The sequence below is a fragment of the Xanthomonas sp. D-109 genome (genome assembly GCF_017746095.1).
Taxonomy (GTDB): Bacteria; Pseudomonadota; Gammaproteobacteria; order Xanthomonadales; family Xanthomonadaceae; genus Xanthomonas_A; species Xanthomonas_A sacchari.
The window spans coordinates 55,711-113,253 of record NZ_JAGHWV010000011.1 but is presented as its reverse complement, the minus strand read 5'-3'; the positions used below and the strand labels follow the sequence as shown (position 1 = coordinate 113,253).

Annotated in this window: 49 protein-coding genes and 1 tRNA gene (2 of these 50 cut by a window edge); 25 read left to right on the top strand and 25 right to left on the bottom strand. The window is 69.8% G+C overall.

Annotated features, from left to right (window positions below):
* The 7 genes from J7357_RS11960 to J7357_RS11930 form a co-directional block, all read right to left on the bottom strand.
* A protein-coding gene (locus J7357_RS11960; protein WP_209246689.1) for an alpha/beta fold hydrolase crosses the window boundary here: on the bottom strand, positions 1-295 show its 5' end (the start). It extends 575 nt beyond the left edge of the window; only the first 295 of its 870 coding nucleotides appear in the window; its start codon is at positions 293-295; the stop codon falls past the left edge of the window.
* Positions 292-1,101, bottom strand: coding sequence for a bifunctional hydroxymethylpyrimidine kinase/phosphomethylpyrimidine kinase (thiD, locus tag J7357_RS11955; RefSeq protein ID WP_209246687.1), 810 nt, complete (start codon positions 1,099-1,101; stop codon positions 292-294). Before thiD ends, J7357_RS11960 begins: the two co-directional genes overlap by 4 nt.
* 47 nt (positions 1,102-1,148) lie before the next feature.
* Entirely contained in the window at positions 1,149-1,817 is a 669-nt protein-coding gene (locus J7357_RS11950; RefSeq protein WP_010343917.1) for a YoaK family protein, read from the bottom strand.
* Between the two features lie 84 nt (positions 1,818-1,901).
* Positions 1,902-2,351 carry a hypothetical protein gene (locus J7357_RS11945; RefSeq protein ID WP_209246995.1) on the bottom strand — a complete coding sequence of 150 codons (450 nt, stop codon included), beginning with the start codon at positions 2,349-2,351 and terminating at the stop codon, positions 1,902-1,904.
* Positions 2,352-2,392: 41 nt separating this feature from the next.
* Positions 2,393-3,793 carry a PhoH family protein gene (locus J7357_RS11940; protein ID WP_209246685.1) on the bottom strand — a complete coding sequence of 467 codons (1,401 nt, stop codon included), beginning with the start codon at positions 3,791-3,793 and terminating at the stop codon, positions 2,393-2,395.
* Positions 3,794-3,875: 82 nt separating this feature from the next.
* Positions 3,876-4,355 carry a peroxiredoxin gene (locus J7357_RS11935; protein ID WP_209246684.1) on the bottom strand — a complete coding sequence of 160 codons (480 nt, stop codon included), beginning with the start codon at positions 4,353-4,355 and terminating at the stop codon, positions 3,876-3,878.
* Between the two features lie 65 nt (positions 4,356-4,420).
* Positions 4,421-4,996, bottom strand: coding sequence for a glycine cleavage system protein R (locus J7357_RS11930; RefSeq protein ID WP_087943489.1), 576 nt, complete (start codon positions 4,994-4,996; stop codon positions 4,421-4,423).
* 166 nt (positions 4,997-5,162) lie between these two features.
* On the opposite strand from J7357_RS11930, the gene dapA reads away from it, so the two are divergent.
* Entirely contained in the window at positions 5,163-6,071 is a 909-nt protein-coding gene (gene dapA, locus J7357_RS11925; protein WP_209246683.1) for a 4-hydroxy-tetrahydrodipicolinate synthase, read from the top strand.
* A 17-nt stretch (positions 6,072-6,088) separates the two neighbouring features.
* On the top strand, positions 6,089-6,613 hold the full coding sequence (locus tag J7357_RS11920) for a hypothetical protein (protein ID WP_010343910.1): 525 nt from the start codon (positions 6,089-6,091) through the stop codon (positions 6,611-6,613).
* A gap of 373 nt (positions 6,614-6,986) precedes the next feature.
* Here J7357_RS11920 and fdxA read toward each other — a convergent pair whose 3' ends face one another.
* The 5 genes from fdxA to J7357_RS11895 all read right to left on the bottom strand — a co-directional run bounded on the left by fdxA (position 6,987) and on the right by J7357_RS11895 (position 10,991).
* Positions 6,987-7,310 carry a ferredoxin FdxA gene (gene fdxA, locus J7357_RS11915; protein ID WP_017909525.1) on the bottom strand — a complete coding sequence of 108 codons (324 nt, stop codon included), beginning with the start codon at positions 7,308-7,310 and terminating at the stop codon, positions 6,987-6,989.
* An 88-nt stretch (positions 7,311-7,398) separates the two neighbouring features.
* Positions 7,399-8,298: a 2-dehydro-3-deoxygalactonokinase gene (locus J7357_RS11910; protein WP_209246682.1), complete on the bottom strand. Its 900-nt coding sequence runs from the start codon at positions 8,296-8,298 to the stop codon at positions 7,399-7,401.
* Positions 8,295-9,212: an SMP-30/gluconolactonase/LRE family protein gene (locus J7357_RS11905; protein ID WP_209246994.1), complete on the bottom strand. Its 918-nt coding sequence runs from the start codon at positions 9,210-9,212 to the stop codon at positions 8,295-8,297. The genes J7357_RS11910 and J7357_RS11905 overlap by 4 nt, the downstream gene beginning before the upstream one ends.
* Before the next feature lie 10 nt (positions 9,213-9,222).
* Entirely contained in the window at positions 9,223-10,374 is a 1,152-nt protein-coding gene (gene dgoD / locus J7357_RS11900) for a galactonate dehydratase (protein ID WP_017913163.1), read from the bottom strand.
* Entirely contained in the window at positions 10,371-10,991 is a 621-nt protein-coding gene (locus J7357_RS11895) for a 2-dehydro-3-deoxy-6-phosphogalactonate aldolase (protein ID WP_041500105.1), read from the bottom strand. The genes dgoD and J7357_RS11895 overlap by 4 nt, the downstream gene beginning before the upstream one ends.
* 281 nt (positions 10,992-11,272) lie before the next feature.
* Between J7357_RS11895 and J7357_RS11890 the strand changes: the two genes are divergently transcribed.
* The 9 genes from J7357_RS11890 (at position 11,273) to folE2 (ending at position 28,859) form a co-directional block, all read left to right on the top strand.
* Positions 11,273-12,235 carry a LysR substrate-binding domain-containing protein gene (locus J7357_RS11890; RefSeq protein WP_209246681.1) on the top strand — a complete coding sequence of 321 codons (963 nt, stop codon included), beginning with the start codon at positions 11,273-11,275 and terminating at the stop codon, positions 12,233-12,235.
* Positions 12,236-12,583: 348 nt separating this feature from the next.
* A complete protein-coding gene (locus J7357_RS11885) occupies positions 12,584-15,451 on the top strand; it encodes a TonB-dependent receptor (protein WP_244667461.1) in 2,868 nt (955 codons plus the stop codon).
* A gap of 85 nt (positions 15,452-15,536) precedes the next feature.
* Positions 15,537-17,471 carry a sialate O-acetylesterase gene (locus J7357_RS11880; protein WP_209246680.1) on the top strand — a complete coding sequence of 645 codons (1,935 nt, stop codon included), beginning with the start codon at positions 15,537-15,539 and terminating at the stop codon, positions 17,469-17,471.
* Between the two features lie 17 nt (positions 17,472-17,488).
* Positions 17,489-19,174: a DUF5597 domain-containing protein gene (locus J7357_RS11875; RefSeq protein ID WP_209246679.1), complete on the top strand. Its 1,686-nt coding sequence runs from the start codon at positions 17,489-17,491 to the stop codon at positions 19,172-19,174.
* Positions 19,175-19,227: 53 nt separating this feature from the next.
* Positions 19,228-22,110, top strand: a complete 2,883-nt coding sequence (locus J7357_RS11870) for a TIM-barrel domain-containing protein (RefSeq protein ID WP_209246678.1) — start codon at positions 19,228-19,230, stop codon at positions 22,108-22,110.
* 994 nt (positions 22,111-23,104) lie between these two features.
* The gene (gene xylB, locus J7357_RS11865; RefSeq protein ID WP_209246677.1) at positions 23,105-24,598 is read left to right on the top strand and encodes a xylulokinase; all 1,494 of its coding nucleotides are present in this window, start codon (positions 23,105-23,107) and stop codon (positions 24,596-24,598) included.
* Between the two features lie 34 nt (positions 24,599-24,632).
* Complete coding sequence (gene xylA / locus J7357_RS11860; protein WP_209246676.1) at positions 24,633-25,973, top strand: xylose isomerase; 1,341 nt, start codon at positions 24,633-24,635, stop codon at positions 25,971-25,973.
* Positions 25,974-26,064: 91 nt separating this feature from the next.
* On the top strand, positions 26,065-27,492 hold the full coding sequence (locus J7357_RS11855; protein ID WP_209246675.1) for a sugar porter family MFS transporter: 1,428 nt from the start codon (positions 26,065-26,067) through the stop codon (positions 27,490-27,492).
* A gap of 431 nt (positions 27,493-27,923) precedes the next feature.
* Entirely contained in the window at positions 27,924-28,859 is a 936-nt protein-coding gene (gene folE2 / locus J7357_RS11850; RefSeq protein ID WP_209246990.1) for a GTP cyclohydrolase FolE2, read from the top strand.
* A gap of 247 nt (positions 28,860-29,106) precedes the next feature.
* Here folE2 and J7357_RS11845 read toward each other — a convergent pair.
* Positions 29,107-29,181: transfer RNA gene (locus J7357_RS11845), tRNA-Glu, on the bottom strand.
* Positions 29,182-29,211: 30 nt separating this feature from the next.
* On the opposite strand from J7357_RS11845, the gene pcnB reads away from it, so the two are divergent.
* The 6 genes from pcnB (at position 29,212) to pgi (ending at position 34,891) form a co-directional block, all read left to right on the top strand.
* Positions 29,212-30,630, top strand: coding sequence for a polynucleotide adenylyltransferase PcnB (gene pcnB, locus J7357_RS11840; protein ID WP_209246971.1), 1,419 nt, complete (start codon positions 29,212-29,214; stop codon positions 30,628-30,630).
* The gene (gene folK, locus J7357_RS11835; protein ID WP_209246674.1) at positions 30,627-31,136 is read left to right on the top strand and encodes a 2-amino-4-hydroxy-6-hydroxymethyldihydropteridine diphosphokinase; all 510 of its coding nucleotides are present in this window, start codon (positions 30,627-30,629) and stop codon (positions 31,134-31,136) included. The genes pcnB and folK overlap by 4 nt, the downstream gene beginning before the upstream one ends.
* 31 nt (positions 31,137-31,167) lie before the next feature.
* Complete coding sequence (panB, locus tag J7357_RS11830; protein ID WP_209246673.1) at positions 31,168-31,986, top strand: 3-methyl-2-oxobutanoate hydroxymethyltransferase; 819 nt, start codon at positions 31,168-31,170, stop codon at positions 31,984-31,986.
* Positions 31,983-32,822: a pantoate--beta-alanine ligase gene (gene panC / locus J7357_RS11825; RefSeq protein ID WP_209246672.1), complete on the top strand. Its 840-nt coding sequence runs from the start codon at positions 31,983-31,985 to the stop codon at positions 32,820-32,822. The genes panB and panC overlap by 4 nt, the downstream gene beginning before the upstream one ends.
* A 177-nt stretch (positions 32,823-32,999) precedes the next feature.
* Positions 33,000-33,380 (top strand): aspartate 1-decarboxylase, encoded by a 381-nt coding sequence (gene panD / locus J7357_RS11820; protein ID WP_209246671.1) that lies wholly within the window; start codon positions 33,000-33,002, stop codon positions 33,378-33,380.
* Positions 33,377-34,891 (top strand): glucose-6-phosphate isomerase, encoded by a 1,515-nt coding sequence (gene pgi / locus J7357_RS11815; RefSeq protein WP_209246670.1) that lies wholly within the window; start codon positions 33,377-33,379, stop codon positions 34,889-34,891. The genes panD and pgi overlap by 4 nt, the downstream gene beginning before the upstream one ends.
* Positions 34,892-34,960: 69 nt before the next feature.
* Here pgi and J7357_RS11810 read toward each other — a convergent pair whose 3' ends face one another.
* Complete coding sequence (locus J7357_RS11810) at positions 34,961-36,925, bottom strand: alkaline phosphatase PhoX (RefSeq protein ID WP_209246669.1); 1,965 nt, start codon at positions 36,923-36,925, stop codon at positions 34,961-34,963.
* A gap of 410 nt (positions 36,926-37,335) precedes the next feature.
* Between J7357_RS11810 and J7357_RS11805 the strand changes: the two genes are divergently transcribed.
* Both J7357_RS11805 and J7357_RS11800 read left to right on the top strand, forming a co-directional pair.
* On the top strand, positions 37,336-39,924 hold the full coding sequence (locus J7357_RS11805) for an exo 1,3/1,4-beta-D-glucan glucohydrolase (RefSeq protein ID WP_244667458.1): 2,589 nt from the start codon (positions 37,336-37,338) through the stop codon (positions 39,922-39,924).
* A gap of 105 nt (positions 39,925-40,029) precedes the next feature.
* A complete protein-coding gene (locus tag J7357_RS11800) occupies positions 40,030-41,592 on the top strand; it encodes a sodium/sugar symporter (RefSeq protein ID WP_010340044.1) in 1,563 nt (520 codons plus the stop codon).
* A gap of 28 nt (positions 41,593-41,620) precedes the next feature.
* Here J7357_RS11800 and J7357_RS11795 read toward each other — a convergent pair whose 3' ends face one another.
* The 3 genes from J7357_RS11795 to J7357_RS11785 all read right to left on the bottom strand — a co-directional run bounded on the left by J7357_RS11795 (position 41,621) and on the right by J7357_RS11785 (position 45,277).
* A complete protein-coding gene (locus tag J7357_RS11795) occupies positions 41,621-43,414 on the bottom strand; it encodes a sensor domain-containing phosphodiesterase (RefSeq protein WP_209246665.1) in 1,794 nt (597 codons plus the stop codon).
* Between the two features lie 76 nt (positions 43,415-43,490).
* Positions 43,491-44,057, bottom strand: coding sequence for a response regulator transcription factor (locus J7357_RS11790; RefSeq protein ID WP_043091894.1), 567 nt, complete (start codon positions 44,055-44,057; stop codon positions 43,491-43,493).
* Complete coding sequence (locus J7357_RS11785) at positions 44,054-45,277, bottom strand: ATP-binding protein (RefSeq protein WP_209246663.1); 1,224 nt, start codon at positions 45,275-45,277, stop codon at positions 44,054-44,056. Before J7357_RS11785 ends, J7357_RS11790 begins: the two co-directional genes overlap by 4 nt.
* Before the next feature lie 124 nt (positions 45,278-45,401).
* Between J7357_RS11785 and ispG the strand changes: the two genes are divergently transcribed.
* The 6 genes from ispG to J7357_RS11755 all read left to right on the top strand — a co-directional run bounded on the left by ispG (position 45,402) and on the right by J7357_RS11755 (position 51,403).
* Positions 45,402-46,667 (top strand): flavodoxin-dependent (E)-4-hydroxy-3-methylbut-2-enyl-diphosphate synthase, encoded by a 1,266-nt coding sequence (gene ispG / locus J7357_RS11780; protein WP_010340040.1) that lies wholly within the window; start codon positions 45,402-45,404, stop codon positions 46,665-46,667.
* Positions 46,648-47,358, top strand: a complete 711-nt coding sequence (locus tag J7357_RS11775; protein WP_209246661.1) for a phosphatase PAP2 family protein — start codon at positions 46,648-46,650, stop codon at positions 47,356-47,358. Before ispG ends, J7357_RS11775 begins: the two co-directional genes overlap by 20 nt.
* A gap of 147 nt (positions 47,359-47,505) precedes the next feature.
* Complete coding sequence (locus tag J7357_RS11770) at positions 47,506-47,799, top strand: hypothetical protein (RefSeq protein ID WP_209246659.1); 294 nt, start codon at positions 47,506-47,508, stop codon at positions 47,797-47,799.
* Complete coding sequence (locus tag J7357_RS11765) at positions 47,796-48,119, top strand: hypothetical protein (RefSeq protein WP_209246657.1); 324 nt, start codon at positions 47,796-47,798, stop codon at positions 48,117-48,119. The genes J7357_RS11770 and J7357_RS11765 overlap by 4 nt, the downstream gene beginning before the upstream one ends.
* Before the next feature lie 36 nt (positions 48,120-48,155).
* Complete coding sequence (locus tag J7357_RS11760) at positions 48,156-49,847, top strand: molecular chaperone HscC (protein WP_209246655.1); 1,692 nt, start codon at positions 48,156-48,158, stop codon at positions 49,845-49,847.
* Positions 49,844-51,403, top strand: coding sequence for a J domain-containing protein (locus J7357_RS11755; RefSeq protein WP_209246653.1), 1,560 nt, complete (start codon positions 49,844-49,846; stop codon positions 51,401-51,403). Before J7357_RS11760 ends, J7357_RS11755 begins: the two co-directional genes overlap by 4 nt.
* 4 nt (positions 51,404-51,407) lie before the next feature.
* Here J7357_RS11755 and J7357_RS11750 read toward each other — a convergent pair whose 3' ends face one another.
* The 8 genes from J7357_RS11750 to J7357_RS11715 form a co-directional block, all read right to left on the bottom strand.
* Complete coding sequence (locus J7357_RS11750) at positions 51,408-52,577, bottom strand: TPM domain-containing protein (protein WP_209246651.1); 1,170 nt, start codon at positions 52,575-52,577, stop codon at positions 51,408-51,410.
* Positions 52,578-52,579: 2 nt separating this feature from the next.
* Positions 52,580-53,269, bottom strand: coding sequence for an aspartate/glutamate racemase family protein (locus J7357_RS11745; RefSeq protein ID WP_209246649.1), 690 nt, complete (start codon positions 53,267-53,269; stop codon positions 52,580-52,582).
* A gap of 77 nt (positions 53,270-53,346) precedes the next feature.
* On the bottom strand, positions 53,347-54,255 hold the full coding sequence (locus J7357_RS11740; protein WP_343237409.1) for a DMT family transporter: 909 nt from the start codon (positions 54,253-54,255) through the stop codon (positions 53,347-53,349).
* Positions 54,249-55,292: a UDP-N-acetylmuramate dehydrogenase gene (gene murB, locus J7357_RS11735; protein ID WP_209246647.1), complete on the bottom strand. Its 1,044-nt coding sequence runs from the start codon at positions 55,290-55,292 to the stop codon at positions 54,249-54,251. The genes J7357_RS11740 and murB overlap by 7 nt, the downstream gene beginning before the upstream one ends.
* A complete protein-coding gene (locus tag J7357_RS11730; protein WP_209246645.1) occupies positions 55,289-56,344 on the bottom strand; it encodes a quinone-dependent dihydroorotate dehydrogenase in 1,056 nt (351 codons plus the stop codon). Before J7357_RS11730 ends, murB begins: the two co-directional genes overlap by 4 nt.
* An 8-nt stretch (positions 56,345-56,352) precedes the next feature.
* A complete protein-coding gene (locus tag J7357_RS11725; protein ID WP_209246643.1) occupies positions 56,353-57,126 on the bottom strand; it encodes a class I SAM-dependent methyltransferase in 774 nt (257 codons plus the stop codon).
* Positions 57,123-57,404, bottom strand: a complete 282-nt coding sequence (locus tag J7357_RS11720; RefSeq protein WP_209246641.1) for a DUF4190 domain-containing protein — start codon at positions 57,402-57,404, stop codon at positions 57,123-57,125. Before J7357_RS11720 ends, J7357_RS11725 begins: the two co-directional genes overlap by 4 nt.
* 66 nt (positions 57,405-57,470) lie before the next feature.
* On the bottom strand, positions 57,471-57,543 hold the final stretch of the coding sequence (locus J7357_RS11715) for an aldehyde dehydrogenase family protein (RefSeq protein ID WP_209246639.1). Its footprint extends 1,460 nt past the window's final position; only the last 73 of its 1,533 coding nucleotides appear in the window; its start codon lies beyond the right edge, outside the window — the gene reads right to left on this strand; its stop codon occupies positions 57,471-57,473.

Here is a 57,543-nt window from a genome sequence, read left to right as displayed (position 1 = left end):
GCAGGTCCAGTTGCAGCAGGGCGCGATAGCCCCAGTTGCACTGCCGCGACGGCCGCAGCGTGCTGCTGCCGTTGCCGCGCCATTCGTGCAGGAACACCGCGACGCCGTGTGCGGCCAGCGCTTCGGCGAACGGCAGGTAGTGGCGCGCGGCCACACCCAGCGCCGGCAGCCACAGCAGCGCCTGCCGCGGCGCGTCGGGGACGCGCGCCAGCAAGGTCCAGCGATGGCCGTCGGCTGCGGCGACGGGCAGGGCGTGCTCGGCGATCGCGGATGCGCGGCTGGGTGCGGCACTCATGGGCCGCGCGCCGCGCCGAAGTGATCCAGCACCGCCACGTCGCTGCGGCCGGGCCGGTAACTGCCGCGCAGGGCGCGCGCCACGTAGTCGATCGCCGCTTCGCAGGCGGCCGGCAAGGCCAGGCCCTGGCACAGCTGTGCGGCGATCGCCGCGGCCAGGGTGCAGCCGGTGCCGTGTGCGTCCAGCGCCAGTCGTGCGTGGCTGAACTCGCTGCGGCTGACGCCGTCGTCGTAGCGGTCGATCACCCGCTGGCCTTCCTGCAGATGACCGCCCTTGAGCAGCACCGCCTGTGCGCCGGCCTCGAGCAGCGCCGCGGTGGCGTGTTCGGCGTCGTCGGCGTTGTCGATCGGGCGGCCGAGCAGCAACTGCGCTTCCGGCACGTTCGGCGTCACCAGTGTCGCCAGCGGCAACAGGCGGCCGCGCAGCGCGTCCAGGGCGTCGTCCTGCAGCAGCTTGGCGCCGCTGGTGGCCACCATCACCGGGTCCAGCACCACCCACGGCGGGCGGTACTCCTCCAGCGCATCGGCGACCAGGTGGATCACCTCGGCGTTGGCGAGCATGCCGAGCTTGACCGCTCCGATGTCGAAGTCGGCGAAGCAGGCATCGATCTGTGCGCGCAGGAACGACAGCGGCGGCACATGTACCGCGGTGACGCCGCGGGTGTGCTGCGCGGTCAGCGCGGCGGCGGCCGCCAGCCCGTGCACGCGATGCGCGGCGAAGGTCTTGAGATCGGCCTGGAGGCCGGCACCGCCGCCGGAATCGGTGCCGGCGATGCTCAGCGCGGAGACGACGGTGGGTTCGCTCATGCGCCGATTGTGCAGGGCTGGCGTCGCTGATGCACTCGGTCGCGCCTTCAGCGTTCGCGGCTGCGGTAGTGCGCCTGCAGCGCGTACAGCGTGCCGACGGTGCCGGTCAGTAGGGCGGGGCCAAGCAGGGCGTCGAAGCCGACCTGCCGGTAGGCCCAGGCGCCGAGCACGCCGCCGCACAGGAAGCCGCCGATGATCAGCAGGCTGAGGCGGATGCGCCGGCGCGGCAGCGGCAGTCCGCGCAGCGCCTGGCCCAGGCCGATGCCCAGGTCGGTGAACATGCCGGTGAGGTGGGTGGTGCGCACCACCGCGCCGCTGTAGACGGTGGTGGTGGCGTTCTGCAGGCCGCAGGCGATCGCGGCGAGGACCGCGCCGGCGAGTTGCTGCTGCTTGAACGCCTGCATCGCCGCCAGCAGCAGCAGCGCTTCCAGCGCCAGCGCCACGCCGTAGCGGCGGCCCAGGCGCAGGCGGCTGTCCTGCACGATGAAGCCGCCGAGCATCGATCCGCCGAGGAACGCCAGCACCACGCCGACCAGTTGCGCGATCGCGCGCGCGTCGCCGTCGGCCAGCGCCGCGCCGAGCAGGGTGGTGGTGCCGGTGAGGTGGGTGACCGCCTGATGCTCGAAGCCGAGATAGCCGACCACGTTGACCATGCCGGCGACGGCGGCCAGCGCCCCGGCGAAGGCCCAGGCCCAGCGTGGCAGTTCCAGGTTCATGCCGCGCGCGAAGCCGCCACGGCGCGGCGGCCGCGGGATGCAGCCACCCCAGCGTGCCGCCGTTGGCGCCTGCCCGCGGCCATCTCAGCGTGCGCCGTTGACCGCGACCTCGGAGAAGCGGGCGCTGGCCGGGTCGTAGACCGCGCCCCAGAAACGGCTGCCGCCGCCGCAGACCTTGACCGCGTCGACCGTGGGGTCGCGCTCGCTGCCGTCGTCCGGTGCGAAGGCGTTGACGTAGATCGCCTGCTTGCCGCGGTACAGGATGCCGACGTACTGGCGATCGGACGCGGTGGGGTCGGCGATCTGCGGCTGCAGTTGCGCCAGGTGCGCTTCCAGTTGCGCGATCTGTTCCGGGGTCGGGATCCAGTAGCCGGTCACCGCGCCGTCCTGGCGCGCCGGGCTGTCGCGCGCGCAGGTGTCGAGCACCTGCGCGGCGGTGCTGTTGCGGGTGACGATCCACGATTGCCCGGTCTTGATCGCGGTCGGTACGGTGGCCGGCCCGCGCGCGGTGGCGCAGGCGCCGAGCAGCGCCATGGCCAGCGCCGCGCCCGCCAGGCGCGCACCGGCCGCCGCGTTCACAGCACCTCCGAGGCGTAGTCGGCCAGGCGCGAACGCTCGCCGCGGCGCAGGGTGATGTGCGCGCTGTGCGGCCAGGCCTTGAAGCGGTCCACCGCATAGGTCAGGCCGGAGGTGGTCTCGGTCAGGTAGGGCGTGTCGATCTGTTCGACGTTGCCCAGGCACACGATCTTGGTGCCGGGGCCGGCACGGGTGATCAGCGTCTTCATCTGCTTCGGCGTCAGGTTCTGCGCCTCGTCCAGGATCAGGTAGCGCGACAGGAAGGTGCGCCCGCGCATGAAGTTCATCGAGCGGATCTTGATGCGGCTGGCGAGCAGGTCGTTGGTGGCCTGGCGGCCCCAGGTGCCGCCTTCCTGGGTGTGGGTGAGCACCTCCAGATTGTCGGTGAGCGCGCCCATCCACGGCGTCATCTTCTCTTCCTCGGTGCCGGGCAGGAAGCCGATGTCCTCGCCGACGCTGACCGTGGCGCGGGTCATGATGATCTCGCGGTAGCGCTGCTGGTCCATGGTCTGCGCCAGGCCCGCGGCCAGCGCCAGCAGGGTCTTGCCGGTACCGGCGGTGCCGAGCAGGGTGACGAAGTCGATTTCCGGGTCCATCAGCGCGTTGAGCGCGAAGTTCTGCTCGCGGTTGCGCGCGGCGATGCCCCACACCGCGTGCTGGCCGCTGCGGAAGTCGTCGACCAGCGCCAGCGTCGCCTTGCGCTCGGCGTTGACCTTGACCACGCGCAGTTCCACTTCGTCCTCGCCGGGCAGGTACAGGTACTGGTTCGGATACCAGTCCTCGTCGGCGGCCAGGGCGATCTCGTAGCAGGTGCGGCCCTTGTCGCTCCAACTGCGCAGGTCCTGGTTGTGCTTCTGCCAGAAATTCTCCGGCAGCTCGATCGCGCCGGTGTAGAGCAGGCTGAAATCGTCGAGCGCGCGGTCGTTCTCGTAGTCCTCGGCGACCAGGCCGCTGATCGCCGCCTTGATCCGCAGGTTGATGTCCTTGGACACCAGGATCACCGGGATTTCCGGCTGCTCTTCGCGCAGCGCCAGCACCGCGGCCAGGATCTTGTTGTCCGGAGCGACGCTGCCGAAGCTGCGCCCCGGCTCGACCGGACGGATCTGGAAATACAGCCGGCCGATGCTGCCGGTGCTCTTGAGCTGGATGCCCTGCGGGTGGCTGAGCGGGATGCCGGATTCGATCTGCTCGGCGCCGGCGCCCTCGATCAGCTCGTTGAGGAAACGGCTGACCTGGCGCGCGTTGCGGCTGACTTCGGACATGCCCTTCTTGGCATTGTCCAGTTCCTCGATCACCTGCATCGGCAGGAACACGTCGTGTTCCTCGAACTTGAACAGCGCGGTCGGATCGTGCATCAGCACGTTGGTATCCAGCACGTAGATGCGCTTGCCTCGGGTCATCATGGATTCCTGAAAGAGGAGCAGGGACGAACCATCGCTGCCTGCGGGGCAGGGCGATGCGGGGTGCGGGAAACGGCAGTGGTCACTGCTTGGCGGCGGCCTGCAGCGCGTCTAGCACGGCCTGGGCGTGGCCGGGGACCTTGACCTTGCGCCAGCTGCGGACCAGTTGGCCGGTCGGCGAGAGCAGGAAAGTGCTGCGCTCGATGCCCAGCACCTGGCGGCCGTACATGTTCTTTTCCTTGATCACGTCGAAGGCGCGGCACAGCGCCTCGTCGGCGTCGCTGATCAGGGGGAAGCGGAAGCCCTGCTTGGCGCAGAAGTTGTCGTGCGACTTCACCGAGTCGCGCGACACGCCCAGCACGGTGGCGCCGGCCTGTTCGAACTGCGGCAGCAGCGCATTGAACTCGATGCCCTCGGTGGTGCAGCCGGGCGTGCTGTCCTTCGGATAGAAATACAGCACCAGCCAGCGGCCGGCGTAGTCGCCGAGCGTGGCGTTTGTGCCGCCGGATAGCGCCAGCGGCAAGGCCAGCGTGCTGCGGTCCAGGGTGTCGCCGTCCTTCATGGGGTGTCCTCCGCGTGCATCGCCATCATCCGCGTTCGATTGCGTCGGTGTCCAGCGCGGCGCACTCAGAACTTCATCGGATCCATGATCGCGTCCAGGTTGAGGTGGTCGCAGAACTCGAGGAAGTCGTCGCGCAGCGCGGCGATGTGCATGTTCGCCGGCACCCCGATCGTCACCTGCGCCGAGAACATCTCCGCGCCGGTCTGCATGGCGCGGTAGCGCGTGCTCTGCAGGTTCTCGATGGTGATGCCCTGGCGGTCGAAGAAGTCGGCCAACTGGAACAGGATGCCGGGTTTGTCGGCGGCGATGACTTCGACGATGTACGGCAGCAGGTTGGACTGCGCCTGCTTGGCGCCGGTGCGGTACCACACCAGCTTCATGCCTTCCTCGCGGTCGAGGCGGGTGAGCATGGCTTCGAGCTTGGCCACCGAGTCCCACGAGCCGGTCGCCAGCGCGGTCACCGACACGTCGCGGCCGACCGTGGCCAGGCGTGCATCGACGAGATTGCAGCCGCTGTCGGCGATGCGACGCGTCACCGGCAACAAGGGCGACTCCGGATGCGTCGTGTAGGCGTTGATCAGGAGGTGGTTTTCGGTCGGCGCGGGCCGGGGCGTGGTGTCGGTCAAAGGGGCTTCCGGCATTGCGTAAGGCTGAACGGCATCCGGGCGGTCGCCCGGCATGGTGTGCAGCATACTTGCCCGCGCTTTCGGGCCGCAAGTAACATGCGGGGCGACCTTGCCCCGCGTGCGGGGCCGACCCGTCCGCGCAGCCTGCGCGGCCCTTTTCTCCCAGCGAGCACCCGGCATCTTGTCTCTCTCCGGCATCATCACCGCCCTGGCCACGCCCTTCCAGGGCAATGGCGACCTCGACCTCGACGCCTGGCAGCGGCTGCTCAAACGCCAGCTCGACGGCGGCGTGCAGGGGTTGGTGGTGGCGGGATCGACCGGCGAGGCGGCCACGCTGCTGGACGAGGAATACGACCGGATCCTGCGCGAAGCGGTGCAGGCGATCGGCGGGCGCGTGCCGGTGCTGGCCGGCACCGGCCTGTCCGGTACCGCCAAGACCGTGGCGCTGACCCAGCGCGCCGCCGCCGGTGGCGCGCAGTACGCGCTGGTGGTGACGCCGCCGTACGTGCGTCCGACCCAGGCCGGCTTGATCGCGCACTACACCCAGGTCGCCGAGCAGGGCGGCCTGCCGGTGCTGCTGTACAACGTGCCCGGCCGCACCGGCTGCGACCTGCTGCCGGAGACCGTGGCGCAACTGGCGCAGCATCCGAACATCGTCGGCATCAAGGAAGCCGTGAGCGACCCGCAGCGCATCGCCGCGCTGGCGGCCCTGCGCAGCGACCAGTTCGCCGTGTTCAGCGGCGACGACGGCAGCGCCGCGCAGGCGATGCTGGCCGGCTTCGACGGGCTGATCTCGGTGGCCTCCAATGCCCTGCCGCGCGCCTACCGGCGCCTGTGCGACCTGGCGCGCGCGCGCCAGGCCGAGCCCGCGCAGGCCTGGGACGCGCGGCTGCAGCCGTTCCATGCGTTCTGCGGCATCGAATCCAACCCGATCCCGGTCAAGGCGCTGCTGCAGCGCGCCGGGATCGGCCAGGGCCTGCGGCTGCCGCTGCTGCCGCTGTCCGCGGCGCACCACGCCACGGCCGACCGACTTGCCGCCGACGCTGCCGCGTTGGAAGACCTATCCAGCCGCGAAACGCTCGCGGCCTGACTCCAGGAGATTGATTGATGCGTGCTTCCGTTCCCTACGTCCGCGTGCTGTCGGCCGCCGTGCTGGCGACCACCCTGGTCGCGGCCACCAGCGGTTGCAGCTGGTTCCACAAGGGCAAGCCGCGCGGCGACTACGCGCTGGCGCCCGACATGCGCCCGCTGGAAGTGCCGCCGGATCTGACCTCGCCCGATACCTCGGCGGCGATGAAGGTGCCGGCGCTGGCCTCGGCGCAGCGGCCTGCGGCCCCGGCCGGCCAGGCTCCGGCGGCGTCGAACAGCGGCTTCGTGGTGCCGGGCACGCGTGACCAGGTGTTCGGCCAGGTCGGCGACGCGCTGGGCGGCATCGAAGGCGTCACCATCGCCAGCCGCGCGCAGTTGCTGGGCTCCTACGACGTGGCCTACGAAGGCAGCAACTTCCTGGTGCGCGTGGTGGCGGTGGATGCCGGCGTGTACGTCTCGGCGGTGGATCCGCGCGGCCTGCCGGCCACCGGCGAGGCGCCGGTCAAGCTGATCGCCGCGCTGAAGGCCAAGCTGGGTCACTGACCGAGCCGGTATGGTCCGGCGCGTGCGCCGGATCTGCTGCAGAACGCGAAACGGGCGCCGAGTGCGCCCGTTTTCGTTCGGCGAGAAAGGAGTGCAAGGGCAAGCGCCGTTCCTTGCTTCAGCGCCGCGCTGCGCGCCGTACCCTCACCCCAACCCCTCTCCCGGAGGGAGGGGGCTCGCGCTTCTCCCTTCTCCCTCCGGGAGAAGGTGCCCCGCAGGGGCGGATGAGGGTCGGGCGCAGCCTCGTGTCCTAACAGGGTGTGACCACGTGTGCGTTTGAACTGAGGCAAAGCGAGTGGTTGGAGGCGCCCTGAAGCCGCCGCTTGTATCGACTCTTCGGCGGGCAGTGCCCGGGCAGAATCCCGCGGTGGGATTACTTCTGCAGCAGCGGCAGCTTGTTCGGCTTGCCGTCCCACTCGGCGGCGTCGGGCAGCGGTTCCTGGCGCGTGGTCAGGACTGGCCAGGCCTTGGCCAGTTCCGCGTTGAGCGCGACGAAGCCTTCCTGGCCGGCGGGCACGTCGTCCTCGGGATAGATGGCGTTGGCCGGGCATTCCGGCTCGCACAGCGTGCAGTCGATGCACTCGTCCGGATCGATCACCAGGAAGTTCGGGCCGGCGTGGAAGCAATCCACGGGGCACACTTCCACGCAGTCGGTGTATTTGCACTTGATGCAGTTTTCGGTGACGACGAAAGGCATGGCTCGATCCGGCGATTAACCCGGTGATTCTAATGCAAAGCGGCCGCCGCCGCCGTGTGTGCGGGGCAGGAGGCGGGCGGCGCGCGGCTCAGCCGGCGAGGCCGCCGTGCTGCTGCGCCAGCCGATACAGGCCGCGTGCGGCCAGGTCCTCCGGATGGGTGCGCACGCGGCTGCCGAGCGTGGCCAGCGCATGCGCATAGCGCGCCAGCAGGCCGCTGCCACCGACCAGGTGCACTACCGGCGGCAAGACTGGGTGCGCGCGCAGTTCGTGGCCGATCAGCAGGCCGGACAGATACGACGGTGCTGCGGCGGCGCTCAGGCGTTCGAACAGGCCCAGGCTGCGCACGCCGAACAGATGGTGCAGCACCCCGCCGGGGTCGCCGCTGCGCTGCACGCCGGCGTCGAACGCGGCCGCATCGAAGACGCCGTCGTCGGCGTCCATCAGCCGCGCCAGCAGGCTGTGCGTGCGCAGCAGCGCGTACAGCTCGCCGGTCATCATCGTCGCCAGCGAGGCGATGCGCCCGTCCTGCAGGGTCACCCACTTGCTGTGGGTGCCGGGCAGGCAGACGTGGTGGATCTCGGCCGTCGGCGGTTCCTGCTCAAGCAACGCGAGCAGGCCGATCAGCTGCGTCTCCTCGCCGCGCATCACGTCCGGCACGGCGTCGGCGTCGCTGGCCACGCCGGGCACGAACCACAGCGTGCGGCCGGGCAGCGCCGGATCCTGCAGCGGCTGCATCGCCGCGGCCAGGGCGGCGGCGTCGGCCGGGCAGGGCGCGTACGGCAGTTCGATCCAGCCGTTGCGGCTGCCGATCATCCCGCACAGGACGACGTCGCCGTCCCAGCCGTCGATCAGGGCGGCCAGGGTTGCGGCGAAGCGGCCCTGGCAGGCGGCGATGCCCTGGTCGCTGCGGCGCAGGTCGAGAATGCCGCCGTCGGCGTCGAGCCGATAGCCGCGCAGGCTGCTGGTCCCCCAATCGACGACGATCATGCGCTGGCGATGCGTCCTTCGGGCAGGCCGGCGATGCCGACCGCGGCCACGTACACGCCGCCGGCCTGCGGCGTGCGTGCCAGTTCGTCCTCGCTGTGATCCTGCCGCGAGGTGCTCAGGTACAACGTGCCGCCATCGGCGCCTCCCAAGGCGGGGCAGGTGGGATGCTTGACCGGCAGGGCGACGCGGCGCTCGACGCTGCCGTCGGGGCGGTAGCGCACCACCTGCCAGGCGCGCCATTGCGCGTTCCACAGGTGGCCTTCGGCGTCGACGATGGCACCGTCCGGCTCGGCGCTGGCATGGTCCAGTTCGGCGAACACGCGGCTGTTGGCAGTATGCGCGGTATCCGGGTCGTAGTCGCAGCACAGGATGCGCGGCTGCACCGAGTCGCAGTAGTACAGGGTGCGGCCGTCGGCGCTGAAGCAGATCGCGTTGGGGATGGCCACGCCCGGCAGCGGCAGGCGGCGCAGGCCGTGGCGTGCCGACCACTGGTAGAAGCTGCCGACCGGCGCCTGGTCCTCGCGCTCGCTCATGGTGCCGAACACGAAGTTGCCGTGGCGGTCGGCGCGGCCATCGTTGCTGCGGGTGTCGTCGCGTTCCGGCTCCACGTCCGCCAGGTGCTGCAGCGGCAGTGCGCTGTCGGTCTCGGCCGCGGCATCCGGATCGGCGACGTACACGCCCTTGGCCAGCGCCAGCAGCAGGCGACCGTCGTCGAACAGGCCCAGGCAGCCGGGGCGGTCGGGCAGGTCCCAATGACGGCTGACGTTGCTGGACGGATCGTGGCGCCACAGGCGGCGGCCGCTGATGTCGACCCAGAACAGCACGCCGCGGCGTTCGCACCACAGCATGCCTTCGCCATGCGCACAGCGGCTGTCCACCGCCAGCGTGGCGGTGTGGCGGGGCGGATTGGACACGCTCATCGGCTCACCACTCGGCGATGCTGCCGTCGGCGTGACGCCAGATGGGGTTGTGCCAGTCGGGTGGGTTGGCGTTGGCATGGCGCAGGCGCTCCTCGTCGATTTCCACGCCGAGGCCCGGTTTGGGCAATGCGGCGATGCTGCCGCCATTGTCGCAGGCGAAGTCGTCCTTGTTGAGCACGTAGTCGAGCAGGTCGGCGCCTTCGTTGTAGTGGATGCCGATGCTCTGTTCCTGCAGCACCGCGTTGTGCGAGACGAAGTCCACCTGCAGGCAGGCGGCCAGCGCCACCGGGCCGAGCGGGCAGTGCGGCGCCAGGCCGACCTCGTAGGCCTCGGCCATGCTGGCGATCTTCAGGCATTCGGTGATGCCGCCGGCATGCGAGAGATCCGGCTGCAGCAGCGACAGGCCGCCGGCCTGCAGCACCGGCTTGAAGTCGAAGCGCGAGAACATGCGCTCGCCGGCCGCCAGCGGGATCGGCGTGGACGCGGCCAGCCGCGGGTAGTATTCGGCCTGCTCGGGCAGCACCGGCTCCTCGACGAACAGCGGCTTGAACGGCTCGAGTTCGCGCAGCAGCACGCGCGCCATCGGCGCGGCGACGCGGCCGTGGAAGTCGATGCCGAAGTCGATGGCGGTGCCGAACGCCTCGCGGATCTGCGCCACCTTGGCCACCGCGGCATCCACCGCGCGCGGGCCGTCGATCAGCTTCATTTCCTCGGTGCCGTTGAACTTGAAGGTGTCGAAGCCGAGGTCGCGGTAGCCCTGGATCTGGGCGATGGTCGCCGCCGGGCGGTCGCCGCCGACCCAGCGGTAGGTCTTCATGCGGTCGCGCACGCGCCCGCCGAGCAGTTCGTACACCGGCACGCCCAGCGCCTTGCCCTTGATGTCCCACAGCGCCTGGTCGATGCCGGCGATGGCGCTCATCAGGATCGGGCCGCCGCGGTAGAAGCCGCCGCGGTAGAGCATCTGCCAGATGTCGTTGATCCGCGCCGGATCCTTGCCGATCAGGCTGTCGCCGAGTTCGCGCACCGCGGCCTCGACGCTGCGCGCGCGGCCTTCGATGACCGGCTCGCCCCAGCCGGTGATGCCCTCGTCGGTCTCGATCTTCAGGAACAGCCAGCGCGGCGCGGCGTGGTAGGTGGTGAGGCGGACGATCTTCATGCGCGGTCCAGATAGGCGTGGCGGAAGGCGGCGGCGTGCGCCTGGGTCTGTGCGAGCGACTGCCCGGGGCGGTACAGCTCGCCGCCGATGCCGGCGCCGATCGCGCCCGCGCCGAGGTAGTCGTGCAGGGTCTCGGTGTTGACGCCGCCGACCACGAACAGCGGCACCTGCGCCGGCAGCACCGCGCGCAGCGCGCGCACGTGGCCGGGGCCGTAGGTGGCGGCGGGGAACAGCTTGAGCATCTGCGCGCCGGCATCCAGCGCGTCGAACGCCTCGGTGGCGGTGGCGAAGCCGGCCACCACCTGCAGGCCGCGCGCCACCGCGTGGCGGATCACCGGCGGGCGGGTGTTGGGGGTGACGATGAAGCGTGCGCCGAGATCGGCCAGGGCGTCGACGTCGCCGATCTGCAGCACGGTGCCGCCGCCGATCCAGCAGCGCTGCCCGAACGCCTGCGCGGCCGGGCCGATGCTGTCGGCCCAGCGCGGCGAGTTGAGCGGGATCTCGATCGCGTCGTAGCCGGCATCGGCCAGCGCCCCGACGTGCGCCAGCGCGTCCTCGGGGGTGAGACCGCGCAGGATCGCGATCAGCGGGAGTCGGAACGGGGAAGCGGCGGACATCGGGATACCTGGCGGAAACGACGGTGACGGAGGCGCCCGGCCAGCGCGACGCCGCGGCGGGACCGGAGGCGGGAGGCCACGGTCCGCGCCCGTGCGTCGGCGCGCTGGCGCAACCCGGCGGCATCCGCCGCGGCAGGCCGGTGCCCGACGAACGGCGACGCCGGCGGGGGCGCGATGGACCGTAGCCTGCGCGCGTGAGCTATGCTCTGCAAATGAAATTTTAGGCATATTCTATTCCGCCGCCGAATAGGCGGTTTCGCCTTCCAGGACGCCTGCCCACGATGAATGCTTCCGCCAATCCCTGGTTCAACGCCGCGCGCCTGAAGACCCGTCACCTGTTGCTGCTGCTGCAGTTGCACGAGCACCGTTCGGTGCTGCGCGCCGCCGAGGCGGCCAGCATGACCCAGCCGGCGGCGTCCAAGCTGCTGGCGGAAATGGAGGACCTGCTGGGCGTGAAGCTGTTCGAGCGCCACGCGCGCGGGGTCGAGCCGACCTGGTACGGGCAGGTGCTGATCCGCCGCGCGCGCGCGGCGATGTCCGAGATCGGCCGTGCGCAGGAAGAGATCGCGGCGCTGTGCGAAGGGCGCATGGGCCAGGTCTCGATCGGCACCGTGGTCAATCCGGGCACCAATCTGGTGCCGCAGGCGATCGCCGAGGTCAAGCGCGAGTTCCCCGGCATCCTGGTGCGGGTGGAGATGGACTACAGCCGGCCGTTGGTGGCCAAGCTGCTCGACGGCCAGCTCGACATCGTGATCGGGCGCATCCTCGGGCCCTATGGCGCCGAGGCGCTGGAGTTCGAGCCGCTGGCCGACGAGCCGCACTCGGTGATCGCCCGCGCCGGCCACCCGCTGTCCACCCGCGCCGACCTGCGCCATGCCGACCTGGCCCGCTACGGCTGGGTGCTGCCGCCGGCCGACAGCGTGCTGCGCGCGCGCCTGGACGCGATGTTCCTGGAGCATGCGGTGCCGGCGCCGCAGAATGTCATCGAGACCTCGTCGCTGCCGGTGATGACCAGCCTGCTGCGCGGCAGCGACCTGCTCGCCGCGCTGCCGGCCGAGGCGGTGGCGCCGTACGTACAGGCCAAGCTGCTGACGGTGTTGCCGATCACGCTGGGCGTGCGCATGGAATCGTTCGGCATCGTGCGCCGCCGCGATTATCTGTTGCCGCCGGGCGCCGAGCGCGTGTTGCTGGCGCTGCGTAATGCCGCCAAGCGGCTGTATCCCGAACGCGCGGCGAACCTGTGAGTGTCGCCACTGGCGTTGCCATGCCGCGCGTGGACGATTTCGTAGACATGCCGTGGTGTGCATCCCGCTAGTCTGGAATCGCATAGCTGGGCGTGAAATTTTCATTTGCGTCACGCGAAGTGCATTTCTAGTCTCGGCCGATCGCGGTCGCGACGCGCTTGCCTGACAGCAGCAGCGCCACCCGATACGGCAGAGGCTTTGGCCATGCCGTCACAACTCGCAGGACGGCGCCCTGGCGCGACCGTCACCCGTGTCTGTGTGCATGTCTCCTGGGAGGGAAACAGCATGGCATCGCAGCATCCCCGTGGTCCGGCCTGGCCGACCGCAGCGTCGCGCCGTCCCCGCGTTTTGCCGTATTCGCTCATCGCGCTGAGCATCGGCGTCTTGCTCAGCGCACAGGCGTTGGCGCAGGAGGCTGAACCTGCCGCCAAACAGCCTGCCGCCAAGAAGAGCGATCCGGTCCAGCTCGATGCGGTCGAGGTCAAGGGCGTGCGGGCGAGCCTGATCAAGTCGCAGTCGATCAAGCACGACGCCGAGCAGATCGTCGACGCGGTCAGCGCCGAGGATATCGGCGCGCTGCCGGATCGCAGCGTCACCGAGACCCTGCAGCGGGTCAGCGGCGTGACCATCGATCACTTCATGGCGCGCAACGACCCGGACCACTTCTCGGCCGAAGGCAGCGGGGTGATGATCCGCGGCATGACCCAGGTGCGCGGCGAACTCAACGGCCGCGACAGCTTCAGTGCCGCCAGCGGGCGCGGACTCAGCTTCGAGGACGTGCCGGCCGAACTGATGGCCGGCGTGGACGTGTACAAGAATCCCTCGGCGGAGATCATCGAAGGCGGCCTCGGCGGCACGGTCAACCTGCGCACGCGCATGCCGTTCGACCAACCGGGCCGGGTGATTGGCTTCACCGCCGACGTCAACTACGGCGACCTGAGCAAGACCTACAAGCCGTCGGGCTCGTTCCTGTTCAGCGATCGCTGGAACACCGGCCTGGGCGAGATGGGCTTCATGCTCGATGTGGCGCATTCGGAACTGGCCACGCGCAGCGACGGTATCCAGGTCGAACCGTTCGTGCGCCGCACCGATCCCGCGTTGCTGGCCGGCACCAGTTTCGACAAAGTCTACGTGCCAGGTGGCGTCAACTGGCGGCAACTGGAGTTCGAACGCAAGCGCAAGGGCGTGGCGGCCGCCTTCCAGTGGCGGCCCAGCGACGCCACCGACCTCTACGTGCAATACCTGCGCTCGTCCTACGACATGAACTGGCAGGAGCGCGCGGCGTTCTTCAACGACGACACCAATGCGATCGCGCCGGCGCCGGGCACCACCTTCACCTACGACGACGCAGGCCGTTTCGTCAGCGGCTCGCCGGTGTCCAGTTCCTGGCGCGGCAACGTCACCGGCAACGACGGCGTGCGCTTCTACACCGACAACCGCTACGCCCGGCAGAGCACCACCACCTCCGATCTGTCCGGCGGCTTCACCCACAAGCTCACCAGCAACCTCACCGTGCGCGGCGACATGCAACTGGTGCAGTCGCAGAGCGATACCCTGGACTTCACCCTGTTCAGCTCGATCTATCTGCCGGGCCTGACCTTCGACCTCAGCGGCAAGTACCCTGCGGTGACCCTGGCCGACCCGAGCTACACCGCCGACCCCTCCAACTACTTCTGGAGTGCGGCGATGGATCACCTGGCCAAGAACCGCGGCCGCGAGCTGGCCACGCGCTTCGACCTGGAGTACAGCTACGACGACAACCCGTGGCTGCGCACCTTCCGTGCCGGCATCCGCGCCACCGACCGCACCCAGACCAACAAGAATTCCGGCTACAACTGGGGCGTGATCAGCGACAACTGGGCGACCATCCCCGGCACCGCCACCGGCCTTGCCGACCTGGCCAGCTACATGACCGCGTCCTCGTCGCTGTATTCCTTTTCGAACCTGCTGCGCGGCAATGTGCGCGTGCCCAACAACCTGTATTTCCCGCGCAACAGCGCGGTCAAGGACTACGCCGGCACCTCGGCGCTGATCGAGCAGATCGTCGCGCTGCGCGGTTATGGCTGGGCGCCGGACCAGTATCAGTTGCAGGACACCAACCGCCAGTTCGAGCGCACCCAGGCCGCGTACATGGTGATGTACTTCGGCAACGACACTGCGCTGGGCGTGCCGGTGGACGGCAACATCGGCGTGCGCGTGGTGCAGACCAGGACCGAGGCCTCGGGCTACGGCCAGTATCCGGACCTGTCCGCCACCTCGGCCTCGGACGCGCTCAAGGCCCAGTACTACGGACAGTACTTCCCGAACGACGCGCGCGGCAGCTACACCGACGTGCTGCCGAGCCTGAACCTGCGCTTCAAGTTCTCCGATGCGCTGCAGTTGCGCCTTGCCGCGTCCAAGGCGATGGCGCGGCCGGACTACACCCAGTTGCAGCCATATCTGCTGCTCACCGCCACCGTCAACGACGACGGCTCGCTGAAGGATTGGACCGGCTCCGCCGGCAACCCCAACCTCAAGCCGATGAAGGCCGACCAGTACGACGCCGCGCTGGAGTGGTACTTCGACAGCAGCGACATGATGTACGTGACGCTGTTCTACAAGAGCGTCAAGGACTATTTCTCCAACCAGACCGTCACCGAGAACTACGGCGGTCAGGACTTCCTGGTGACGCGTCCGTACAACATGGACAAGGGCCGCATCCGCGGCTTCGAGTACGGCTACACGCAGTTCTTCGATTCGCTGCCGGGCTGGATGAGCGGCTTCGGCGTCAATGCCAACTTCACCTTCGTCGACAGCAGCGGCGGCGTGAACACCGCCACCGATCCCTACACCAAGACCACCGTCACCGGCGTGGCGCTGCCGCTGGAAGGGCTGTCGCGGCGCAGCTACAACCTTGCCGGCATCTACGAAAAGGGCCCGCTGTCGGTGCGCCTGGCCTACAACTGGCGCTCGCGCTACCTGCTGACCGCCAGCGACGTGTCGACCAAGCTGCCGACCTGGTCGGACGACTACGGCCAGCTCGACGGCTCGGTGTTCTATCGGTTCACGCCGCACCTGCAACTGGGCATCCAGGCCAACAACATCACCAACGCGGAGACCAAGGTGCTGATGGGGCCGACCTCCTACAGCGATGGCGAGGTCGACCGGCATCTGTACACGCGCAGCTGGTTCGTCAACGATCGTCGCTACTCGCTGGTGCTGCGCGCCAACTGGTAGGCGCGCGGCCGTCTCCGGCGCGCGGTCCGCCTGAGGCGAGGCGGGTGGCTGCCGCCGGCTTTTCCTCCCGACGCAGGAACCGCTCATGGCAAGACCGCTGCATCCCACCGTTCGCCTGGCGCTGCTGGCGCTGGCGTTCGCGTCATGGCCAGCCGCGGCGGAACTGCAACTGCCATTGCTGTTCGCCGACGGCGCCGTCCTGCAGCGCGATGCGCCGATCCCGGTGTGGGGCTGGGCCGCGCCTGGCGCACGCATCCAGGCGCGCCTGGACGGTGCCAGCGCCAGTGCGGTCGCAGGCCGCGATGGCCGCTGGCAACTGCAGTTGCAGGCGCATGCGGCCGGTGGCCCGTACGTGCTGGACGTGCAGGGCGACGGCAGCCAGCGCCGCATTGGTGATGTGCTGATCGGCGACGTGTGGCTGGCCAGCGGCCAGTCCAACATGGAGTGGCCGCTGGCGCAGGCACGCGACGGCGCACGCGAAGTGGCGGCGGCAGCGGATCCGCAACTGCGCAACTTCAAGGTGCCCAAGGCGTGGGCGGTGCAGCCACAGCCGCGTCTGCCCGGCGGCAGTTGGGTCGCGGCCACGCCGGCCACTGCCGGCGCGTTCTCGGCTGTGGCGTATTTCTTCGCGCGCGAGCTGCGCCAGCGCACCGGCGTGCCGATCGGCATCATCGACAGCACCTGGGGCGGCAGCGCGATCGAGGCCTGGATGGACGCGGCCTCGCCGGGCGTGGACGCGGCGCAGGTGCGCACGCGCATCGCGCAGATGCAGGCCAAGGACGCACAGGACCTGGGCGAGACCCGGAAGCGCCTGGCGCGCTGGCCACACCCGACCACCGCGGATGCGGATGCCGGCTGGGCCGCCGCCGATCTGGACGACCGCGACTGGGACCGCCAGCCGCTGCCGGGGCTGTGGGAACAGCATGGCTACGTCGGCATGGACGGCGTCGCCTGGTATCGCAGCAGCTTCACCCTGAGCGCGGCCGAGGCCAAGACCGGCGCCGTCGTGGGGATCGGGCCGGCGGACGATGCCGACACCACCTACGTCAACGGCGTGGAGGTCGGCCACACCGAAGGGCGCTACACCGAACCGCGCCGCTACCGCGTGCCGCCGGCAGCGCTGCGCGCCGGCGTCAACCATATCGCGATCCGCATCCTGGATACCGGCGGCTTCGGCGGCATTCCCGGCGATGCGGCGGCGTTCTTCGTGCAGCCCGACGGCGGCCAGCCGCGCTCGCTGGCCGGCGACTGGCAGTTCCGCCCGGGCAAGGTGACGTTGGCCGCCAACGACGACAAGAACCAGGTGCCGACGCTGCTGTACAACGCGATGATCCACCCCTTGCAGCCGTTTCCGGTCAAGGGCGTGATCTGGTACCAGGGCGAGAGCAACGCCTACCCGTATGGCGCGCTGCGCTACCGCGAGCAGTTCGCCTCGCTGATCGGGCGCTGGCGGCAGGAGCGCGGGCAGCCGCAGTTGCCGTTCCTGTGGGTGCAGTTGGCCAACTGGAAGGCCGGCAACGACCAGGGTGACCTGAGTCCGTGGACGCAGCTGCGCGAATCGCAGACCAGGACGCTGTCGCTGCCGGCCACCGGGCAGGCGGTGACCATCGACGTCGGCACGCCGGACAACATCCATCCCCCCAACAAACAGGACGTGGGGCATCGCCTGGCGCTGGTCGCACGCCACGTCGCCTACGGCGAAACCCTGGTCTACAGCGCGCCGATGTTCGCGCGCGCCACGTTCGCCGATGGCCAGGCGCGGGTGATGTTCGACCCGATGGGCAGCACCCTGGCGGTGCGTGGCGGCGGCACTGTGGTGCGTGGCTTCGTCCTGGCCGGCGCCGATCGCCGCTTCCATCCGGCGCAGGCACGGATCGAGGGCGACCAGGTGGTGGTCCGCAGCGACGCGGTACCGCAGCCGCAGGCGCTGCGCTACGCGTGGAGCGAAAACCCCGAGGACGCCAACCTGGTCAACCGCGAGCAGTTGCCGGTGGGCCCGTTCCGCAGCGACGACTGGTGAGGCAGGGCACTGGCCGCATGCGAAGAACCGAATCGCTGTCGCGCGCGTTGCGCACCGCATGGTGGCTGCCTGTCCTGCTGTCGCTGCTGCTGAGCGCCTGCCAGGCCGCGCCGGATGAACCGTCGGGTGGTGCGCACACGCCCGCTGCCGCGACATCGGCGCCGGCCCAGGCACCGGTCCCGCGCCTGGTGAGCACCGACGGTCGGCATGCCTTGTTGGTCGACGGCGCACCGTTCCTGATCCTCGGCGCGCAGGTCAACAACTCCAGCAATTATCGGGCGGCGCTGGCGCAGGTGTGGCCGGCGATCCGCGCGCTGGGGCCGAACACGGTGCAGGTGCCGATCGCTTGGGAACAGGTGGAACCGGAAGAGGGCCGCTTCGATTTCTCCTTCGTCGACACACTGCTGGCGCAAGCGCGCGCGCAGCGGGTGCGGCTGGTGCTGCTGTGGTTCGGCACCTGGAAGAACAACGGCCCCAACTACGCGCCGCACTGGGTCAAGACCGACGATGCGCGCTTCCCGCGCGTGGTCACGCGCGACGGGCGACGCCTGGGTTCGCTGTCGCCGCTGGCGCCGGCCACGCTGCAGGCCGACCGCACCGTCTTCGTTGCCTTCATGCGGCATCTGCGCCAGGCCGATCCGCAGCGCACCGTGATCATGGTGCAGGCCGAGAACGAGCCCGGCACCTACGGCAGTGCGCGCGATTTCTCGCCGATGGCGCAGCGCGTGTTCGACGGCCCGGTGCCGCAGGCATTGCTGCAGCGGCTCGGCAAGTCGCCGGGCAGCTGGGCGCAGGTGTTCGGCGCCGATGCCGACGAGATCTTCCACGCCTGGCACATCGCGCACTTCATCGACCGTATCGCCGAGGCCGGCAAGGCCGCGTATCCCTTGCCGATCTACGTCAATGCGGCGTTGCGCGGCCCGTTCAATCCGGGCCAGCCCGGGCAGTACGCCAGCGGCGGCCCCACCGACAACGTGCTCGACGTGTGGAAGGCGGCGGCGCCGCACATCGACCTGCTGGCGCCGGACATCTACATGCCCGAGTACACGCTGTACACCACGGTGCTGCAGCGCTACGCACGCCCCGACAACGCGCTGTTCGTCGCCGAGACCGGCAACCGCCCCGAGTACGCGCGCTACCTGTTTCCGGCGCTGGGCCACGACGGCATCGGCTGGTCGACCTTCGGCATCGACTACAGCGGCTACTCCAACTATCCGCTCGGCGCCAAGCGCGTGGACGCACAGGCACTGGCGCCGTTCGCGCTGGGCTATCGCGCGGTGGGTATGGGCATGCGCGTGTTCGCCCGCGCCGCGGCCGCCGGCAGGCTGCACGGCACCGCCGAGGCACCGGGCCAAGCGGTGCAGGAACTGCCGCTCAACGCGCGCTGGAGCGCCACCGTCGCCTACGGCGTGCCGCAGTTCTGGTTCCAGGGCGAGCCGCCCGGCAATCCCGCGCCGATCGGCGCGGCGCTGATCGCCGAACTCGGCCCGGACACCTTCCTGATCACCGCCCAGCATGCACGGGTGACCCTGCACCCAGCCAGCGCCGCGACCGCCAACATGCTCTACGACCGGGTCGAGGAGGGCGTGTACGAGGGCGAACAGTGGCGGTTCCGGCGCAACTGGAACGGCGACCAGACCGATTACGGGCTCAACTTTTCCGACGTGCCGCAATTGCTGCGCGTCACCCTGGCGACCTATTGACAACGCGGCGGCGCCAGACGCGCCGTGCCGCGTGACTTTCCAAGGGAGTGAACATGCACCACGCCAACCGTTGCCTGCCGCCTTCGTTGCCACGCCTGTTGGCGCTGGCGTTGCTCGCGGTCGCCGCGTCCGCCGCCGCGCAGCAGGTGACCCGCGATGCCGATGGCGTCACCGTGCATCCCAGCGCCAAGGGCGCGGCGCCGGTGCGCCTGCAGGTGATCGACCGCGGCATCGTCCGGGTCAGCGCCGATCCCATCGGTGCGTTCCAGCGCACACCCAGCCTGATGCGGGTGCCGGTGCAGGGCGACACCCGCTTTACGCTGGAGCAGCGCGGCGACACGGTGCAGCTCAAGACCGCGCGGATGACCGCGCAGGTGTCCACCGTCGACGGCCATGTCGGCTTCACCGATGCGCAGGGCACGCCGCTGCTGGCGGAAGTGGCGGGCGGGCGCAGCTTCGCGCCGTTGCAGGTCGAGGGCCGCCACTACCTGAGCGTGCGCCAGCGCTTCGTCTCGCCGCCCGACGAGGCCTTCTACGGGTTCGGCCAGCACCAGCAGGGCTGGATGAACCAGAAGGGCCACGACATCGAGCTGCTGCAGAGCAATCTCGACATGGCGGTGCCGTACCTCGTGTCCAGCCGCCACTACGGCATCCTGTGGGACAACAACGCGATCACCCGCTTCGGCGATCCGCGCGGGCTGCAGCCGCTGCCGGCGACACTGCGCCTGTACGACGCGCACGGCAAGCCCGGCGCGCTGACCGCGCACTACGCGATCGACGGCAAGCCTGTGCTGGAGCGTCGCGAAGCCGACATCGACTATCAGTACATCAAGGACCTGGCGAAATTCCCCGCCGCGGCCAAGCCCGGCGACAAGCGCCGCATACAGGTGCGCTGGGAAGGCCAGATCGAGGCCGAGCGCGGCGGCACGCATACCTTCTCGCTCTACGCCAGCGAGTACGCCAGGCTGTGGGTCGACGGCAAGCTGCTGGTCGACCGCTGGCGGCAGAACTGGAACCCCTGGCACCACGAATTCGCGCTGCAGCTGCAGCCCGGCCAGCGGCATACCCTCAAGGTCGAATGGGACCTGATCGATCCCAGCTACATCGCGCTGCTGCATCGCGACCCGCTGCCGGCGGCCGAAGCCGGCGACCTGTCGCTGTGGTCCGAAGCGGGGCAGATGATCGACTACTATGTCGTCGCCGGCGACAACGCCGACCAGGTCATCGCCGGCTACCGCACGCTGACCGGCAAGGCCGTGTTGCTGCCGAAGTGGGCCTACGGCTTCTGGCAGAGCCGCGAGCGCTACAAGACCCAGGACGAACTGCTCGGCGCGCTGGCCGAGTACCGCCGCCGGCAGTTGCCGATCGACAACATCGTGCTCGACTGGTCGTATTGGCCGGAGAACGCCTGGGGCTCGCACGATTTCGACCGCGCGCGCTTTCCCGACCCGGACGGCATGGTCAAGGCGGTGCACGCCAGCCACGCGCAACTGATGATCTCGGTCTGGCCGAAGTTCTACCCGAGCACCGCCCACTACAAGGAACTGGACGCGGCCGGGCACATCTACCGGCGCAACGTCGAGGTGGGCGAACTGGACTGGATCGGCAAGGGCTACACCAACGCGTTCTACGACCCGTATGCGGCCGATGCGCAGGCGATCTACTGGCGGCAGATCGACGAGACGCTCAACCGCAAGGGCATCGATGCCTGGTGGCTGGATGCCGACGAGCCCGACGTGCATTCCAACCTGGACATCGCCGAGCGCAAGGCGCGCACCACGCCGACCGCGCTGGGGCCGTCCACCGAGTTCTTCAATTCCTATCCGTTGCCCCACACCCACGGCGTCTATGCCGGCGACCGCGCCGCCGACGGCAAGCGCGTGTTCATCCTCTCGCGCAAGGGCTACGCCGGCATCCAGCGCAACGCCGTGGCGGTGTGGAGTGGCGACATCGCCTCGCGCTGGGAGGACATGCGCGAGCAGATCTCCGCCGGCGTCAACCTGTCGATGTCGGGCCTGCCGAACTGGACCTTCGATATCGGCGGCTTCGCCGTGGAGAAGCGCTACGAAACCCAGGACCCGGCGCACCTGCCCGAGTGGCGCGAACTCAACACACGCTGGTTCCAGTTCGGCGCCTTCGTGCCGCTGTTCCGCTCGCACGGCCAGTTCCCGTATCGCGAGATCTGGAACATCGCGCCGGAAGGCACGCCGTACTACGCCAGCATGGCCTACTACAGCCGCCTGCGTTATGCGCTGCTGCCCTACATCTACACGCTCGCCGGCGACACCTATCACCACGACGGGGTGATGATGCGCGGCCTGCAGATGGACTTCCCGCACGACCCCAAGGTCGCCGACATCGACGACGAGTACCTGTTTGGCCCGGCGTTCCTGGTCGCGCCGGTGACCCGCTTCGGTGCGACCTCGCGCAAGGTCTACCTGCCGGCGGGCACCGACTGGATCGACTTCAACAGTGGCGCGCGCCATGCCGGCGGCCAGACCATCGACGCCGCCGCGCCGCTGCAGCGCATGCCGCTGTTCGTGCGCGCCGGCGCCATCGTGCCGATGACCCGCGTGCAGCAGTACGTCGACCAGATCCCGGATGCGCCGCTGACCGTGGTGGTCTACACCGGCGCCGACGGCCGCTTCTCGCTGTACGAGGACGACGGCACCGGCTATGGCTACGAGAAGGGCGAGTTCAGCCGCATCCCGCTGCAGTGGGACCAGGCCAGGGGCGTGCTGCGCATCGGTGCGCGCGAGGGTCGCTGGCCGGGCATGCAGGACCGGCGCACCATCCATGTGCGCTTCGTCGATGGTCCACGCGACGATGCCGGCGCGCTCGAACCCGCCGCCGACGCCAGCGTGGAGTACCGCGGCCAGTCCCTGGAGGTGCCGCGCAAGGGGACCGGCCATGCCGTCGCGGCGCGGGCCGGATGAGCCTGGCGCGAGGCGCGAGATGTCGCCAACGTCGGTTGCCACGTGCTGGCGGTCGTGGCGTGCTGGCTGGTTTGCGATGCAACGAAACATGCGCGCTACGCCCTTACCCTCATCCGCCCCTGCGGGGCACCTTCCCCCGAAAAAGTGGGCCATGGTCCCGATGGGAGAAGGGAAGCATGTTCGCTGGCGCAGGCACGATCGTGACGGTGGCAACGAAGCAGCCGCGGTGCGCTTTAGCCCCTCTCCCCTCGGGAGAGGGGTTGGGGTGAGGGCAGGGAGCGAAGCCTCGTGCCAATACGCAGTGCAAGCCACAACATGAGGCGTGCTACGCCCGGACCCTCATCCGCCCCTGCGGGGCACCTTCCCCCGAAAAAGGGGGCCATGGTCCCGATGGGAGAAGGGAAGCATGTTCGCTGGCGCAGGCACGATCGTGACGGTGGCAACGAAGCAGCCGCGGTGCGCTTGAGCCCCTCTCCCCCCGGGAGAGGGGTTGGGGTGAGGGTACGGAGCGCAGCGCTTCATCCGCTCCTTGGGGTACTTCCCCCGAAGAGGGCCATGGTCCATGGGGAGAAGGGATGCATCGAATGCGCAACGGTGCAACATGCGCACGCCTTGCGCGCAGGTTTGATGCAGCGCATCAAGATGGTGCCGTGTGTAGACATATCCTGCGCAGAGTCGAGACCGCGCCAGTCGCCAGCGTGTCGCGCATGCGACGGGCCATCACTGCATGCAATGACATCCGTTGGCTCGATCCGTGTCCTGCTTCTGCATGCGTTGACTATGAATTGGCTGCAAGGCGACAGGATCCATTGCGTGCGCACGCCATCGCTCGGGCCGCCCTGGCAGAGCGCGACGCGCAGCGTCATCATGCGCCGCTGCGTGATGCGTACGGTGCGCACTACACTCGGCGTCACGGCGGGCGGTCCCCGCACGCCGGCCTTTCTCCTGGAGCGATGATGGAACTGGGTGTGTGCACGATGTGGCGGGTAGGGCAATGAGTCTGTACATCGGCCTGGACGTGGGCACGCAGAGCGTCAAGCTGCTCGCCTACGATGCCGACAGCCGGCAGGTGGTGGCCACCCACGGCCACGCGCTGGACCTGATCAGCCGCGAAGACGGCACCCGCGAGCAGCAGGCGCAGTGGTGGATCGACGGCATCGTCGCCTGCTTCGCCGCACTCAGCGCCGAACAGCGGGCGCAGGTGCGGGCCATCGCGGTGTCCGGGCAGCAGCACGGCTTCGTGCCGCTGGATGCGCAGGGCCAGGTCACCGCGCCGGTGAAGCTGTGGTGCGACACCAGCACCCAGCGCGAGTGCGAGGAGATCATGGATGCGGTCGGCGGCGCGCAGCGCTGCGTGGAACTGGCCGGCAACCCGATCCTGGCCGGCTACACCGCCTCCAAGCTGCCGTGGACGCGCAAGCATCGCCCCGATGCGTACGCGGCGATGACGACGGTGCTGCTGCCCCACGACTACGTCAACTTCTGGCTCACCGGCGAGCGCTATGCCGAAGTCGGCGACGCCTCCGGCAGCGGCTGGCTGGACGTGCGCACCCGGCAATGGTCGGCGCCGCTGCTGCAGGCGATCGATCCGCAGCGCGACCTGGCCGCGGCGCTGCCGCCGTTGGTGCCGACCGAAAGCAGCTTCCCCTTGTCCGCCGCCGCAGCGCAGACGCTGGGCCTGCCGCGCGAGGTGCGCGTGGCCACCGGCGGCGGCGACAACATGATGGCGGCGATCGGCACCGGCAACGTGGTGCCGGGACGCCTGAGCATGAGCCTGGGTACCTCCGGCACGCTGTTCGCCTACGCCGAACGCCCGGTGGTGGACCCGGACGCACGCTGGGCCGCGTTCTGCTCCTCCAGCGGCGGTTGGCTGCCGCTGATCTGCACCATGAACTGCACGGTCGCCACCGAGACCATCGCGCGCCTGTTCGGCATCAAGACCGGGCAGGGCGAGGCCTTGCTCGCCGCCACCGCGCCCGGTGCGGACGGATTGGTGCTGCTGCCGTTCTTCAACGGCGAACGCACCCCGAACCTGCCGGCCGCGCGCGGCTGCCTGACCGGCATGGACCTGCACAACACCACGCCGGCGCATTTCTATCGCGCGGCGATGGAGGGCGCCAGCTACAGCCTGCGCAACGGCTTCGACGCCTTCGTCGACGCCGGGCTGCAGTTCGATGCCATCTCCCTCACCGGCGGCGGCAGCAACAGCGCCGGCTGGCGCCAGCTCATCGCCGACCTGTTCGGGCTGCCGGTGCACGTGCCGGCGCAGGCCGAGGGCGCGGCATTCGGTGCCGCGCTGCAGGCGCTGTGGGCCGACGGCTGGGCGCAGGGCGAGCGCGCCAGCCTGGCCGAGGTGGTGCTGCAGCACCAGCAGGACGACCCAGCGCGGTCCGCGCAGCCGGATGCGCAACGCGGTGCGCAGTACCAGGCGCACTACCAGAGCTTCCAGCGGCATCTGCAGGCCATCGGCCCACTGTACGCCGCGTGATTCCCTTTCCCCCGCAACGCACCAGGACTTCGTGATGAGCACTTCCGTCTACACCGGCGCCAAGGAATATTTCCCGGGCATCGGCCGCATTCCGTTCGAAGGCAAGGCCTCGGACAATCCGCTGGCGTTCAAGGTCTACGACGCCGGCAAGCGCATCGGCGACAAGACCATGGCCGAGCACCTGCGCTTCGCCGTGGCCTACTGGCACAGCTTCTGCGGCAACGGCGCCGATCCGTTCGGCCCCGGCACCCGCGCCTATCCCTGGGACGCCGGCAGCGATGCGCTGGGCCGTGCCGAGGCCAAGGCCGACGCCGCGTTCGAGTTCTTCACCAAGCTTGGCGTGCCGTACTACTGCTTCCACGACGTGGACCTGGCGCCGGACGCCGAGGACATCGGCCAGTACGAAAAGAACCTCAGGCACATGGTCGGCATCGCCAGGCAGCGCCAGGCCGACACCGGGGTCAAGCTGCTGTGGGGCACCGCCAACCTGTTCTCGCACCCGCGCTACATGAACGGTGCGGCGACCAATCCGGACTTCGACGTGGTCGCGCGCGCGGCGGTGCAGGTCAAGGCGGCGCTGGAGGCCACCGTGGAACTGGGCGGCGAGAACTACGTGTTCTGGGGCGGCCGCGAAGGCTATGCCTGCCTGCACAACACGCAGATGCGACGCGAGCAGGAGCACCTGGCGCGGTTTTTGACCCTGGCCCGAGACTACGGGCGCAGCATCGGCTTCAAGGGCAATTTCCTGATCGAGCCCAAGCCGATGGAGCCGATGAAGCACCAGTACGACTTCGACAGCGCCACCGTGGTCGGCTTCCTGCGCCAGCACGGCCTGGACCAGGACTTCAAGCTCAACATCGAGGCCAACCACGCCACCCTGTCCGGGCACGGCTTCGAACACGACCTGCAGGTGGCCAGCGACGCCGGCCTGCTCGGCAGCATCGACGCCAACCGCGGCAATCCGCAGAACGGCTGGGACACCGACCAGTTCCCGGTCGACCTGTACGACACCGTGGGTGCGATGCTGGTGGTGCTTCGGCAGGGCGGGCTGGCCCCGGGCGGACTCAACTTCGACGCCAAGCTGCGCCGCGAGTCGTCCGATCCGCAGGACCTGTTCATCGCCCACATCGGCGGCATGGACGCGTTCGCGCGCGGTCTCGAAGTCGCCCACGCGCTGCTCACCGCCTCGCCGCTGGAGCAGTGGCGCCGCGAGCGCTACGCCAGCTTCGACAGCGGCGCTGGCGCGGCCTTCGCCGCCGGCAACAGCACGCTGGCCGACTTGGCCGCGCACGCCGCGCAGGCCGGCGAGCCGACCCAGCGCAGCGGTCGCCAGGAAGCCTACGAGAACCTGATCAACCAGTACCTGCTGCGCTGAACCGGTGCGCGGCGGCGGCCCGGTGCCGCCGCCGCGCACGCTCTTTCCCGCGCGCCGGCCGTCTTCCTCTTGCACGCCACCAGGTGAACCCATGTCCAGTGTTCCGATCGATCGCCACGCCGACGCCGGCGAGAACACCCGCCTCATCATCCTGATCAGTTGCGTCGCCACCATCGGCGGCTTCCTGTTCGGCTTCGACAGCGGGGTCATCAACGGCACCGTCGATGGCCTCAAGCAGACCTTCCAGTCCAGTTCCGCCGGCACCGGCTTCGAGGTCGCCTCGATGCTGCTGGGCTGCGCGTTCGGCGCGTTCCTGGCCGGTTCGCTGGCCGATCGCTGGGGCCGGCGCACGGTGCTGATCGTCTCGGCGGCGCTGTTCCTGCTGTCGGCGCTGGGCGCCGGCGCAGCGCACAACTCGGCGGTGTTCGTGCTGGCGCGGATGATGGGCGGGTTCGCGGTGGGCGCGGCCAGCGTGATGTCGCCGGCCTACATCGCCGAGGTCGCCTCGGCGCGCTACCGCGGGCGCCTAGCCACGGTGCAGCAGATCGCCATCATCGGCGGCCTGTTCTGCGCCTTCCTCAGCAACTACCTGCTGGCCAAGGCCGCCGGCGCGTCCACCGAGGCGCTGTGGCTGGGCCAGCCGGCCTGGCGCTGGATGTTCTGGATGCAGGCGCTGCCGTCCACCGCGTTCCTGCTGCTGTTACTGGCGATTCCGGAGAGCCCGCGCTTCCTGGTGGTGCAGGGCCGCCGCGAGCAGGCGCTGGCGGTGCTGACCCGGCTGTACGGCGCCGGCACCGCGCAGACCAAGCTGACCGAAATCTCCGCCTCGCTCTCGGCCGACCAGCACACGCCGCGGCTGTCCGACCTGGTCAGCAAGGTCACCGGCAAGGTCCGCCCGATCGTGTGGATCGGCATCGGCCTGGCCACCTTCCAGCAACTGGTCGGCATCAACGTGGTGTTCTACTACGGCGCGGTGCTGTGGCAGGCGGTGGGCTTCTCCGAGAGCGATGCGCTGTTGATCAACGTGCTGTCCGGCGCGTTGAGCATCGGCGCCTGCCTGGTCACGGTGGTGCTGATCGACCGGATCGGGCGCAAGCCGCTGTTGTGGATCGGCTCGGCCGGCATGGCGGTGTCGCTGGCGCTGGTCACCATCGCCTTCGCCAGCGCCTCGCTGGATGCGGCGGGCAAGCTGGCGCTGTCGCCTGGCATGGGCCGGCTGGCGCTGATCGCGGCCAACGTCTACGTGGTCTTCTTCAACATGTCCTGGGGCCCGGTGATGTGGGTGATGCTGGGCGAGATGTTCCCCAACCAGATCCGCGGCTCCGGGCTGGCGGTGGCCGGTGCGGCGCAGTGGATGTCCAACTTCGCCATCACCGTGACCTTCCCGATCCTGCTCGGCAGCATCGGCCTGGCCGGGGCCTACGGCATCTACACCGTCGCTGCGTTCCTGTCGGTGTTCTTCGTGCTGCGCTACGTGTACGAGACCAAGGGCAAGGAACTGGAGCAGATGCAGGGCTGAGGCCGATGCGCACGCGCGTGCTGCGCGCGTGCCGTGTCCGGATCGAGGTGTCTGCAGCGAGCGGCTGAAGGCATTGCCGGATCGGTGGCGGCGCTGCGCGTGCCGGACCCTCACCCCAACCCCTCTCCCGGTGGGAGAGGGGCTTTGGCCTCTCCCTTCTCCCACCGGGACCATGGCCCCCTTTTCGGGGGAAGGTGCCCCGCAGGGGCGGATGAGGGTCCGGGCGAATCCTTGCGAGCAGGTCCGCGCAGCCCATAGACGTTCATTGATGTCCTCCCGGCGAGGGTGCCGGGCACTCCCAATGGCTGAGGTGTGCGATCGATGGTCCCGTCGGCGTGCATTTGTTGTGTTACTTTATAACAATAACTGCTCTGATCTTGCTTGCCTTCCCTCGCTCCCTTGCCGCTCCCGTCGATCCGATGAACCTGCAGATCCCCTCGCCATTGCCCGATGTCGCTACCGACGAACCGTCGCAGATCGCCGCACCCCTGAACTGGGTGGGCATGGACGGCATCGCGCTGCCGATCTGTCTGGAAATGGGCGAGGGCGCGCCTGCGGCATCCGTGCCGGCGCAGGCCGCGCTCGCCGTCGACCTGCCGTCGGCGCAGGTCAAGGGCATTCATATGTCGCGGCTGTACCGCCTTCTCGACGAGAGCGCGCAGCAGCCGCTGTCGCCGTCGCGGCTGTCGCAGTTGCTGCGGGCGATGGTGCACAGCCATGCCGATTGCGCCTCGACCGCGGCGCGGGTGTCGCTGCGGCTGGAGTTGCTGCGTCGCAGCCCGGCGCTGCGCAGTCCGGCGCTGGCCGGCTGGCGGGCGTATCCGCTGCGGATCGACGCCGAGCTGCGCGGCGGCGTGGTCCGCCTGGGGCTGGGTGTGGAGTTGTTGTATTCCTCGACCTGCCCATGCTCGGCGGCGCTGGCGCGGCAACTGCTCAGCGAGGCTTTCGTGCAGCAGCACGTGGACCAGGCCTCGGTCCCGCGCGAGGCGGTTGCGGACTGGCTGCTCCGGCACGGCAGCCATGCCACCCCGCATAGCCAGCGCAGCGTGGCCTCGGTGCGGGTCGGCGTGTCGGCCCGCGCGGTGCGCTTCGACGCCGAGGGAGTGATCGTGCTGGCCGAGCAGGCCCTGGCCACGCCGGTGCAGGCGGCGGTGCGCCGCGCCGACGAACAGGCGTTCGCGCGCCGCAACGGCGAGAACCTGATGTACGTGGAGGACGCCGCGCGGCGCCTGCAGCAGGCGCTGGGCACACGCTACGCCGACGTGCAGGTGCAGGTGCGGCATCTGGAGAGCCTGCATGCGCACGATGCGGTGGCAGAGACGGCGTCGGCGCCGGTTGCCATCGCGGCGGGGGCGGCGAGCCACTGACCCGTCGCGGGCAGGCCCTGCGGCGACCTGCCCATGGGTGCTGCCAGCTCCAGCGCGCCTGGGCGATCGCCGCGCTGGAGCGCCTGGGCGTTCTTCGAGACGCTGGCCGGTGCTTGCCTGCGCTTGATAGAGGGCGACCGGCGCCTGCGCCACCCGGGACGCGGCGTTGCCGATCGCCGGCCCCCAAACGCAAAAAACCCCGCCAAGGCGGGGTTTCTGCGGTGTCGCGCTGCAGGCGAGGCGAGGATGGCGCTCCCTAGGGGACTCGAACCCCTGTTTTAGCCTTGAGAGGGCCACGTCCTAACCACTAGACGAAGGGAGCGTTTGGTCGCGTCGATTGCAGCGCGCTAGTATATGGGTCTCGCCGCCCTTCGGCAATCCCGCAACCCGATACGGAAGCGCCATCATCAATCCGCCAGTTCCATCGCCATTCACCCTGCGCGCGATCCCGCGCGATCAGCACCCCATCTCGCGCAAGGACATCAGCCCCAACGCCCTGCGCGTGCTGTACCGGTTGCGCGAGGCCGGCTTCGGCGCGTACCTGGTCGGCGGCGCGGTCCGCGACCTGCTGGTCCAGGTGCAGCCCAAGGATTTCGACGTCGCCACCGACGCCACGCCCGAGCAGGTCAAGCAGTTGTTTCGCAACTGTCGCCTGATCGGCCGCCGCTTCCGCCTGGCGCACGTGGTCTACGGCCGCGAGATCATCGAGGTCGCCACCTTCCGCGCCAACGTCGACGACGGCAGCGGCGACCGCGAGGTGGACAACGGCCGCCTGGTCCGCGACAACGTCTACGGCAGCATCGAGGACGATGCGGTGCGCCGCGACTTCACCTGCAACGCCTTGTATTACGCCATCGAGGACTTCTCGGTGCGCGACTACACCGGCGGCTTCGAGGACGTGCAGGCGCGGCTGATGAAGCTGATCGGCGACCCCGAGCAGCGCTACCGCGAGGACCCGGTGCGCATGCTGCGCGCGGTGCGCCTGGCGGCCAAGCTCGATTTCGAGATCGAGGCCGGCACCGCCGAGCCGATCCCGCGCCTGGCCGGATTGCTGGCCGAGGCCGCGCCGGCGCGGCTGTTCGAGGAAGTGCTCAAGCTGTTCCTGTCCGGCCATGGCGTGGCCAGCTTCGAGGGCCTGGAGCGGCACGGCCTGCTCGCCGCGCTGTTCCCGGAGAGCGCGGCGGCGCTGCGCTCCAACCGCAGCGGCGCATTGCGGCGGATGCTGATCGAGGGCCTGCGCAACACCGACAACCGCGTCGCCAACGACGAGCCGGTGTCGCCGGCGTTCCTGTTCGCGCTGCTGCTGTGGCCGGCGTACTGCCGCGCGCTGATGACCCTGCAGAAGCAGGGCATGCAGATGGAGGAGGCGCAACGCCGCGCCGCCGACCGGGTGACCCTGCACCAACTGAGCACCGTGGCGCTGCCGCGGCGCTTCTCGCTGCCGATGCAGGAGATCTGGCTGCTGCAGTCGCGTTTCACCTCGCGCCAGCGCAAGCGGGTGATGCGCACGCTCTCGCATCCGCGCTTCCGCGCCGCGTTCGATTTCCTGATCGTGCGCCAGTCCGCCTCGGACGAGCATGCGGCCGACATCGCCTACTGGCGCGAGCTGCAGCAGCAGCCCGGCTATGCGCCGCCGCCGCGCGGCTTCGATCCGGAGGTGGACTACGCCGGCGACGAGCTGGCGTTCGCGCCGCCGGCCGACAGCGAAGAGACCCCCAAGCGCCGCCGGCGCCGGCGCCGCCGCCCGGACGCCGCCACGCCCGTCGAGTGAGCGCCGCGACACCGGCGCCGGTCCAGGCCTGCATCGGCCTGGGCGGCAACCTCGGCGACGCCGCGGCGACCCTGCGCGCGGCTCTGGCCGCGCTCGACACGCTGCCGCAGACCCGCCTGCTGCGCGCCTCGCAGCTGTACCGCAGCCCGGCCTGGGGCCGCGAGGACCAGCCGGACTTCATCAACGCCGCGGCGCTGGTGACCACCACCTTGTCGGCGCCGGACCTGCTGCAGGCGCTGCTGGACCTGGAACACCGCCACGGCCGCCAGCGCCTGCCCGGCGAACGCTGGGGCCCGCGCACCCTGGACCTGGACCTGCTGCTGTACGCACAGGCCGTGATCGACCTGCCCGGGCTGCAGGTGCCGCATCCGTTCCTGCACCAGCGCGCCTTCGTGCTGCTGCCGTTGGCCGAGATCGCCGCCGACGTGGTCATTCCGGGGCATGGAACGGTGCGTGACGTACGCGACCGCATCGAAACCGGCGGGATCGCGCCAATCGGTAGATAATGCTTGGCTCATTACCGCCGCACATGAGCTTATGAGCAGCCACGCCGACAGCAAGCCCTGGACCGTTCCCGCCCTGGCCGAGGCCAAGCGCCGCCAGCAGAAGCTGGTGATGCTGACCGCCTACGACGCCGGCTTCGCGCGGACCTTCGACACCAACGGGGTGGACCTGATCCTGATCGGCGATTCGCTGGGCATGGTGGTGCAGGGCCACGATTCGACCCTGCCGGTGAGCGTGGACGACATCGTCTACCACACCGCCGCGGTGGCGCGGGTGCTGCAACGCGCGCTGCTGGTCGCCGACCTGCCGTTCCAGTCCGATGCCACCCCCGAGCGCGCGCTGGACGCGTCGACCCGGTTGCTGCAGGCCGGTGCGGAGATGGTCAAGCTGGAGGGCGCCGGGCACAAGCTGGAGGTGATCCGCTTCCTCAGCGAACGCGACATCCCGGTGTGCTCGCACCTGGGCCTGACCCCGCAGTCGGTGCTGACCTTCGGCGGCTACAAGATCCAGGGCCGCGAAGAGGCCGCCGCGGCCAAACTGCTCGCCGACGCCGAGGCGGTCGCCGCGGCCGGCGCCGCGCTGCTGGTGCTGGAATGCGTGCCGTCGCCGCTGGCCGCGCGCATCACCGCCGAGATCGACATCCCCACCATCGGCATCGGCGCCGGTCCGGACTGCGATGGCCAGGTGCTGGTGATGCACGACTTCCTCGGCCTGGACAGCGGCCACCGCCGCCCGCGCTTCGTCAAGGATTTCCTGGCCGAAGGCGGTTCCATCGCCGGTGCCGCCCGCGCCTACGCCGACGCGGTCCGCGCCGGCACCTTCCCCGACGCCGAACACGCCTACGCCAAATGATCGAGACCATCACCGACCTGGCGCGACTGCGCGCCACCGTCTCCGGCTGGAAGCGGCAGGGCCTGCGCGTGGCCTTCGTGCCGACCATGGGCAACCTGCACGCCGGGCATTTCTCGCTGGTGATGCTGGCGCGGCAATACGCCGACCGGGTGGTCTCCAGCGTCTTCGTCAATCCGACCCAGTTCGGCCCGAACGAGGATTTCACCCGCTACCCGCGCACGCCCGAGGCCGACACCAGCGGCCTGGAAGGCGCCGGCTGCGACGTGCTGTGGCTGCCGACGGTGGAGAGCATGTATCCGCTAGGCGTGGAGCTGGCGCTGCGCATGCACACCCCGGGCGTCAGCGAAGTGCTGGAAGGCGCCTGCCGGCCCGGCCATTTCGATGGCGTCTGCACCGTGGTCGCGCGCCTGTTCAACCAGGTGCAGCCGGACCTGGCGGCGTTCGGCAAGAAGGACTACCAGCAACTGGCGGTGATCCGGCAGATGGTCGCCGACCTGGCGTTCCCGATCGAGATCCTCGGCGGCAGCATCGTGCGCGAGGCCGACGGCCTGGCGATGAGCTCGCGCAACCAGTACCTGTCGGCGGAGGAGCGGCCGCGCGCGGCGCAGATCCATCGCACCTTGCGGGCGATGCGCGACGGCCACCTGGCCGGGCGCCCGCGCGCCGAGGTGGAGGCGGACGCGACCGCGCAGCTGCAGGCGGCCGGCTTCGAGGTCGACTACAGCGTGCTGCGCACGCCCGACCTGAGCGAGCCGCAGGACGCCACCGGCCCGCGCGTGGCGCTGATCGCCGCGCGCCTGGGCCGCACCCGGCTGATCGACAACCTGGAATTCTGAGCGCGGCGGGCCGCGGTCGCCGTCGTCGTAGGCGCGGCTTCAGCCGCGAGCGGGCTTTCCCGTGAACGCCTGTTGCGGCTGAAGCCGCTCCTATGACGGTTTGAGGCCGCCCCTCACCACCGCCACCTGACCCTCGGCTGCTAAACTGCGCGTCTTTCCTGACCGCAGTCCCGTGCCATGCAACTGAGCCTGTTGAAGACCAAGATCCACCGCGCCACCGTCACCCATTCCGAGCTGAACTACGAAGGCTCGATCGCCATCGACGGGCTGCTGCTGGACGCGACCGGCATCCGCGAGTTCGAGCAGGTGCACATCTGGGACGTCACCAACGGCGCGCGCTTCAGCACCTACGCGATCCGCGCCGACGAGGGCAGCGGCATCATCTCGCTCAACGGCGGCGCCGCGCGCCACGTGCAGGTCGGCGACCTGATCATCATCGCCGCCTTCGCCGGCATGAGCGAAGAGGAAGCCGCGCGCTTCCAGCCGACCCTGGTCTACGTGGACGGCAAAAATAAGATCACCCACACCAACACCACCATCCCAAAGCAGGCCGCATGACACAGTCCACCGGTTTCGACGCACTGCATTCCCACGCCCAGCGCTTGCGCGGGGCGCGCCTTCCCGACCTGCTGGCGGCCGAACCCGGCCGTGCCGAGACGTTGGCGCTGCAGGTCGGACCGCTGTACTTCAATTTCGCGCGGCAGAAGTACGACCGCGCCGCGCTCGACGCGCTGCTGGCGCTGGCCGCAGACCACGATCTGGCCGGCGCCTTCCAGCGCCTGTTCCGCGGCGAGACGGTCAACGTCACCGAAGGCCGCGCCGCATTGCACACCGCGCTGCGCGGCGACCTCACCGGCGCGCCCGTGGCCAGCGAGGCCCACGCCAGCGCGCGCGAGGTGCAGCAGCGCATGCGCGCACTGATCGACGCCCTGGCGCAGACCGAGGTCACCGACATCGTCAGCGTCGGCATCGGCGGCTCCGATCTCGGCCCGCGCCTGGTCGCCGACGCGCTGCGTCCGGTCACCGGCGCGCGCTTCCGCGTGCACTTCGTCTCCAACGTGGACGGCGCGGCGATGCAGCGCACCCTGGCCACGCTGGATCCGGCGCGCACCGCCGGCGTGCTGATCTCCAAGACCTTCGGCACCCAGGAAACCCTGCTCAACGGCCAGATCCTGCGCGACTGGCTGGGCGGCAGCGAGCGCCTGTATGCGGTGAGCGCCAACCCCGAGCGCGCCGCCAAGGCCTTCGACATCGCCGCCGGCCGCGTGCTGCCGATGTGGGACTGGGTCGGTGGGCGCTATTCGCTGTGGTCGGCGGTGGGCTTCCCGATCGCCCTGGCGATCGGCGCCGACGCCTTCGAACAATTGCTGAAGGGCGCCGCGCAGTTCGACGAACACGCCCTGACCGCGCCGCTGGAGCGCAACGTGGCCGTGCTGCATGGCCTGACCACGCTGTGGAACCGCAACCTGCTCGGCTACGCGACGCAGGCGGTGATGACCTACGACCAGCGCCTGGCGCTGCTGCCGGCCTACCTGCAGCAGCTGGTGATGGAGAGCCTGGGCAAGCGCGTGCGCCTGGACGGCAGCCCGGTCGAGGCCGACACCGTGCCGGTGTGGTGGGGCGGCGCCGGCACCGACGTGCAGCACAGCTTCTTCCAGGCGCTGCACCAGGGCACCAGCATCGTGCCGGCCGACTTCATCGGCTGCATCCGCAACGACGACCCGTACACCGTCAACCACCAGGCGCTGCTGGCCAACCTGCTGGCGCAGACCGAGGCACTGGCGAACGGGCAGGGCAGCGACGATCCGGCCCGCGACTATCCGGGCGGCCGCCCGAGCACGCTGATCCTGCTCGACGCGCTGACCCCGCAGGCGCTGGGTGGGTTGATCGCGATGTACGAGCACAGCGTCTACGTGCAGTCGGTGGTCTGGGGCATCAACGCCTTCGACCAGTTCGGCGTGGAACTGGGCAAGCAACTGGCCAGCCAGCTGTTGCCGGCGCTGCAGGGCCAGTCCACCGAGATCGCCGACCCGGTGACGCGCGCAGTGCTGGCGCGGTTGCAGGGCTGAGCGAAGCAGCATCCGATCGCGCGAGCCTGGGCGGCTCGCGCGATCGGTCAACGATGCTGGACGCTGCGCTCAGACGTCGTCCAGGCGCAATCCGACCGGGTCGCCAGTGAGATAGCCCACCGCGGCGCCGTAGCGGTCCTTGTAGTTGGCGCGGACCAGCGGATCCAGCTGCGCCTTGACCTTGTCGTGCAACGGGCTTTCCCAGTCGCCGGGATGCTGGAAGTTGCTCATCACGTAGGTCCAGCCGTGGATCTCGTCGACCGCGTGCAGGCCGGTGGATTCGGCCCCGGCCGGCACCGACAGCAGACGCGACAGCTTGCCGGTGTCGACGTTGTAGGCCCACAGGAAGTTATTCACGTGCATGGCGCTGTCCTCGCCGATGAACAGCGTGCGCAGGCGTTGCGAGAACTTGATGTTGTCCGGATTGGCGATGCGCTCCGGGTCGGCCAGATTGCCCAGCGCGTCGGCCGCCGGCAGGTCGCGGCCGGTCAGTGCGGGCGGGGCGCTCATCGACACCGGTACCCACTCGCTGCGGATCGGCTGGCCGAGATGGTCGCGCTGGCCGCCGCGCAGCGGCAGCGCATAGATCGCGCCGGCGGTCGGGCCTTCCACGCGGATGTCGCCGGAACCGTCGAGCATGCTGCCCTGGATGTAGGACATCGCCGAGTAGGCGATGCGGTCGCGGGTGTCGACCGTGGTGCCTTCCATCTTGGTGAAGCCCAGACTGCCGCCGACGAGTGCGGCGTAGCGGTGAGTTTCCAGGAAGGCGGCGGCCTGTTCCATGCCCGGGCGCAGCCGCACCCAGTTGAAGCCGCCGCTGTAGGGAATGCGGGTGTAGCCGGGGTCGCCCGGATCGCGCGTGGCCACGTCCATGATGTCGCCGATGCGCAGCACGTCGGCCATCGCTTCGATCTCGTCGCTGCTGGCGTGGCCCAGGCGGATCCAGTCCAGGGTGGCCGCGCCGGGGCCGCTGGCCGAGCGCTGCCGCCACTTCGCCACGTACAGGGTGCCGCTGGACAGGTCGCACTCGCGGTCGGCGACGAACAGGAACAGGCCGCCGTTGCTGGCGTCGTCGCCCATCAGCACGGTGCGCCGGTCCGGCATCACCTGCACCAGTTCGTGCGAGATGCGGCCCAGGCAGTAGTGCTTGCGGATGCTGCCGCTGCCGTCGGCGTGCACGGTCACTTCCGGCAGGTGCCCGTAGTGATACGGATTGGCGCGCGTGGGATCGCCGTAGAGGTGTTCGCTGAAGCGCTGGAACTGGGTGTTGCCGGCGATGCTGGCGGCATCGGGTTCGTACTCCTCGCTGGACAGATGCGTGTTCCAGGGCGAGAGGCTGGCGCCGCAGGTGGTCCACAGGCCGTGCACCGCCGAGGTATCGACGTTGTGGTACTTGACCAGGCGCAGGTGGCCGCTGCGCGGGTCCTGGTCCAGGGTCAGCACCGCGATCGGCGCCGGCAGCTGGCGATAGGTGCCGTTGCCGGCCAGATCGCGCGTGGTGTACTCGAACTGCACCACCGCGAACACCGTGTTGCCGCGCACGCCGGGCACGTGCGCGTGCGGCAGGGTCAGCAGCGACGAGCCGTCGGGACAGTCCGAGAAGAACGGACGTTCGGCACCCGGGACCGAGCGGTCCAGGATCGGCCGGTTGTGGATGTCGTAGTAGCCGCCGGCCAGCACGCTGCCGCCGGCGCCGTCGGGGACCTGGTCGCCGGTCATGAAGAACGGGCGGTAGGCCAGGGCGTAACGCTGGCGGCTGCCGTCGTGCAGGATCACATCGACATGCGAGCGCACGCTGGTGGTGGCCATCGCCGCGGGGTCGGCGAGCGACGGCGCGGCCATGCCGTCGAAGCTGACCGCGCGCACGCGCGGCCGTGGTGGCCGGCCTGGCCGCGGTCCGGGCTGGGCCGGCAGACGCGCGGCCGCGGCATCGCTCGCCAACGCGGCGGCGGAAAGGCTGCCGAGCGGCAGCAGGGAGGTGCCGGCCAGCAGGCGCAGGGTGCGGCGGCGACCGGAATCGGGGAGATGCGACATCGGGGGACTCTCCAGAACGGACGGGATACCGGTCACTCCCCCTCTGTGCCGGCCCGGCCCAACCTAGGCGCGCTTGGTGACATTCGTTTGAAATCCGGGAGCGGGCTGCCGCGGTGGACGCGGTGCCGCTTGCGCAGTGCGTGACCAGGTCGATATTGCAACGCAGCAAATGCAGGGTCGGCACAGGGTGCCGGGGGAGGGCCGGCATCGACCCGGACGCTACCCCAGGCAAGCGACGCCGGTATTCCATCGCTATAGCGTCAGTCGATATCCGTGCGGCATCGAGGCATACCTCGCGCCGCGGTTGACAGGCTTGGGGCGATTCGGGAAGCGTAGGCGCCGGCCGCACCTCGGCGTGGGCGGTCCGGCCGCGACATGGCATGCGTTCGCCGTTCCTGGGAGGGAGTCTCTTGCACACACAGACCGCTGGCGCGCGCGCGCCGCTTCGCACGGCGCTGGCCGCGGCCGCTGCGCTTGGCCTGCTGGCACTGGCTGCCGCGGGTCCCGGTCGCTCCGTGCCGGTCGCACCGGCTGCCGCACCGCCGCCGCCGATCCATCCGGACCGGTGGCCGTCGCCGGCCTGGCCGCTCAAGGAGGATCCGGCGCTGGAGGCGCGCATCACCAAGCTGATGGCGCAGATGTCGGTGGAGCAGAAGGTCGGGCAGACCGTGCAGGGCGACATCGGCAGCATGACTCCGGAGGACGTGCGCAAGTACCACATCGGCTCGGTGCTGGCCGGCGGCAATTCCGATCCCGGCGGCAAGTACGACGCCAGCCCGGCGCAGTGGCTGGCCCTGGCCGATGCCTATTACACGGCGTCGATGCAGACCGACGGGGCCGGCCCGGCGATCCCGATCATCTTCGGCATCGATGCGGTGCACGGGCAGAGCAACATCGTCGGCGCCACGCTGTTTCCGCACAACATCGGCCTGGGCGCGACCCGCGACCCGGAGCTGATGCGCAAGATTGGCGAGATCACCGCCACCGAGACCCGCACCACCGGCATGGAGTGGACCTTCGCCCCGACCGTGGCGGTGCCGCAGGACGACCGCTGGGGCCGCACCTACGAAGGCTATTCGGAGTCGCCCGAGGTGGTGGCCAGCTTCGCCGGCAAGGTGGTCGAGGGGCTGCAGGGCGTGCCCGGTACGCCGGGTTTCCTGGACGGGTCGCACGTGATCTCCTCGGTCAAGCACTTCCTCGGCGATGGCGGCATCACCGACGGCAAGGATCAGGGCGATACCCGCATCAGCGAACAGCAACTGCGCGACATCCACGGCGCCGGCTATCCGCCGGCGATCGCCGCGGGGGCGCAGACGGTGATGGCCTCGTTCAACAGCGTCAACGGGGTCAAGATGCACGGCAACACGGTCATGCTGACCGACGTGCTGAAGGGGCAGATGCATTTCGGCGGCTTCGTGGTCGGCGACTGGAACGGCCATGCCCAGGTCCCGGGCTGCCGCAAGGACGATTGCCCGGCCGCGTTCAACGCCGGCGTCGACATGCTGATGGCGCCGGACAGCTGGAAGGGCGTCTACGAGAACGCGCTGAAGGCGGTGAAGTCGGGCGAGATCCCGATGGCGCGGCTGGACGATGCGGTGCGGCGCATCCTGCGGGTCAAGCTGCGCCTGGGACTGTTCGAGGCCGGCAAGCCGTCGCAGCGTCCGCTCGGCGGCAAGTTCGCATTGCTCGGCGCGCCCGAACACCGCGCGGTGGCGCGACAGGCGGTGCGTGAATCGCTGGTGCTGCTGAAGAACCAGGGGCAGCTGTTGCCGCTGAAGCCGCAGCTCAAGCTGCTGGTCGCCGGCGACGGCGCCAACGACATGGGCAAGCAGGCCGGCGGCTGGACCCTCAACTGGCAGGGCACCGGCACCAAGCGCGCCGACTACCCCAACGGCACCACCATCTGGGAAGGGCTGCAGCAGCAGTTCGGCGCCGCCGGCGGCAGCGCCGAACTGGCGGTGGACGGCAAGTTCGCGACCAAGCCGGACGTGGCGGTGGTGGTGTTCGGCGAGCATCCCTACGCCGAATTCCAGGGCGACATCGCCACGCTGCTGTACAAGCCCGGCGACGACAGCGACCTGGAACTCATCAAGTCGCTCAAGGCCCAGGGCATCCCGGTGGTGGCGGTGTTCCTGAGCGGGCGGCCGCTGTGGGTGAACCGCGAGATCAACGCCGCCGACGCCTTCGTCGCGGCCTGGTTGCCGGGTTCGGAAGGCGCCGGCATCGCCGACGTGCTGCTGCGCAAGCCGGACGGCAGCGTGCAGTACGACTTCCACGGCAAGTTGAGCTTCTCCTGGCCGCGCACCGCGGTGCAGTTCGCCAACAACGTCGGGCAGAAGAACTACAACCCGCAGTTCGCCTTCGGCTATGGCCTCACCTACGAAGACAAGGGCGATCTGAGCCGCCTGTCCGAGGTGTCGGGCGTGTCCGGTGCGCAGGCGGTGGGCGGGGTATACCTGGATCGCGGCAAGCCGGCAGTGGGCATCAACCTGATTCTGTTCGGCGGCACGCAGGCCAATCTGCCGGCGGCGACCTTCCCGGCGGCACTGGCCGACGGATCGCTGAAGGTCACCGCGATCGACCACAAGGCGCAGGAGGATGCGCGCCGCTTCGTCTGGTCCGGCAGCGGCAAGTCCGGCTTGGCGCTGGTGTTGCCCAAGCCGCTGGACGTGTCGCGCGAAAGCAATGGCGACGTGCAACTGATCCTGACGTTGAAGGTGGACGCGGCGCCCGGCGCAGGCGCGCGCATCGGCGTGGCCTGCGGCCACGACTGCGGCGCGCGCGTGGATCTGGGCAAGGCCTTGGCTGCGCTGCCCAAGGGCGAGTGGCGCACGCTGGGCGTGCCGTTGAAGTGCTTCGCGGCGGCCGGCGCCGACCTGACCCGGCTGGAGCGTCTGCCGGAGATCGAGAGCGACGGCGCACTGGACCTGGCGCTGTCGCGGATCGCGCTGGGCAGCAGCAACGAGGCGCAGAGCGTGGTCGACTGTCCGCTGCACTGAGCGGCGGCGCAGGCGGCGAACGGGTTTCTTGAACGAGCGGCGCCGCCCACGCGGGCGGCGTCATGGACAACGGTGCGACAGGGCTGCGGCCCGTAGGAGAAGGCAGTGGGGTTGGCGACGTTGGATGTGGCGATCGTGGTGGTCTACCTGGCGGGCATCTTCCTGCTCGCGCAATGGGTGTCGCGGGAGAAGGCCGGGCACCGCAAGAGCGCGGAAGATTACTTCCTGGCCAGCAAGACCCTGCCATGGTGGGCGATCGGCGCGTCGCTGATCGCGGCGAACATTTCCGCCGAGCAGATCATCGGCATGGCCGGTTCCGGCTACGCGATCGGCCTGGCGATCGCCTCCTACGAGTGGATGGCGGCACTGACCCTGCTGATCGTCGGCAAGTTCTTCCTGCCGATCTTCCTGCGCAACGGCATCTACACCATGCCGCAGTTCCTGGAGCAGCGCTACGGCAAGTGGATCCGCACGCTGATGGCGGTGTTCTGGCTGCTGCTGTACGTGTTCGTCAACCTGACCTCGATCCTGTGGCTGGGGTCGATCGCGGTGAGCCAGGTCACCGGCATGGACCAGACCCTGGCGCTGGCGCTGATCGGCGTGTTCGCGCTGGTCTACCAGCTCTACGGCGGGCTGAAGGCGGTGGCGCTGACCGACATCGTGCAGGTCACCCTGCTGGTGCTGGGCGGCCTGCTGGTCGCCGGCCTGACCCTGTCGAAGATCGGCGACGGCGCCGGCGTGCTTGCCGGCTTCCGGCATCTGTGGAACGCGCACCCCGAGCACTTCCACATGATCCTGTCCAAGGACAACCCGTTCTACAAGGACCTGCCGGGCCTGAGCGTGCTGCTCGGCGGCCTGTGGGTGATGAACATCAGCTACTGGGGCTTCAACCAGTACATCATCCAGCGCGCGCTGGCGGCCAAGAACATCGGCGAGGCGCAGAAGGGCATGGTGTTCGCCGCGTTCCTGAAGCTGCTGATGCCGGTGGTGGTGGTGGTGCCGGGCATCGCCGCGGTGGTGCTGGCGCCGGATCTGGCCAAGCCCGACCAGGCCTATCCGACTATGATGCAGTTGCTGCCCAGCGGCATTCTCGGCCTGGTGTTCGCCGCGCTGGTGGCGGCGATCGTGGCCTCGCTGGCGTCCAAGATCAATTCGGTGGCGACCATCTTCACCCTGGATTTCTACGCCAAGTTCCGCCCGCAGGCCGACCAGCCGCAACTGGTGCGGGTCGGCCGGGTGGCCGCGGTGACCTCGGTGCTGATCGGCATCCTCACCGCGCGGCCGTTGCTGGGCAATTTCGACCAGGGCTTCCAGTTCATCCAGGAATTCACCGGCTTCTTCACCCCGGGCGTGGTGGTGATCTTCATGCTCGGCCTGTTCTGGAAGCGCGCCAACGAGGCCGGCGCGCTGACCGCGGCGATCGGCTCGGTGCTGCTGTCGTTCGCGCTGAAGAAGCTGTGGCCGGAACTGCCGTTCATGGACCGCATCGGTCTGGTGTTCGTGCTGTCGCTGGTGGCGGCGGTGGTGGTGTCGCTGCTCACCCCGCTGGCGCCGGCGCGCGACCTGATCCGCACCGACGATGTGCGCTACGGCACCACGCTGGGCTTCAAGCTCGGTGCGGCCGTGGTGATCGCGATCCTGGTGGCGCTGTACGCGGTGTTCTGGTGAGCCACGGGCCGCCGGTGGCGCGGCGCGCTCAGGCGTCGCCGCCCTGCCACGGCTCGGCCAGCCAGGCGTCGAGCGCCTCGGCCGGCATCGGCCGCGCGATCCAGTAACCCTGGCCTTCGTCGCAGCCCCACTCGCGCAGCATCCGGTACACGGTTTCGCTCTCGATGCCTTCGGCCACCACCTGCTGGCCGAAGTCGTGGCCGAGATGGATCATCGACGGCACCAGCATGCCGTCGCTGCGGCTGCCGGGCAGGGCGCGGATGAAGGACTGGTCGATCTTCAGCGCGCTGGCCGGGATGTTCTTGAGATAGCCGAGGTTGCTGTAGCCGGTGCCGAAGTCGTCGATGGCGATCTTCACCCCGAGCGCGCTGATCTGCTGCAGCTTTTCGCCCACGCGCTGCGGATCGCGGATCATCGCGCTCTCGGTGAATTCGATCTCGAGCGCGCCGGGCGCCAGCGCATGCTGTTGCAGCAGCGCCTGCAGCCGGGTGATGAAGTCGGCCTGTTCCAAGTCCACCGCCGACACGTTCAGCGCGACGCTGAAGGTGTAACCGCGCTGTCGCCACAGCGCCGCCTGGGCGATGCCGGCGCGCAGCACCCAGGCGGTGATGCGGCTCATCAGTGCGGTCTTTTCCGCCAGCGGGATGAAGTCGTTCGGCGCCACCGTGCCCAGCAGCGGATGCTGCCAGCGCAGCAGCGCTTCCACGCCGACGCATTCGCCGCTGCGCAGGCTCACCCGCGGCTGGTAGTGCAGGCTCAGCTGGCCTCTGGCGTCCAGCGCCTCGGGCAAGGCGGCGAGGATGCGGAAGGCGTTGCGTTGGTTGGCGTCGTGGTTGCGCTCGTACAGGCTCCAGCGCTGGCCGCGCTGGCGCGCCATGTCCACCGCGGTGGTCAGCGAGCGCACCGTGTGGTTGGCGCTGAGCGCCCCGTCCAGGCGCACCGCGCCCAGCGAGGGACTGGCCGCGTGCGGAATGCCCTGGTGGTCGATCGCCGCGGCGAAGGCGTCGCAGACGTGCTCGCACCAGTACTCCAGATGCGCGGTGTCGCTGCCTTCCATGATGAACACGAAGCTGGTGGTGTCGATACGGTACAGCGGCAGGTTGCCCAGCGCCTTGCGCAGGCGGTCGCGCGCGGCCAGCAGGTAACCTTCTGCGTACTCCCAGCCCAGCGCCTTGACCATGTCGCGGAAATAGTCGATGCCGCACACGTCGATCGCCACCGCGGTGTCGTGCTGGTCCGCGGTCTGCAGCGACAGCCACATGGTCAGGTCGTCGTTGAAGCGGCTGCGGTTGGGCAGGCCGGTCAGCGCGTCGACGAAGCCGCTGTTGCGCAGGGTGTCGATGCGCACCATCAGCAGGTCGCGCAGGTCCTGCAGGGTGCGGCATGCGACCTCGTCGAACTCGTGGCGCGGCTCGCTGTCGATCACGCACAGCGTGCCGAGGCTGGCGCCGTCGGCCATCAGCAGGGGTGCGCCGGCGTAGAAGCGGATGAACGGCGGTCCGGTGACCAGCGGGTTGTCGCAAAAGCGCGGGTCCTGGCGCGCGTCGGGCACCACCATCAGTTCCGGGCTGTGGATCGCGTAGGCGCAGAACGCCTGGCTGCGCGGCGTCTGCGCCACCTCCAGGCCGACCCGGGACTTGAACCACTGGCGCTGTTCGTCGATCAGCGAGACCAGCGCGATCGGCACCCGCAGGTAGCGGGACGCCAGTTGCGTGACCAGATCGAAGACCTGGTCGGCCGGCGTGTCCAGCAAGCACAGCTGGCGCAGGGCGTTGAGCCGTTGCGGCTCGTCCAGCAAGGCGGGTGGGGGAGACTTCAGCATGCCGGGTTATCGGCCCGGTACCAGGGGACTTGAGCGCCGGCCGGACGGGCGGTTCAGCCCACCGCCGCCGCCCGCCTCAGCGTGGCGGATCGCGCTGCGGGCTGGGCCGCTTGGCCAGCTTGCGCTGCAGCGAGCGGCGGTGCATGCCGAGCAGGCGCGCGGCTGCGGAGACGTTGCCGCCGGTCTCGTGCATGGCCTGCTGGATGTGCTCCCACTGCAGGCGACTGAGCGGGGTCATCGCGTCCGGCACGTCGCTGCCGTCCTCGTCTTCGTCCTCCTCGGCCTCCAGGCCGATCGCGCGCAGGATCATCGGCACCGTGGCCGGCTTGGGCAGGTAGTCGTCGGCGCCGAGCTTGATCGCCTCCACCGCGGTGGCGATGCTGGCGTAGCCGGTGACCAGCAGGATCTGCATGTCGGCGCGGATCGCGCGCAGCGGCTGGATCAGCGCCAGGCCGGACTCGTCGCCGAGCTTGAGATCGATCAGCGCGTAGTCCGGCGGTGCCTCGGCGGCCAGCGCCAGTGCGGCGGCGGCGCTGTCGGCGGTCCGCGTCTCCAGGCCGCGGCGGGCGAGGGTGCGCTGCAGGGTGCGCAGGTACAGCGGATCGTCGTCGACCAGCAGGCCCAGCGGGGTCTCGGTGTTCATGCGGAGGTCTCCAGGGCGAGCAGCGGCAGGCGGAAGCCGACCCGGGCGCCATGGTCCGGCGCCGGCTCGGTCCACAGTTCGCCGCCCAGGCGTTCGATGGTCGCATGCGACAGCGCCAGGCCCACGCCCATGCTCTCGGGCTTGCCGCTGCGGAACAGGGTGGCCGGCAGGCCGACCTGGTTGGCGTCGAAGCCGCCGCCGTAGTCGCGCACCTCGCCGACCAGTTCGCTGCCGGTGACCCGCACGTTCAGGTCCACCTGCGGATGGCCGGCGCGTTCGCCGGCGTCGGCGGCGTTGTTCAGCAGGACCTGCAGCAGGTGGCCGATGGCGCTTTCCATGCGCAGTTGCAGCGGCGCGTCGTCGTTGCGGCGCAGGCGCACGGTCGGCCGCACCAGTTGCCACTGGTGCAGCACCTGCGCCAGCGACACGGTCTGTCCGCCGGCGCGCTGCGCCGGCGCGGCCAGCGCCAGCACCCGCTCGCGGCACTGCACCAGCAGTTCGCGCAGCGTGTCCAGGTCTTCGCGCAGTTCCGGCTGGGTGCTCTGTTCGGCGATGTCGTCGGTGAGCAGGGTCATCGTCGCCAGCGGCGTGTTCAGCTCGTGCGCCACCGAGGCGGCATGGGTGGCCAGGGCGACGATGCCTTCGTTGCGGGTGAAGCGCTCGCGCAGCAGCGCCAGCTCGCGCTCGCGTTCGCGCATGGCCATCGCCAGGCGGGTGGAGAACACCAGCACCACCACCGTGGACAGCAGGAAGTTGGCGGCCATGCCCCAGCGCTGCAGGTCCAGCGCCTGGTAGGGGCCGTGCGGCAGCGGCAGGCCGAACAGCGCGCTCACGGTATAGCCGGCCACGCAGGCCAGCGCCACCGCCAGCGCCCAGCGCAGCGGCAGCGCCAGCACCGCCAGCGCGATCAGCACCAGGAACAGCGACCCGAAGGCGTTGCCGATGCCGCCGCTCCAGCCGACCATCCAGGTCAGCACGGTCACATCGACCAGGATGTGGCCGAAGGCGGTGGCCGGCGCGGCCGAGTCGGCATGGCGCAGGCGCAGCTGCGCGTATAGGTTGAACAGCGCCAGCACGGCCACGCCGGCCCACAGCGGCGCCTGCGGCAACGGCAACTGCAGCGGCCAGGTCGCCACCAGGATCGTCGCGGCCTGGCCGGCGGTGGCCAGCCAGCGCAGGCTGCACAGGGTGCGCAGGAAGGAGGCGTCGGTGGAATCCATGCTGCGCATCGTATGCGCTGGGCCGGGGGCCTGCCTGCGACAAACCGTCGCAGCTTCGCCGCCTCGCTGAATCGGCGGTGCCGGCGCGTGCGGCAGGAGGCGCCGCGCAGGCTAAAATAGGCGCATGTACGACGCCGTCAGCCGCCCCACGCCTCCCGCCGATGCCGCGCCCTGGGCGCGCCGTCTCACCCAGCCGGTCCGCATCGGCGGCGTCACCATGGGCGGCGGCAAGCCGGTGGTGGTGCAGTCGATGACCAACACCGACACCGCCGACGTCGCCTCCTCGGTCAAGCAGGTGGCCGAACTGTGGCGCGCCGGGTCCGAACTGGTGCGCCTGACCGTCAACACCCCCGAGTCGGCCGCGGCGATCCCGCGCATCGTCGACAAGCTGCGGATGATGGGCATCGAGGTGCCGCTGATCGGCGACTTCCACTACAACGGCCACCAGTTGCTGGCCGCCGAGCCGGCCTGTGCCGAGGCGCTGGCCAAGTACCGGATCAATCCCGGCAACGTCGGCTTCGGCAAGAAGAAGGACACCCAGTTCGCGCAGCTGATCGAGTTCGCGCTGAAGTACGACAAGCCGGTGCGCATCGGTGCCAACTGGGGCTCGCTGGACCAGGCGCTGGCGGCGCAGCTGATGGACGAGAACTCGCGGCGCGAAGTGCCGTGGGATGCCGGCCGGGTGCTGCGCGAGGCGCTGATCCGTTCGGCGCTGGACTCGGCCGAGCGCGCGGTGGAACTGGGCCTGGGCCGCGACCGCATCGTGCTCAGCTGCAAGGTCAGCGGCGTGCAGGAACTGATCGCGGTGTACCGCGACCTGGCGCAGCGCTCGGACTTCGCCCTGCACCTGGGCCTGACCGAGGCCGGCATCGGCAGCAAGGGCATCGTCGCCTCGGCGGCCGCGCTGGCGGTGCTGCTGCAGGAAGGCATCGGCGACACCATCCGCATCTCGCTGACCCCCGAGCCGGGGCAGTCGCGCACGCAGGAGGTGATCGTCGCCCAGGAACTGCTGCAGACCACCGGCCAGCGCGCCTTCACCCCGCTGGTCACCGCCTGCCCGGGCTGCGGCCGCACCACCTCCGAGTTCTTCCAGGAACTGGCCAAGGTGGTGCAGAACCACGTGCGCGCAAAGATGCCGGAGTGGAAGGTGAGCCATCCCGGCGCCGAGAGCATGACCCTGGCGGTGATGGGTTGCGTGGTCAACGGACCGGGCGAGTCGCGCCACGCCAACATCGGCATCTCGCTGCCCGGCACCGGCGAGGCGCCGGCCGCGCCGGTGTTCATCGACGGCGAGAAGAAGGTGACCCTGCGCGGCGAGAACATCGCCCAGGAGTTCGTGGCGCTGATCGACGAGTACGTCGAACGCACCTATGTCCGCCGCACCGGGTGAGTCCGCCGCCGAGGCGGCCGGGCTGCGCCGCTGGTTGCGGCTGAACGCCTGGCGCGTGGTGCTGCTGTTCGCCGGGGTGCTGCTGCCGCTGGGCGTGTTCGTGGCCCTGGCCGAGGACGTGCACGCACTCGAAGACCTGTATTTCGACGAGCCGCTGCTGTGGAGCATGCGCGGCCTGACCAGCCCCGGCTGGGACCGCTTCTTCACCGTGATCACCGAGGCCGGCTACCAGTACGGCGTGATCCCGCTGGACACGCTGATCGTGCTGGCGCTGCTGGGCCTGCGCCGCTGGCGCGAGGCGCTGTTCGCCGCGCTGTCCTTCATCGGCTCGGCGCTGCTGAACATGGGCGCCAAGCAGTTCTTCCAGCGCGACCGGCCCAGCCTGTGGGAGTCGATCGCGCCCGAGCACCACACCTTCAGTTTCCCCAGCGGCCATGCGATGGGCTCGATGACCCTGGCCGCGGTGCTGATCGCGCTGAGCTGGCGCACCCGCTGGCGCTGGCCGGTGCTGTGGCTGGCCGGCAGCTTCACCCTGCTGGTCGGCGTATCGCGGGTATACCTGGGCGTGCATTACCCCTCCGACATCCTCGGCGGCTGGAGCGCGGCGCTGGTGTGGGTGGTGGGGCTGTACCTGCTGCTGTTCCGCGGCGCGCGCCGGCCACGCTGGCGCGTGCGGCGCGCCGTGTCCTAGCGGTACCGTTCGATGCGTGGCGACGCAAGGTAGCGCAGTGCGCTCAAGTTCAGGCGGCGGTCGCCGATAACGCGATCTTGCAGGGAGAGGGGGCAAGCAGGGGATGGACGTCGAACGGCGCCGCATTGCGGCGGCGGAACGTTGTCGATGAGTCGGGCCGCCGAGGCGCTGGGACTGCCGCCCGACGCGGACGCGCGCGCGATCAAGCGCGCCTTCGCGCTGCGCTTGAAGACTACCCGGCCCGACGACGATCCGGTCGCGTTCCAGCAGTTGTACGCGACCTATCGGGTGGCACTGGCCTGGGCGGAAGTACCGACGTGGCTGCAGCACGCGCGCGCCACGATCGATGAGCTGCAGGTCGATGTGTCGCTGGTGCCACCGGCTGCAGTGCGTCCGCTGGTCGTGGGCCCCTGGCCGATCTCGTGCACGCCCCGGTGTTGAAGGCCGAACTGGCGCCTCGTGCATTGCGGGGCGCTGCCATCGGCCAGTATCGTCATCCTGTCGGGATGCGTGGCGGCGGATTGGGGGTGGCCGTCGGTTCAGCGCTCGCCTATGTCGCGACATCCCGCATGGCAGGCCGCATGGAGACCGAATCCCGAAAGGCGATCCTCCCTGTGCTTGGCGTGGCGGGGGTGCTGTGCGTACCTCTGGTCATCGCAGTCCAGGCCGGTGCCTGGCCCGGCGCCGTGGTTGCGCTGTTGTTCCGGGCCATCTCGCTGATCCAGGACACCCAGCATCGCGCCCTGCGCAGGCACGTCTAGAATTTTCACAATGGATAGGGACACAAGGATCCGCACATGATCGTAGGTATCGACCTCGGCACCACCCACTCGCTGATCGGCATCCACGACGCCGACGGTGGGCGCCTGTTCGCCAATCCACACGGCGGCCTGCTGACTCCGTCGGTGGTCAGCGTCGACGACGATGGCAACCTGCTGGTCGGCCAGCCCGCCCGCGATCGCCTGGTGACCCATCCGGGCCACAGCGTGGCCGCGTTCAAGCGCTGGATGGGCAGCCCGCGCGAGACCAGGTTGGGACAGCGCAGTTTCCGTCCGGAAGAGCTGTCCGCGCTGATCCTGCGCTCTTTGGTTGCCGACGCCGAGGCCGCGCTGGGTGAGAAGGTCGAGGAAGCGGTCATCAGCGTGCCTGCCTATTTCTCCGACGCGCAACGCAAGGCCACCCGGGTGGCCGGCGAACTGGCCGGCATCCGCGTCGAACGCTTGATCAACGAGCCGACCGCCGCCGCGCTGGCCTACGGGCTGCAGGAGCGCGGGGGAGAAGGCCGCGTGCTGGTGCTCGATCTCGGCGGCGGCACGTTCGACGTGTCGCTGTTGGAAATGTTCGACGGCGTGGTGGAAGTGCATGCGAGCGCAGGCGACAACTTCCTCGGTGGCGAAGACTTCCTGCAGGTGCTGGTGGACGGTTTCTGTGCCGAGCATCGGCTCGATCCGGCCAAGCTCGCACCCAGCGACGGCGCGCAGTTGCGGCGACGGATCGAGCAACTCAAGCGCGAACTGAGCACCCAGGCGCAGGCCGCAGTGAGCCTGAGCATCGCCGGGCAGGCGTACAGCTGGGACATCGACGAGTCGCGCTTCGCCCAACTGGCCGAGCCCTTGCTGCAGCGCATGCGCGCCCCGATCGAACGGGCGCTGCGCGATGCCAAGTTGCGGCCGTCGGATCTGGACGACATCGTGCTGGTCGGCGGCGCGGTGCGCATGCCGATGATCAGCCGCCTGGCCACGCGCATGCTCGGCCGCCTGCCGCTGCGTCACGTCAATCCCGACCATGCGATCGCCCTGGGGGCGGTGGTGGCGGCAGGCCTGAAGAGCCGCGACGAGAGCCTGCGCGAGGTGGTGTTGACCGATGTCTGCCCTTATACGCTGGGAACGCAGGTATCGCGCCGCGGCGGCGATGGGCAACTGCGCAACGGGTATTTCCACCCGATCATCCCGCGCAACAGCGTGGTGCCGGTCAGTCGCGAAGACACCTTCTATCCCATCCACGAGCGGCAGACCGAAGTGGTCATCGACGTCTACCAGGGCGAGAACCCCATGGTCGAGCGCAACATCAAGCTGGGCGAAGTGCGGGTGGCGCTGGATCCCAAGCGCCCGCGCAACGAGCAGAGCGTGCTGACCCGATTCACCTATGACGTGGACGGATTGCTGCAGGTCGAGGTCGTCGAGGAGGCCACCGGCAAGCGGCACGAATTGATCCTCGAACAGAATCCCGGGCTGCTCGACCGCGACGAAATCGCCCGGCGCTTGCTGGCGCTGGCCGAACTGAAGGTGCACCCGCGCGACCAGCAGCAGAACCTGGCGATGCTGGCACGCATCGAGCGTGTCTACGAGGAGTACATCGACGAACGCCAGACGCTGCAGCATTGGCTCGACCAGTTCCGCGCGGTGCTCGAAAGCCAGGAGACGGTCCGTATCGAACGCCATCGCCAGGAACTGGCCCAGGCACTGGACGAGCTGGAAGCGCGCGCATGAGCTGGGCATTGGCGGCATTGGGGCTGGATGAGGACGCCGACGAGCGCGCGATCAAGCGGGCCTACGCCGCGCGCCTGAAGGTGACCCGTCCGGACGAAGATCCGGCCGGCTTTCAGCAACTCCACGAGACCTATCAGGCGGCGCTTGGCTGGGCGCGGCACTTCGCCGCTGCGCATCGCCCGGCCGAGCCGGCCGTCGAGGGCCTGGAATACCAGGATGATGTACTGCAGGCGCAGGCGGATACTGCGTTTGCGCCGGCTTCCTTGGCGCAGGAAACCGTGCCGGCGCCCACGCAGCATGATGCCGACGTGCTTCAGCCTGCCAACGTCGCGGAAGCGCCCGAACGCTTCGCAGTGCCAGAGGCCGCCGAAACGCCAGCCATCCGCCATCCTGCTGTCGCATCCAGGATCGGGCCTGCCGAGACGGAGCCTCCGTCCGTGGACATGGCGCAGATGCAGGTGCGCATCCTGCATCAAGCGCAGCAACTGGAACCGGCAGCGCTGCGCGCCTGGCTGCTCGCGCAACCGGAGCTGTGGTCGTTGGACCACAAGCCGCAGATCGGTGCCGACCTTCAGCGCCATCTGCTCGAACACGAGGAAACGCTCAGCCTCTACCACTACGAGGTGCTGGCGGATTTCTTCGACTGGGAGCAGGCGCTGGACGCTCCCGATCCCTACCTCGTGCAGCATGCCTGCGCACGGATGCACCAGCGTTGGCGGCTGCAACCGTCCGGCCATGGGGAGCTGAGCGAGGCGCTGCGGCGGCGCGGTGACCCAGATGCATCGGTGCCCTATGTGCGCAAGTTGCTGGCGTTGCTGGGCCCCACGGCGTCCGACAGTGCGGTGTTCGCGGCGATGCTGTGGCCAGGCCGGCCCACCCGCATGCGGCGGCTGCTTGAACTGATCGGCTACGTGCCGGATGGTCGCAAGCCACCGCCGCCGTTGCAGCGAGAGCGTGCCAACACCTGGTACCTGGCCGGAGAACGGCACATGTTCAATCCGATTGCCTTCATGGTCGGAGTGGCGCGTAGCCTGATCGCGGCAGTAGCCTTCCTGCTTCTGTGCCTCTTGTTGGCGATGCTCGATCGCCATCCGGCACCCGGGATCTCGCCGATGCTGAAGGCCGGCGGCATCGGCGCCGCTCTCATCGTTGGTGGCTGGCTTGCCTGGGACTGCTTCGCTTCGCTGCTACGTTGGCAGTCCCGACACGAAACCGATGCCTGCGTCAGACGCCCGCTGTTGCAGCGCTTCTTCATTCCGATGCTCGGCATGGTCGCCATTGCATGCATTGCAGCGGACAAGTCCTGGGCTGCCGCAGCCATCGCCTTGCCGCTATTGATGATCGCGGTTGTACGCTGGATGCGCCGTGCTGGATACCGGCTTCAGCTGGAATGGGGTTGGGGCTGGGTGTGGGCTGGATTCTTTGTGCTCAAGGCTGCCTTCCTGGGGGTCGGCATGTTGGTCCTCTACCCGCAGGTCGCGCTCGGCGGCACCGCGATCGCCTGGCTTGGCGATCTGATCTCGCAGTGGAGAGCCAGAAAGAGGGCGATGGCCTGACCGGTTACCAGCTCGAACTGGCGCCGCCGCCGCCGGAGCTGCCGCCGCCGGAGGACGAGTCGCTGCTGGATGACGAAGACGAGGAGGAGGACGATCCTGCGGACTCGGCCGCGGCGCGTTCCTTGGCGGCCTGCTCGGCGTAGTAGCTGGCAGTGTAGGCGAACACCCCGGGCGCGGTCTCGGCGATGTGGCCCTTGCGGATCAGCGCATTGCGCCGCCGCGCGAGCGACTGCAGGAAGCGGCTGTAGCGTTGCGGCGAGCGGTAGCGTTGCGCGGCGACGGCCAGGGTCAGCACCAGGATCAGCAGTTCCAGCGCCAGGAAGATCACGTACATGGTCATCGACCTGGCCGACAGCAGGAACACGAAGATGCCGGGATTGGCGCTCAGGAACAGGCGGATGAACCACGCCAAGAAGCCGCCACGTGCGGCGTCCTGCACCAGTTCCTCGGGCTTGCCCGACAGGCGTGGGTGCCGCCGCAGCAGGTGCCTGCGCAGGATGCCGGTCCAGGCACTGCGCAGCGGCAGCAGCAGCCACACCAGCACCAGCAGGCCTGCCCAGGCGATGGCGCCGCGCCGCCAGTGCATGCCGTCGTCGGCCGGTTGTGCCAGTTCGTCGATGGCTTCGGGATCCTGTGCGGCGGCGCGGCCCATGAAGTCGAAGGCGGCCACGATGGCGTCTGCGGTGTCGCCCTGGCGCAGGCGCGGGGCCAGGTAGTCGTCCAGCGCGTGCCGCGCGACCACGTCGGGCAGCACGCCTTCCAGGCCGTAGCCCACCTCGAAGCGCGAACGCCGGTCCTGCATCGCCAGCACCAGCAGCAGGCCGTTGTCGCTGCCCTGCCGGCCGAGCCGCCAGGTGCGGAACGCGCGCTCGGCCAGGCGCTCGATCGGTTCGTCCTGCAGCGACGGCACCAGGTAGACCGCGCCCCAGATGTGCTGGCGCTCGCGCAGGCGCTGCAGCGCCGCGTTGATCCGTTGGGTGTCGTCCGCGCTGAGCGTGCCGGCGGGATCGACCACGTTCGGCGTATAGGGCGGAATGGCGACGGCGCCGCGGCCGAGCGCCGGCCACAGCAGCAGGGCCAGGAGCAGCAGCGTACCGAGCCGGAACGGCGCCCAGGCGCGCAGCGTGCTGGGGCTGCAGCGCGGGGTGGTGACGTGTGGACGCTGTTTGCGCATCGCTAGGCCAGGCTGTGCAGGGCCGCGGCCCGCGCATGCAGCACGGTCGTGTCGAACAGCGGCACCGCCGCGTCGGCGGCGCCAACCAGCAAGCCGATCTCGGTGCACCCCAGGATCACCGCCTCGGCGCCTTGCGCCTGCAGCCCCGCGATCACCTCGCGGTAGCGCAGCCGCGACGATGCCTGGACCACGCCCTGGCACAGTTCCTCGTAGATGATGCGGTGCACGTCCTCGCGCGCCGGCGCATCCGGGATCAGCACCTCGAAGCCACGCCGCTGCAGCCGTTCGCGGTAGAACGCCTGCTCCATGGTGAAGCGCGTGCCGAGCAGGCCGACGCGGACGATGCCGGCGGCCTGCAGCGCATCGGCGGTGGCATCGGCGATGTGCAGCAGCGGCAGCGGCACCGCGGCGGCGATCGCGTCGGCGACGCAATGCATGGTGTTGGTGCACAACACCAGGAAATCGGCGCCGCCGGCCTGCAGTGCGCGCGCCGACGCCGCCAATGCGGCGCCGGCCGCATTCCAGTCGCCGTCGCGCTGGTACTGCGCGATCTCGTGGAAGTCCACGCTGTACAGCAGCAGCTTGGCCGAGTGCAGTCCACCCAGCTGTGCGCGCACCGTCTCGTTGATGTGCCGGTAGTAGGGCAGGGTGGATTCCCAGCTCATGCCGCCGATCATGCCGATGGTCTTCATCCTGCGTCGCTTGCTGCCGTCTTGAGTGCGCGAGGATGGTAACGGCATCGGCCGCGCGCAGCGACCGTGCGTGGCACTCAGGCGTCCAGCGTCGGTGGCGTGCCGGCACCGGCGCGTGCCGCGCGCCGCGCCAGCACCGCCTCGCGATGGGCGATGTAGGCGTTGGCGCCGAGGATCACCACTGCGCCGAGCACGGTGCCGCCGTCCGGGGTTTCGTCGAACAGCCACCAACCGAACAGCGCCACCAGCGGCAGCTGGGTGAAGCTGATCGGGGTCAGTGCAGAGACTTCGCCGAGGCGCAGCGCGTGCGTCCACAGCAACTGGCCGAGGGTGCCGAACAGGCCGGTGGCCAGCAGCCACAGCCAGTCGATGCCGTGCGGCCAGCGCCAGACGAACAGCGCCGGCAGCAGCGACATCGGCACCCAGAACGCGTAGGTGTAGAACACCACCGTGTTGGCGGCGTCCACCCGCGCCAGTTGCTTGATCTGGATCGCGACCAGGGCGCTCATCACCGCCGCCAGCACCGCCACCAGGGTGCCGGGGCTGAACGCGGCGACGCCGGGGCGCACGATCAGCAGCACCCCGACGAAGCCGCACAGCACCGCCAGCCAGCGTCGCAGCCGCACCGTCTCGCCCAGCCACAGCGCCGCGGCCAGGGTCGCGAACAAGGGGGTGGAGTAGGACAGCGCGATCGCCTGCGACAGCGGCAGGTGGCCGATCGCCCAGAACCCGGCCAGCATCGACACCAGGCCGATCGCGGTGCGCAGCAGGTAGCGCGGCAGTTGCGCGGTGCGCGGCCATGGCCGGCCCGGACGCAGCAGCATCGGCAGCAGGAACAGCAGGCCGAACAGGTTGCGGAAGAAGGCGATCTGCAGCGTGGACAGCTGCGCCGATGCCAGCCGGATCGCCACCACCATCAGCCCGAAGGCCATCGTACTGGCCAGCATCAGCAGCGCCGCGCGCAGCGGCGTGGGCGCGCTTACCACTGCGCGCCGACGATGCGCGGTTCCGGCTCCAGGATGACGCCGAAGCGCTCGCCCACCGAGGCGGTGATGCGTCGCGCCAGCGCCAGCAGTTCGGCACCGCTGGCCTGGCCGTGGTTGACCAGCACCAGTGCGTGCGTGGCGGACACGCCGGCATCGCCGTCGCGGTAGCCCTTCCAGCCGCAGGCCTCGATCAGCCACGCCGCCGACAGCTTGCGCTGGCTGTCGTCGTCGCCGGGAAACACCGGCAGCGCCGGGTGTTCGTGCTGCAGCGCCAGCGCCTGTTCCAGCGGCAGCAGCGGGTTCTTGAAGAAGCTGCCGGCGTTGCCGAGCACGTCCGGGTCGGGCAGCTTGCGCCTGCGGATGTTGATCACCGCCTGGGCCACGTCGGGTGCGCCGGGGGTGGCGATGCCCATCGCCTGCAGTTCCTCGCCGATGCCGGCGTAGTCCAGGCGCAGCGCGTGCAGCCGCGGCAGGTTGAACTCCACCGCGGCGATCAGGTAGCGGTCGGGCTGGCGCTTGAACAGACTGTCGCGGTAGCCGAACTCGCAGGCGGCCGCGTCCAGCCGCACGAAGCGCGCATCGGCGCGGTCGTAGGCCTCGACCACATGCACGAACTCGCCCATCTGCGCGCCATAGGCGCCGATGTTCTGGATCGGCGCGGCGCCGACCGTGCCGGGGATCAGCGCCAGGTTCTCCAGGCCGGACAGGCCCTGCGCCAGCGACCACATCACCAACTCGTGCCAGCCCACGCCGGCGCCGGCGCGGACGATGGCGTAGTCGGCGCGGTGTTCCAGGGTGTCGATGCTGCGGTTGGCGAAGCACAGCACCACCCCGGGCGCGTCGCCGGCGAACAGCATGTTGCTGCCGCTGCCCAGCGGCAGCAGCGCGGCGCCGGCAAGCTCCGGCGCCAGCAGCGCCTCGGGCAGCGCCTCGGGCGCGAAGATCTGCAGCAGCCACGGTGCCTGTGCGGCGACGTGGAAGGTGTTGAGCGCCTGCAGCGGCGCCTGCGCGGTGAGCGACCAGGCCGTCGTGCTCATGGCGCGACCACGTCCCCGCGGCTGGGTGCTTCGCGGCGCCGGCGCATCGCCTCGACGCACTCGCCGATCAGCTCCGGACCGCGGAACACCAGCCCGCTGTAGCACTGCACCAGGGCCGCACCGGCGGCCATCTTCGCCACCGCGTCGGCGCCGGACAGGATGCCGCCGACACCGATCAGCGGGATGCTCTCGGGCAGGCGCGCGCGCAGCCGGCGCAGCACCAGGGTGGACTGGCCCAGCAGCGGCGCGCCGGACAGGCCGCCGCTTTCGGCGCCCAGCGGCTCGTGCTCCAGGCCGGGTCGGGCGACGGTGGTATTGGTGGCGATCACCCCGTCCACCTGCAGGTCCGACAGCACCCGCGCCGCCGCGTCGATGTCGCTGTCGCTCAGGTCCGGCGCCACCTTGACCAGCATCGGCACGCGCTTGCCGTGGCGCGCGGCCAGCGCTTCCTGCGCCTCGCGCAGCCGCGCGATCAACTGTCGCAGCGCCTGTTCTTCCTGCAGTTCGCGCAGTCCGGCGGTGTTGGGCGAGGAGATGTTGACGGTGACGTAGTCGGCCAGCGCGTAGACCTTCTCCAGGCAGTGCAGGTAGTCGGACGCGGCGTCCTCGTTCGGGGTGTCCTTGTTCTTGCCGATGTTGATGCCGAGCAGGCCGCGCCGGCGCCGCGCGCGCTCGACGTTGCGCACCAGCGCATCCACGCCGAGGTTGTTGAAGCCCATGCGGTTGATCACCGCCTGCTGCCGTGGCAGGCGGAACATGCGCGGCTGCGGATTGCCGGCCTGCGCGCGCGGGGTGACGGTGCCGATCTCGACGAAGCCGAAGCCTAGCGCCAGCAGCGCGTCGATGTGCTCGCCGTTCTTGTCCAGGCCCGCGGCCAGCCCGACCGGATTGGGAAACTCCAGGCCGAAGGCGCGCGTGGGCATCGGTGCGATCGTGCGCGCCAGCAACGGATTGGTGCCGGTACGGTAGGCCAGCTCGATCGCGCGCAGGCCCAGGGCGTGGGCGCGCTCGGCGTCGAAGGCGAACAGGAACGGTCGGGCGAGGGAATACATGGCGTGGCTCAGGTCAGCGTCCCGGCGAAGGCGCGGGTGCGGTAATGGAACGCGACGACGCCGTCGCGCTGGTGCCGGTCGAACAATGCACGCAACGCCTCCAGCATCGGCGCGTGGCGCGGGTGGCCGGGCAGCGGCGCGTAGGAGGACGACAGCAGGCGCCCGCGCAGCGCCTCGAAGTCCATGCGCTGTTCGTTGGGGAACTGCGCGGTGCCGCGCAGGCCGGCGCCGAACCAGCGCTGCATGGTGGCATCGTCGTGGTAGCGCTCGGCCACCGCGCTGTAGTCGGTGCCGTATTCCAGCAGCAATTGCTCGTAACCTTCCAGGAACGGCGTAGCGTCGAGCAGGCGTGAGTTCCAGTACACCAGCGCCAGGCCGCCGGGGCGCAGCACCCGCGCCCATTCGCGGCGCACCGCCTCCAGGTCGAACCAGTGGAAGGCCTGCGCGGCGCTGATCAGGTCGACGCTGGCATCGGCCAGGGTGGTGGCTTCGGCGCTGCCGTCGACGGCACGAAAGCCCGGCTGGTCCTGCAGCAATTCCTCGGCGGCCGCGCGCATTGCCGCGTTCGGCTCCACTGCCAGGGTCGGGTGCCCGGCCTGCAGGAACAGGCGGGTGGAGATCCCGGTGCCGGCGCCGATGTCGGCGACCAGCGCGTCGCGGGCCACGCCCAGCTCGCCGTGCACCCACTCGAGCAGGGCCGGCGGATAGCTGGGGCGGTAGCGCACGTAATCGGCGACGCGGTCGCTGAAGCGCTCGCGCGGCGCGGCGGCGTCCCGGCTCACGACTGGGTGCTGGCGAACCACGCCAGCCCGCCGAAGAACAGCACGAAGGCCAGCACCGCCAGCACGGCCAGCACCACCGCGGCCCAACCCAGGATCAGCCCGCCCACCGCCAGGCCATCGCCCTGGAAGCGCTGCGGCTGGCGGCGGATCTGCGCGCGCGCCAGATGCCCGGTGACGATCGCGCCGAGGCTGCCGAGCACCGGCATCAGGGTCCAGCCGAGGATGCCGGCGATCAGGCTGACCACCGCCAGGGAATTGGTTTCGCGCACCTGACTCATCGCGCTCGCTCCTTGCATAAGGAAAGGGAGCGGCGGCCGCAGCGCGCGGCCGCCGCGCTCACCGCGTCACAGATCGAACTTGATGCCCTGCGCCAGCGGCAGCGAATCGGAGTAGTTGATCGTGTTGGTCTGCCGACGC

Bases quoted from the DNA above. Each gene is read 5' to 3' on its own strand.
- thiD (WP_209246687.1), bottom strand. From the start codon at position 1,101: ATGAGCGAACCCACCGTCGTCTCCGCGCTGAGCATCGCCGGCACCGAT.
- J7357_RS11950 (WP_010343917.1), bottom strand. From the start codon at position 1,817: ATGAACCTGGAACTGCCACGCTGGGCCTGGGCCTTCGCCGGGGCGCTG.
- J7357_RS11945 (WP_209246995.1), bottom strand. From the start codon at position 2,351: ATGGCGCTGCTCGGCGCCTGCGCCACCGCGCGCGGGCCGGCCACCGTA.
- J7357_RS11940 (WP_209246685.1), bottom strand. From the start codon at position 3,793: ATGACCCGAGGCAAGCGCATCTACGTGCTGGATACCAACGTGCTGATG.
- J7357_RS11935 (WP_209246684.1), bottom strand. From the start codon at position 4,355: ATGAAGGACGGCGACACCCTGGACCGCAGCACGCTGGCCTTGCCGCTG.
- J7357_RS11930 (WP_087943489.1), bottom strand. From the start codon at position 4,996: ATGCCGGAAGCCCCTTTGACCGACACCACGCCCCGGCCCGCGCCGACC.
- J7357_RS11920 (WP_010343910.1), top strand. From the start codon at position 6,089: ATGCGTGCTTCCGTTCCCTACGTCCGCGTGCTGTCGGCCGCCGTGCTG.
- fdxA (WP_017909525.1), bottom strand. From the start codon at position 7,310: ATGCCTTTCGTCGTCACCGAAAACTGCATCAAGTGCAAATACACCGAC.
- J7357_RS11910 (WP_209246682.1), bottom strand. From the start codon at position 8,298: ATGATCGTCGTCGATTGGGGGACCAGCAGCCTGCGCGGCTATCGGCTC.
- dgoD (WP_017913163.1), bottom strand. From the start codon at position 10,374: ATGAAGATCGTCCGCCTCACCACCTACCACGCCGCGCCGCGCTGGCTG.
- J7357_RS11895 (WP_041500105.1), bottom strand. From the start codon at position 10,991: ATGTCCGCCGCTTCCCCGTTCCGACTCCCGCTGATCGCGATCCTGCGC.
- J7357_RS11890 (WP_209246681.1), top strand. From the start codon at position 11,273: ATGAATGCTTCCGCCAATCCCTGGTTCAACGCCGCGCGCCTGAAGACC.
- J7357_RS11880 (WP_209246680.1), top strand. From the start codon at position 15,537: ATGGCAAGACCGCTGCATCCCACCGTTCGCCTGGCGCTGCTGGCGCTG.
- J7357_RS11875 (WP_209246679.1), top strand. From the start codon at position 17,489: ATGCGAAGAACCGAATCGCTGTCGCGCGCGTTGCGCACCGCATGGTGG.
- J7357_RS11870 (WP_209246678.1), top strand. From the start codon at position 19,228: ATGCACCACGCCAACCGTTGCCTGCCGCCTTCGTTGCCACGCCTGTTG.
- xylB (WP_209246677.1), top strand. From the start codon at position 23,105: ATGAGTCTGTACATCGGCCTGGACGTGGGCACGCAGAGCGTCAAGCTG.
- xylA (WP_209246676.1), top strand. From the start codon at position 24,633: ATGAGCACTTCCGTCTACACCGGCGCCAAGGAATATTTCCCGGGCATC.
- J7357_RS11855 (WP_209246675.1), top strand. From the start codon at position 26,065: ATGTCCAGTGTTCCGATCGATCGCCACGCCGACGCCGGCGAGAACACC.
- panB (WP_209246673.1), top strand. From the start codon at position 31,168: ATGAGCAGCCACGCCGACAGCAAGCCCTGGACCGTTCCCGCCCTGGCC.
- panC (WP_209246672.1), top strand. From the start codon at position 31,983: ATGATCGAGACCATCACCGACCTGGCGCGACTGCGCGCCACCGTCTCC.
- panD (WP_209246671.1), top strand. From the start codon at position 33,000: ATGCAACTGAGCCTGTTGAAGACCAAGATCCACCGCGCCACCGTCACC.
- pgi (WP_209246670.1), top strand. From the start codon at position 33,377: ATGACACAGTCCACCGGTTTCGACGCACTGCATTCCCACGCCCAGCGC.
- J7357_RS11810 (WP_209246669.1), bottom strand. From the start codon at position 36,925: ATGTCGCATCTCCCCGATTCCGGTCGCCGCCGCACCCTGCGCCTGCTG.
- J7357_RS11795 (WP_209246665.1), bottom strand. From the start codon at position 43,414: ATGCTGAAGTCTCCCCCACCCGCCTTGCTGGACGAGCCGCAACGGCTC.
- J7357_RS11790 (WP_043091894.1), bottom strand. From the start codon at position 44,057: ATGAACACCGAGACCCCGCTGGGCCTGCTGGTCGACGACGATCCGCTG.
- J7357_RS11785 (WP_209246663.1), bottom strand. From the start codon at position 45,277: ATGGATTCCACCGACGCCTCCTTCCTGCGCACCCTGTGCAGCCTGCGC.
- ispG (WP_010340040.1), top strand. From the start codon at position 45,402: ATGTACGACGCCGTCAGCCGCCCCACGCCTCCCGCCGATGCCGCGCCC.
- J7357_RS11775 (WP_209246661.1), top strand. From the start codon at position 46,648: ATGTCCGCCGCACCGGGTGAGTCCGCCGCCGAGGCGGCCGGGCTGCGC.
- J7357_RS11770 (WP_209246659.1), top strand. From the start codon at position 47,506: ATGAGTCGGGCCGCCGAGGCGCTGGGACTGCCGCCCGACGCGGACGCG.
- J7357_RS11760 (WP_209246655.1), top strand. From the start codon at position 48,156: ATGATCGTAGGTATCGACCTCGGCACCACCCACTCGCTGATCGGCATC.
- J7357_RS11755 (WP_209246653.1), top strand. From the start codon at position 49,844: ATGAGCTGGGCATTGGCGGCATTGGGGCTGGATGAGGACGCCGACGAG.
- J7357_RS11750 (WP_209246651.1), bottom strand. From the start codon at position 52,577: ATGCGCAAACAGCGTCCACACGTCACCACCCCGCGCTGCAGCCCCAGC.
- J7357_RS11745 (WP_209246649.1), bottom strand. From the start codon at position 53,269: ATGAAGACCATCGGCATGATCGGCGGCATGAGCTGGGAATCCACCCTG.
- murB (WP_209246647.1), bottom strand. From the start codon at position 55,292: ATGAGCACGACGGCCTGGTCGCTCACCGCGCAGGCGCCGCTGCAGGCG.
- J7357_RS11730 (WP_209246645.1), bottom strand. From the start codon at position 56,344: ATGTATTCCCTCGCCCGACCGTTCCTGTTCGCCTTCGACGCCGAGCGC.
- J7357_RS11720 (WP_209246641.1), bottom strand. From the start codon at position 57,404: ATGAGTCAGGTGCGCGAAACCAATTCCCTGGCGGTGGTCAGCCTGATC.